The 45,806-nt window shown below is 68.5% G+C and carries 44 protein-coding genes and 6 pseudogenes; 10 read left to right on the top strand and 40 right to left on the bottom strand.

All coding sequences use genetic code 11. The features are described from left to right. Positions 1–87: 87 nt before the first annotated feature. Entirely contained in the window at positions 88–486 is a 399-nt protein-coding gene (locus Q7W02_15555; GenBank protein MDO8477579.1) for a response regulator, read from the bottom strand. Between the two features lie 364 nt (positions 487–850). Here Q7W02_15555 and Q7W02_15550 point away from each other — a divergent pair, with 364 nt between their 5' ends. After that, entirely contained in the window at positions 851–1,525 is a 675-nt protein-coding gene (locus tag Q7W02_15550; protein MDO8477578.1) for a DUF5752 family protein, read from the top strand. Then, positions 1,515–2,727, top strand: a pseudogene (locus Q7W02_15545) (glycosyltransferase). Before Q7W02_15550 ends, Q7W02_15545 begins: the two are co-directional and overlap by 11 nt. Here the strand turns inward: Q7W02_15545 and Q7W02_15540 are convergent. The 9 genes from Q7W02_15540 to Q7W02_15500 form a co-directional block, all read right to left on the bottom strand. Continuing rightward, positions 2,724–3,812 carry an IS630 family transposase gene (locus Q7W02_15540; GenBank protein ID MDO8477577.1) on the bottom strand — a complete coding sequence of 363 codons (1,089 nt, stop codon included), beginning with the start codon at positions 3,810–3,812 and terminating at the stop codon, positions 2,724–2,726. The pseudogene Q7W02_15545 and the gene Q7W02_15540 overlap by 4 nt on opposite strands. 71 nt (positions 3,813–3,883) lie before the next feature. Further along, positions 3,884–4,366, bottom strand: a complete 483-nt coding sequence (locus Q7W02_15535; GenBank protein ID MDO8477576.1) for a hypothetical protein — start codon at positions 4,364–4,366, stop codon at positions 3,884–3,886. A 37-nt stretch (positions 4,367–4,403) separates the two neighbouring features. Continuing rightward, the gene (locus Q7W02_15530) at positions 4,404–5,300 is read right to left on the bottom strand and encodes a phosphotransferase (GenBank protein ID MDO8477575.1); all 897 of its coding nucleotides are present in this window, start codon (positions 5,298–5,300) and stop codon (positions 4,404–4,406) included. Positions 5,301–5,324: 24 nt separating this feature from the next. Further along, positions 5,325–5,939: a hypothetical protein gene (locus Q7W02_15525; GenBank protein ID MDO8477574.1), complete on the bottom strand. Its 615-nt coding sequence runs from the start codon at positions 5,937–5,939 to the stop codon at positions 5,325–5,327. Then, a complete protein-coding gene (gene treS, locus Q7W02_15520; protein MDO8477573.1) occupies positions 5,914–7,593 on the bottom strand; it encodes a maltose alpha-D-glucosyltransferase in 1,680 nt (559 codons plus the stop codon). The genes Q7W02_15525 and treS overlap by 26 nt, the downstream gene beginning before the upstream one ends. A 155-nt stretch (positions 7,594–7,748) precedes the next feature. Then, a complete protein-coding gene (locus Q7W02_15515; GenBank protein ID MDO8477572.1) occupies positions 7,749–9,734 on the bottom strand; it encodes an alpha-1,4-glucan--maltose-1-phosphate maltosyltransferase in 1,986 nt (661 codons plus the stop codon). An 11-nt stretch (positions 9,735–9,745) separates the two neighbouring features. Continuing rightward, entirely contained in the window at positions 9,746–10,984 is a 1,239-nt protein-coding gene (locus Q7W02_15510; GenBank protein MDO8477571.1) for a hypothetical protein, read from the bottom strand. 16 nt (positions 10,985–11,000) lie between these two features. Next, positions 11,001–12,188, bottom strand: coding sequence for a glycosyltransferase (locus tag Q7W02_15505; protein ID MDO8477570.1), 1,188 nt, complete (start codon positions 12,186–12,188; stop codon positions 11,001–11,003). Positions 12,189–12,193: 5 nt separating this feature from the next. Further along, complete coding sequence (locus Q7W02_15500; GenBank protein ID MDO8477569.1) at positions 12,194–12,856, bottom strand: DUF5752 family protein; 663 nt, start codon at positions 12,854–12,856, stop codon at positions 12,194–12,196. A 46-nt stretch (positions 12,857–12,902) separates the two neighbouring features. On the opposite strand from Q7W02_15500, the pseudogene glgA reads away from it, so the two are divergent. Next, positions 12,903–14,069: pseudogene (gene glgA, locus Q7W02_15495) on the top strand (glycogen synthase). Here glgA and treZ read toward each other — a convergent pair. The 4 genes and pseudogenes from treZ to Q7W02_15475 all read right to left on the bottom strand — a co-directional run bounded on the left by treZ (position 14,063) and on the right by Q7W02_15475 (position 19,686). After that, positions 14,063–15,895 (bottom strand): malto-oligosyltrehalose trehalohydrolase, encoded by a 1,833-nt coding sequence (gene treZ / locus Q7W02_15490; protein MDO8477568.1) that lies wholly within the window; start codon positions 15,893–15,895, stop codon positions 14,063–14,065. The pseudogene glgA and the gene treZ sit on opposite strands and share 7 nt — an antisense overlap. A 28-nt stretch (positions 15,896–15,923) precedes the next feature. After that, positions 15,924–17,738, bottom strand: a complete 1,815-nt coding sequence (treY, locus tag Q7W02_15485; protein MDO8477567.1) for a malto-oligosyltrehalose synthase — start codon at positions 17,736–17,738, stop codon at positions 15,924–15,926. A gap of 848 nt (positions 17,739–18,586) precedes the next feature. Next, a pseudogene (locus Q7W02_15480) lies at positions 18,587–18,787 on the bottom strand (alpha-amylase family glycosyl hydrolase). Between the two features lie 197 nt (positions 18,788–18,984). Next, on the bottom strand, positions 18,985–19,686 hold the full coding sequence (locus tag Q7W02_15475; protein ID MDO8477566.1) for a hypothetical protein: 702 nt from the start codon (positions 19,684–19,686) through the stop codon (positions 18,985–18,987). A 669-nt stretch (positions 19,687–20,355) separates the two neighbouring features. On the opposite strand from Q7W02_15475, the gene Q7W02_15470 reads away from it, so the two are divergent. Beyond that, a complete protein-coding gene (locus Q7W02_15470) occupies positions 20,356–20,607 on the top strand; it encodes a hypothetical protein (GenBank protein MDO8477565.1) in 252 nt (83 codons plus the stop codon). On the opposite strand, the gene Q7W02_15465 is transcribed toward Q7W02_15470, so the two are convergent. The 6 genes from Q7W02_15465 to Q7W02_15440 all read right to left on the bottom strand — a co-directional run bounded on the left by Q7W02_15465 (position 20,604) and on the right by Q7W02_15440 (position 27,713). Next, positions 20,604–21,065 (bottom strand): CBS domain-containing protein, encoded by a 462-nt coding sequence (locus tag Q7W02_15465; GenBank protein MDO8477564.1) that lies wholly within the window; start codon positions 21,063–21,065, stop codon positions 20,604–20,606. The genes Q7W02_15470 and Q7W02_15465 overlap by 4 nt on opposite strands. Beyond that, a complete protein-coding gene (locus tag Q7W02_15460; protein ID MDO8477563.1) occupies positions 21,049–23,373 on the bottom strand; it encodes a trehalose-6-phosphate synthase in 2,325 nt (774 codons plus the stop codon). Before Q7W02_15460 ends, Q7W02_15465 begins: the two co-directional genes overlap by 17 nt. Next, positions 23,370–24,191 (bottom strand): trehalose-phosphatase, encoded by an 822-nt coding sequence (gene otsB, locus Q7W02_15455; protein MDO8477562.1) that lies wholly within the window; start codon positions 24,189–24,191, stop codon positions 23,370–23,372. The genes Q7W02_15460 and otsB overlap by 4 nt, the downstream gene beginning before the upstream one ends. Positions 24,192–24,358: 167 nt before the next feature. Further along, a complete protein-coding gene (locus Q7W02_15450; protein MDO8477561.1) occupies positions 24,359–24,847 on the bottom strand; it encodes a hypothetical protein in 489 nt (162 codons plus the stop codon). Further along, the gene (locus Q7W02_15445) at positions 24,844–26,328 is read right to left on the bottom strand and encodes an ATP-binding protein (protein ID MDO8477560.1); all 1,485 of its coding nucleotides are present in this window, start codon (positions 26,326–26,328) and stop codon (positions 24,844–24,846) included. The genes Q7W02_15450 and Q7W02_15445 overlap by 4 nt, the downstream gene beginning before the upstream one ends. Next, the gene (locus tag Q7W02_15440) at positions 26,325–27,713 is read right to left on the bottom strand and encodes a sigma-54 dependent transcriptional regulator (GenBank protein ID MDO8477559.1); all 1,389 of its coding nucleotides are present in this window, start codon (positions 27,711–27,713) and stop codon (positions 26,325–26,327) included. The genes Q7W02_15445 and Q7W02_15440 overlap by 4 nt, the downstream gene beginning before the upstream one ends. 317 nt (positions 27,714–28,030) lie before the next feature. Here Q7W02_15440 and Q7W02_15435 point away from each other — a divergent pair, with 317 nt between their 5' ends. Next, positions 28,031–28,645, top strand: a complete 615-nt coding sequence (locus tag Q7W02_15435; GenBank protein MDO8477558.1) for an OmpA family protein — start codon at positions 28,031–28,033, stop codon at positions 28,643–28,645. 196 nt (positions 28,646–28,841) lie between these two features. Here Q7W02_15435 and Q7W02_15430 read toward each other — a convergent pair whose 3' ends face one another. The 7 genes and pseudogenes from Q7W02_15430 to Q7W02_15400 form a co-directional block, all read right to left on the bottom strand. Then, entirely contained in the window at positions 28,842–29,210 is a 369-nt protein-coding gene (locus tag Q7W02_15430) for a hypothetical protein (GenBank protein MDO8477557.1), read from the bottom strand. 19 nt (positions 29,211–29,229) lie between these two features. Further along, on the bottom strand, positions 29,230–29,619 hold the full coding sequence (locus Q7W02_15425) for a hypothetical protein (GenBank protein ID MDO8477556.1): 390 nt from the start codon (positions 29,617–29,619) through the stop codon (positions 29,230–29,232). A gap of 12 nt (positions 29,620–29,631) precedes the next feature. After that, positions 29,632–30,312, bottom strand: a complete 681-nt coding sequence (locus Q7W02_15420) for an ABC transporter substrate-binding protein (GenBank protein MDO8477555.1) — start codon at positions 30,310–30,312, stop codon at positions 29,632–29,634. Between the two features lies 1 nt (position 30,313). Next, the gene (locus Q7W02_15415) at positions 30,314–30,775 is read right to left on the bottom strand and encodes a secondary thiamine-phosphate synthase enzyme YjbQ (GenBank protein ID MDO8477554.1); all 462 of its coding nucleotides are present in this window, start codon (positions 30,773–30,775) and stop codon (positions 30,314–30,316) included. Continuing rightward, complete coding sequence (locus Q7W02_15410) at positions 30,772–31,155, bottom strand: response regulator (GenBank protein ID MDO8477553.1); 384 nt, start codon at positions 31,153–31,155, stop codon at positions 30,772–30,774. Before Q7W02_15410 ends, Q7W02_15415 begins: the two co-directional genes overlap by 4 nt. A 37-nt stretch (positions 31,156–31,192) precedes the next feature. Next, complete coding sequence (locus Q7W02_15405; GenBank protein MDO8477552.1) at positions 31,193–31,342, bottom strand: hypothetical protein; 150 nt, start codon at positions 31,340–31,342, stop codon at positions 31,193–31,195. A 539-nt stretch (positions 31,343–31,881) separates the two neighbouring features. Next, a pseudogene (locus Q7W02_15400) lies at positions 31,882–33,257 on the bottom strand (sigma-54 dependent transcriptional regulator). Between the two features lie 407 nt (positions 33,258–33,664). Between Q7W02_15400 and Q7W02_15395 the strand changes: the two are divergent. Next, positions 33,665–33,865 carry a hypothetical protein gene (locus tag Q7W02_15395; GenBank protein MDO8477551.1) on the top strand — a complete coding sequence of 67 codons (201 nt, stop codon included), beginning with the start codon at positions 33,665–33,667 and terminating at the stop codon, positions 33,863–33,865. Between the two features lie 315 nt (positions 33,866–34,180). Here Q7W02_15395 and Q7W02_15390 read toward each other — a convergent pair whose 3' ends face one another. The 13 genes and pseudogenes from Q7W02_15390 to Q7W02_15330 all read right to left on the bottom strand — a co-directional run bounded on the left by Q7W02_15390 (position 34,181) and on the right by Q7W02_15330 (position 43,815). Further along, positions 34,181–34,399 (bottom strand): DUF6496 domain-containing protein, encoded by a 219-nt coding sequence (locus Q7W02_15390; GenBank protein MDO8477550.1) that lies wholly within the window; start codon positions 34,397–34,399, stop codon positions 34,181–34,183. Continuing rightward, entirely contained in the window at positions 34,400–35,023 is a 624-nt protein-coding gene (locus Q7W02_15385; GenBank protein ID MDO8477549.1) for a BON domain-containing protein, read from the bottom strand. A 223-nt stretch (positions 35,024–35,246) separates the two neighbouring features. After that, positions 35,247–36,011: a metallophosphoesterase gene (locus tag Q7W02_15380; protein MDO8477548.1), complete on the bottom strand. Its 765-nt coding sequence runs from the start codon at positions 36,009–36,011 to the stop codon at positions 35,247–35,249. Beyond that, a complete protein-coding gene (locus Q7W02_15375) occupies positions 35,989–36,240 on the bottom strand; it encodes a hypothetical protein (GenBank protein MDO8477547.1) in 252 nt (83 codons plus the stop codon). The genes Q7W02_15380 and Q7W02_15375 overlap by 23 nt, the downstream gene beginning before the upstream one ends. A 116-nt stretch (positions 36,241–36,356) precedes the next feature. Then, on the bottom strand, positions 36,357–38,876 hold the full coding sequence (locus Q7W02_15370; GenBank protein ID MDO8477546.1) for a GAF domain-containing protein: 2,520 nt from the start codon (positions 38,874–38,876) through the stop codon (positions 36,357–36,359). A gap of 84 nt (positions 38,877–38,960) precedes the next feature. After that, a pseudogene (locus tag Q7W02_15365) lies at positions 38,961–40,354 on the bottom strand (IS3 family transposase). A gap of 248 nt (positions 40,355–40,602) precedes the next feature. Then, complete coding sequence (locus Q7W02_15360) at positions 40,603–41,055, bottom strand: CBS domain-containing protein (GenBank protein ID MDO8477545.1); 453 nt, start codon at positions 41,053–41,055, stop codon at positions 40,603–40,605. A gap of 134 nt (positions 41,056–41,189) precedes the next feature. Further along, on the bottom strand, positions 41,190–41,450 hold the full coding sequence (locus Q7W02_15355) for a CsbD family protein (protein ID MDO8477544.1): 261 nt from the start codon (positions 41,448–41,450) through the stop codon (positions 41,190–41,192). 49 nt (positions 41,451–41,499) lie between these two features. Then, a complete protein-coding gene (locus tag Q7W02_15350; protein MDO8477543.1) occupies positions 41,500–42,102 on the bottom strand; it encodes a Fe-Mn family superoxide dismutase in 603 nt (200 codons plus the stop codon). A gap of 18 nt (positions 42,103–42,120) precedes the next feature. Continuing rightward, positions 42,121–42,381: a hypothetical protein gene (locus tag Q7W02_15345; GenBank protein ID MDO8477542.1), complete on the bottom strand. Its 261-nt coding sequence runs from the start codon at positions 42,379–42,381 to the stop codon at positions 42,121–42,123. Positions 42,382–42,398: 17 nt separating this feature from the next. After that, positions 42,399–42,971 (bottom strand): ferritin-like domain-containing protein, encoded by a 573-nt coding sequence (locus Q7W02_15340; protein MDO8477541.1) that lies wholly within the window; start codon positions 42,969–42,971, stop codon positions 42,399–42,401. Positions 42,972–43,399: 428 nt separating this feature from the next. Beyond that, entirely contained in the window at positions 43,400–43,648 is a 249-nt protein-coding gene (locus tag Q7W02_15335) for a hypothetical protein (protein MDO8477540.1), read from the bottom strand. Between the two features lie 35 nt (positions 43,649–43,683). Further along, positions 43,684–43,815, bottom strand: a pseudogene (locus Q7W02_15330) (bacterioferritin). A 332-nt stretch (positions 43,816–44,147) separates the two neighbouring features. Here Q7W02_15330 and Q7W02_15325 point away from each other — a divergent pair. From Q7W02_15325 to Q7W02_15310, 4 genes are all read left to right on the top strand, one after another. Then, complete coding sequence (locus tag Q7W02_15325; GenBank protein MDO8477539.1) at positions 44,148–44,315, top strand: DUF1328 domain-containing protein; 168 nt, start codon at positions 44,148–44,150, stop codon at positions 44,313–44,315. Between the two features lie 235 nt (positions 44,316–44,550). Then, positions 44,551–44,967 carry a hypothetical protein gene (locus tag Q7W02_15320; GenBank protein MDO8477538.1) on the top strand — a complete coding sequence of 139 codons (417 nt, stop codon included), beginning with the start codon at positions 44,551–44,553 and terminating at the stop codon, positions 44,965–44,967. Positions 44,968–45,194: 227 nt separating this feature from the next. Further along, positions 45,195–45,356, top strand: a complete 162-nt coding sequence (locus tag Q7W02_15315) for a hypothetical protein (protein ID MDO8477537.1) — start codon at positions 45,195–45,197, stop codon at positions 45,354–45,356. Between the two features lie 211 nt (positions 45,357–45,567). Next, positions 45,568–45,806: lipopolysaccharide assembly protein LapA domain-containing protein (locus Q7W02_15310; GenBank protein ID MDO8477536.1), on the top strand; the 239-nt coding region annotated here is incomplete at its 3' end.

The raw sequence follows: 45,806 nt of genomic DNA, 5'->3' as shown, positions 1-45,806 counted from the left end.
TCTCCTCGGGCCTCGGCTCCCTCCTGTCCGTGATGGCGAGTCACGTCAGACGGTCTATCACTTTCGGAGCCGATGCCCCCTCTCATCTCAGCCCCCGCATCCACACAGGGGGCCGTACAGATTCTGGTGAAGACCGGGCTTCTCGAGGAGCCGCGCACGCTCGAGTCGGTCGGCTAGCGTTCCGGCCTCGCGGCTGCACTCGGCCGCCACGAGAATGAGCCCCAGGCCCGCATCGAGCGCTCGGAAGATGCGCGCCAGGTCCCAGCCTGTCATCGCTATTCCGTGGGCGCGCGGCAGGTCGAGGTCGATGACGGCCAGATCGAATCGGCCATCCTTCAGCCCCCTGATGGCCTCGCAGCTCCCCATGACCGCCTCGACCTCGCACCCGGCCCCCGGCAGCAAACACCGCAATCCCGCCCGGCTGTGGCTGTATGAGTCCACGATCACGAGCCGCGCAGCCCCCGGGCCTCCCTCCCTCTCGAGCACCGCCCTATTCGTCGCGCTCGCCATTGACCTTGTCCCGACAGGATGTAGAGCAACGGCGATGCCAGCCGGCGGCCCCGAGCGCCTGCCGAGGGAAGATGTGAGAATTCAGCGATTTGCCTACCTGGGTGAATTGGTCCTTTCCGGTGCCTCCTCAGGGTGGAGGCTCCGGCATGTAAGCGTTACCCGAGTCGAGTGTAAGTTTTCCCCTCAGCGGGGCAGATGGCGCCCGGCCCCAACTCCCGTCGTCACCCGAGCGGGCTCCAAATCGGCGAACTTCGAGGCTTCGGGTCCTCAAGTCGTCACTCAGTCGATTCTCGCGGGTCCCGGGCCCGGAGTTTGCACACCTAGTTCTGCTAGGTGAGACATGCGTGAGACCAAGCCTTTCATCTTCGTGGGTTGCCTGGAGCTCCGCGAGATCCTGGGCCGCCGGGCCCGGGACGAGCGAGAGCTGATGGAGGGGCTCGAGCAGATCCCGGCGGGCTCCATCTACTACCACACCCACAGCATCTTCCTCCGTCACCCGCGCGTCGCCGGCGGCTATCCCAACGATTTCGCCAACTGGGTGGCAACCCAGGTCGGCGATAAGGGGCTGGCGGAGCGCCTGGCCGTGGTCGATCCCTACCGCTTCGCGACCGTCGAGGAGCTCCGCGAGGAGCTCGTGTCTATTGTGGAAAGCCACATCGCGACGCTTCAGCAGGTTCCGCGATGTGTTTTCGGGGATCCCTTCTTCTTCGTCCAATCCCATGTCCTCGAGGTGCCCATGGGCCTCGAGGCCCGTACCCTCTCTGAGTTCCGCCGCTGCCTCGCAGAGGCCGACCTCTCCACGGTGTATCTGCACACGCTGCACGCGCGTGTGCGGGGCGAGGTGGCCGGGGGCGACTTCGCCCACTGGATCGGCCAGGAGCTGGGCCTGGACTCTCTCGCCGGCGCCATCGGCCGCATCAACCCCTACCTGGGCGGGCTGGAGAAGATCCGGGGCGAGACGCTGCACCTCATCGACGCCGAGCTCGGCAAGGGCGACAACGGACATGAGTGCTAGCGAGCTCAACTCGATCGAGCCGTACAGGGACATCGCCCCCAAGGGCACAGTGGACTTCCTGCTCCATCTCGCGGACCGGGTGCAGGGCCGGCGGTTCCTGCACGTCAATTCCACCCGCGACGGCGGCGGAGTGGCTGAGATCCTGAACCGCTTCGTGCCCATCATGCGCGGCCTCGGGATCAAGGCGGACTGGAGCGTCATCGAGGGCGACTCCGACTTCTACGCCACGACCAAGGCATTTCACAACGCGCTGCAGGGCAAGGAGCAGGTTTTCACCGAGGCGATGTTGGAGCACTACGTCGAGGTCAATCGGGCCAACGCCGAGCGTCTCCGCCCGGCTGGCGATCTCGTGCTGATCCACGATCCCCAGCCGGCGGCCATGATCGAGGCGCGGCCGTCGGAGGGCAAATGGGTGTGGCCGCTGCCACATCGATCTCTCCACCCCCCAGCGGCGCGCGTGGACCTTCCTGCGCCGCTTCGTGGTCCGCTACGACGCGGCAGTCTTCTCGCTGCCGGCCTTCGCCCAGCAGCTGCCGATCCCCCAGTTCCTCGCCTATCCGTCGATCGACCCGCTCGCGGACAAGAACCGGCGGATGAGCGCGAAGGAGATCAAGAAGACCCTCGAACGGCTCGGCGTGCCCGACGACAAGCCCATCCTGCTCCAGGTGTCGCGCTTCGACCGCTTCAAGGACCCGATCGGCGTGATCAACGCCTACAAGCTGGTGAAGGGCTACCACGACGTGCGCCTCGTCCTGGCGGGCGGCGGGGCGACCGACGACCCCGAGGGCGCCGCGGTGCTCAACGACGTGCGCGAGGCGGCCGAGCGCGACCCCGACATCTATCTGCTCGACCTGCCGTCCAACGCCCATCTCGCCATCAACGCGCTTCAGCGCGCGGCAACCATCGTGATACAGAAGTCCACGCGCGAAGGGTTCGGCCTGACGGTGGCCGAGGCCATGTTGAGGGGCAAGCCGGTGATCGGCGGGGCGACGGGCGGCATTACCGTCCAGATCATCTACGGGGTCACCGGGTACACGGTCAACTCCGTTGAGGGATGCGCCTTCCGGATCCGGTACCTCCTGAGCAACCCTCAGCTCATGCGGCGGATGGGCGAGGCGGGACGCGAGCACGTCAGGGAGAACTTCCTCATCACCCGTCATCTGCGCGACTATCTGTCGCTCCTGGCACACCTGAGCCGCTAGTGTCCTGTCCCAGAGATTCGATAACAAAATCGAGCGACGCTGGCCAGGATCTCGTCAGCGCTCTTGGTCCACACGAAGGGCTTCGGGGCCGTATTGCTGAGAGCGATGTAGGCGATGATCGCTGCCTCGAGTGCGTGCGTGCTCCGGTGCGCCCCACGCGTGATCTGTTTGTCGGTCAGCATCGCGAACCAGCGCTCGACCAGGGTGAGCCAGGAGCTGCTGGTCGGCGTGAAGTGGAGATGGAACCGGGGCCGTCGGGCCAGCCAGGGGTGAATCATCGGCGTCTTGTGGGTGCCGTAGTTGTCGAGAATCAGGTGCCCCTCGAGGTCGGCGGGCACGGCCGCGTCAATCGTGGCAAGGCACTGTCGGAACTCGAGGGCCCGATGCCGTCGGTGCAGCGGCCCAATGCTCGTGCCGCGCTTGGCATCCAAGGCCGCAAACCGCGAGGTGGTGCCGTGCCGGACATAGTCATGACTCCGCCGCTCCACCTGGCCCGGCCGCATCGGCCACAGCGGTTGGGTCCGATCCAGGGCTTGGATCTGACTCTTCTCGTCCACGCACAGCACCAGGGCGCGGTCGGGCGGATGCAGATACAGCCCGACGATGTCGCGGACTTTCTCGATGAACAGCGGGTCCTTCGACAGCTTGAAGGTCTCCGTGCGATGCGGTTGCAGCGCGAAGGCCCGCCAGATGCGGTTGACCGTGCTCCGACTCAGGCCGCACGTCTGCGCCATCGAGCGTGTGCTCCAGTGCGTGGCGTCGGCGGGCTTCGTCTCCAGCGTCCGGGTCAGCACCGCCTCCACATCGGCATCGCTGACGGTGCGCGGTGCGCCTGGCCGCGGCTCGTCGAGCAAGCCGTCCAGACGCTGGGCCAGGAAGCGCGTGCGCCACTTCCCCACGGTCTGCTTCGTCAGCCGCAGGTCGTGAGCGACGCGTGTGTTCGTCTTGCCAGCGGCGCACCCGAGAATCAGCCGGACCCGCTGGGCCAACCCTTGCCCCGTCGTCGGCCGACGGGCCCAACGCTCCAACGTGTCCCGCTCGTCGTCGCTGATCGTCCACGGTGGAATCGGTCGTCCCGTGCGCATTGGCGTTCTCCTTTCACTCCTGAGAACGCGCAACGAGCACAACTTGTCCCACTCACTTCCGAGACAGGACACTAGCGGACCGTCAGGGATGTCAGTGTGGCGCGGTGCGGGGCGTGTCCCTTGTCCGGCTGGATCACGACGCGGAGATGGGTCACCCGCTCCGCCGGGACGGACCACTCCTCGCACTCGAACGTGGTCCCGGGCTGGCTGAAGTTGAATTCCTGACGGATCCGCTCCTGGTAGGTCCGGCCGCCGTCCTCCGACAGCGAGATGGTGAGCACGTTCGTCCTGGTCGCGCTGGGCTCCTCCGCTTCGATGCCGATCGCGCGGATCGACTGCGGCGCGTCGAACGCGAGGACCAGCGTCTGCTCTCCGTCGGCCCCCGCGATCCACCGCGTGCCGCCGGGGCCCCCTGAGGCGTCGAAGAGGTGATCGACGGGATGCTCCGGCGCTTCGGACGTCACGATGACCGTAGCCAGCGCGGGGATGTCCTTGACATCGGCCCTGGGCGCTCTGGCGGCGGGTCGATCACTGAGGATCAGTTTTCGCAGCATGGCATGTCCTCCTCCGCGGGTCTCGCCCGGACTCCGGTCACGCAAGCAAGCGCGAGATCCCGGCCAGCGGTATCGAGATCCAGTCCGGGCGGTTGTTGAGCTCGTAGCGGAGCTCGTAGCAGGCCTTCTCGAGCTCGAAGGCCGCGCAGGCCCGCCGCACCGCCTCCGCTGATCGCGGCAGGAGGCGCGCCGGGCTCTTGCCGGCGGCCATCATGTAGCCGCTGAGAAAAGCGCGGGCGGCGAGCCGCTCCCAGGCCTCGAGGGCGGGACGAAGCCGGGCGCGCCCGGCTTCGGGCCGGGCGGCGAGCGCGGCGTGAACCACGTAGTCGAACGAGCGCAGCATGCCCGCTACGTCCCGCAGCGGACACTGCTTGGCGCGGCGCTCGTCGAGAGACCGCGCCGGCTCGCCTTCGAAGTCGATCACGACGAAGCTCTCGGCGGTCTTGAGCACCTGGCCCAGGTGGTAGTCGCCGTGACAGCGGATCTTGTGCGCAGTGCCATCGGCGAGCGGGACGAGGTCATCGGCGGCCCGCTCGATCCGCGGGCGCGCGTCGAGGAGCGGCTCGAGCGCCGCCCGGTCGGCGGGCAGCATTCGCGCGGAGGCGACCGCGATCTCGGCCGTCAGCCGCTCGAGGTCCCGGACGAGGGTGCGTCGCCAACGTCCCACGTCCTCGCCCGTGATGGGCTCGGGGCGAAATGCCGGCGGGCCGGGGTCCGAGGCGAGCGCCGCGTGGAGCCGCCCGGTCACCGCGCCCAGCTCGTGGACCTCGGCCAGCGGCTCGACGCCCAGCGCGGCCACGCGCTCCTCGACGTCGGCTGGACTGTCTGGGGGACCGTCTGCGGCGGCGAGTCGCTCGCAGAGGTCGTCGAGCCGCGCGAGCGTGTGGGTCCACCCGTCGCCCGTATTGGCCACGAATTGCTGGAGCAGGGCCACGGTGGCCGTCTCGCCCTGGCCGGTCTATTCCGCCCAGCCGGCCAGCCGGGGTACGTGAACGAAGCCTGGGCGGTCCGCGAGGAAGCGCAGCATCTCGAAGTCCGGGTTGATGCCGGACTTCGGCCGTCTGATGGACTTGAGGATCAAGCGCCGGTCGAAGAAGATCGAGGTGTTGCTCTGCTCGCCCGAGTGTGGCGTGGCCGGCACGCGGTCAAGCCCGTCCCACGAGGCGTGATCCCACGGCTCCACAGGCGCGCAGCGAAAGCTCCCGCAGGCCGATGCGAAGACGCGCCGCGACTTGATCGCGTCGAGCAGACTCGTCCCGAAGTTCGGGTGCCAGTGCGCGTCGAAGAGGGTGAGGCCGCCGAGCGGGCCGATCGTCCGCGCCGGATCGGCCGGCGCTTGGCCGAGCGCGACCGGGACGAAGTAGCGAGTCTCGTCAGCGCGGATCAGCAGCAGGGCGAGCGGCGGATCCTTGCGGAGCGCGGACCAGTCTTCCATGCGGGCCGTCCCGAGACCGCGGGCCTTGGCCGCGAACCAGCGCTGCCGCTCGATGAAGGCGCGGAGCGCCGGCGCGGCCGCCTCCGAGAGATGCCGGACGACCGCCGCCGCGTCAGAGCGAGGTGTTCTCGATGCCATAGAAGGGCTGGTCGGACAGCGGCGGCTGGAGCCGGAACCAGTAGTAGCCGTAGGGCCCGAGGGTGATGACGTAGGGCTGAGCCCCGATCGTCGGGAAGCGGCTTTCCCCCAGCATCTCGATTGGCGTGTGGCCGGCCCAGGCGCGCAGGTCGAGCTCGATGGGCTGCGCCGCGCTCGAGAGGTTGTGTACCGCCAGCACGGTCTCCCCCTCGTGGGACCGGACGTGGGCCACCACGCTTTCATTGACGGGGCGCAGGAAGCGCAGCGTGCCGCGGCCGAAGACGCGCGTCTTCTTGCGCACCGCGATGATCCGCTTCATCCACTTGAGCAGCGAGGTGGGCGTCCGGAGCTGAGCTTCCATGTTGATGGCCTGGTAGCCGTACACGGGATCCACGATCAGCGGAAGGAAGAGGCGCGCGGTGTCGGCCCGGGAGAAGCCGGCATTGCGGTCGCCGGTCCACTGCATGGGCGTGCGGACGCCGTTGCGATCGCCGAGGTAGATGTTGTCGCCCATGCCGAGCTCGTCGCCGTAGTAGAGGATCGGGCTCCCGGGCAGGGTGAAGAGCAGTGCCGTGAGCAGCTCGATCTTGCGCCGGTCATTGTCGAGCAGCGGGGCGAGGCGCCGCCGGATCCCGACGTTCAGCCGCATCCGCGGGTCCTCGCCGTAGGCGTAGTAGAGATGCCGGCGCTCGTCCTCGCTCACCATCTCAAGCGTGAGCTCGTCGTGGTTGCGGAGGAAGAGGCACCACTGGCAGGCCGGCGGGATCTCCGGGGTGTGCAGGAAGATGTCGGTGACGGGCCGGCGGTCGGCGTGGCGGACGGCGAGGAAGACGCGCGGCATGAGGGGGAAGTGGAAGGCCATGTGGAACTCGTCACCGTCGCCGAAATAGGCGCGCACGTCCGTCGGCCACTGGTTCGCCTCGGCCAGCAGGATCCGCCCTTCATAATGCGCGTCCACCCAGGCGCGGACCTCCTTGAGGTAGGCGTGCGTCTCCGGCAGGTTCTCGCAGCTCGACCCCGCCCGCTCGTAGAGATAGGGCACGGCGTCGCACCGGAAGCCGTCGAGGCCCTTGTCGAGCCAGAAGGCCATGATGCCGAGCATCTCCGCCCGGACGGCGGGATTGTCGTAGTTCAAATCGGGCTGGTGGTGGAAGAAGCGGTGCCAGTAGTAGGCCTTGGCGACCGGGTCCCAGGACCAGTTCGACGGCTCCGCGTCAACGAAGATGATGCGCGCGTCGCAGTAACCCTGGTCGGTGTCGCTCCACACGTAGTAGTCGCGGAACGGCGACTCGGGGGAGCGGCGCGCCGCCTGGAACCAGGCGTGCTGGTCGGAGGTGTGGTTCATCACGAGATCGGCGATCACGCGGAGGCCCCGGGCGTGGGCGGCTTCGAGGAATGTCTCGAAGTCCGCCATCGTGCCGTAATCGGGATGGATCGCCCGGTAGTCGCTGACGTCGTACCCGTCGTCGCGGAGCGGTGACTTGAAGAACGGCAGCAGCCACAGGCAGTCGACGCCCAACTCCTCGAGGTAGTCGAGCTGGCTCGTCAGGCCGGTGAAGTCGCCGATCCCGTCGTCGTTGCCGTCCTTGAAGGCGCGGACGTGCAGCTCGTAGAAGATCGCGTCCTTGTGCCAGAGCCCGTCGCCGACCGTCATGGCTCCCCTAACAGGCTGCTGAAAAAGGCCCATCTGCTTCGTTGGCGCCCTCGGCCGCACGCTCAACGTACAAAGAGTACGCTTCGCGTGCGGCCGTCAGGCGCCGCCTCGCATCTGGACCTTTTTGAGCAGCCTGTGGAGTTTTGCTCATCGTGCTAGATGAAGTACTGGAAATCGTGCTCCCGGCGCCGCCACCGCTCGATCTGGTAGATGCGGGCGGGGGAGACCTGGGGATCGAGCGTCACCGTCTGCCGCGCCCCCCGGCCGAGCGCGCGGCTGTCCGTGAGCAGCTCGTGCATCTCGTACGTTTCGTCCGCCGCGAAGCCCAGTTCGTCCAGCGGGAGGTGCAGCGTCGCCTCGTGGGCCGCGAAGGGATCCAGGTTCACCGCCATCAGGACCACATTATCGCGGGTCTCGGTCATCCTGCCGTAGAAGAGCACGTGCGCGCTGTCGGCCTGGTGGAAACGGAGGTTCCGGCTGGCCTGCAGCGCCGGGTTCTCGCGCCGGATCCGGTTCAGCTGGGCCACGTAATCCTTGATGTGGCCGGGCCGGTCCCAGTCGCGCACGCGGATCTGGTACTTCTCCGAGTCCAGGTACTCCTCGGTCCCGGGCACGGGCGCGGCCTCGCAGAGCTCGAAGCCGCTGTAGATGCCCCAGAGTGGGGAGAGGGTCGCGGCCAGAGCGGCCCGCATCTTAAAGGCGGGGGGCCCGCCGCGCTGCAGGATCTCGGGCAGGATGTCCGGCGTGTTGCAGAAGAGATTGCCGCGGAAGTACTCGGCCATCTCCGACCGCGTCAGCTCCTCGAAATACTCGGTCAGCTCTTCCTTGAAGTTGCGCCAGGTGAAGTAAGTGTACGACTGGCTGAAGCCCGCCTTGGCCAGGGCCTTCATCACCTTGGGCCGGGTGAACGCCTCCGAGAGGAAGATGACGTCGGGGTGGCCGTCCTGGACCTCGCGGATGAGCCACTCCCAGAACTCCAGCGGCTTGGTGTGCGGGTTGTCCACCCGGAAGATGCGCACGCCCTGGTCCACCCAGAAGAGCACCACGCGCAGCAGCTCGTCCCAGAGCGATTCCCAGGCCTCGCACGAGAAATTGACCGGGTAGATGTCCTGGTACTTCTTCGGAGGGTTCTCGGCGTTCTTGAGCGTGCCGTCGGGACGCCGGTAGAACCACTCCGGATGCTCGCGCACCCAGGGATGGTCGGGCGAGCACTGGATGGCCAGATCGATAGCGATCTCGATGCCGAGCCCATGCGCGGCCTGGAGGAGGCGCCTGAAGTCGTCGAGCGTGCCGAGCTCCGGATGGACCGCGGTGTGCCCGCCCTCGGGCCCGCCGATGGCCCACGGGCTTCCCGGATCCGTGGGCCCAGCCTCCAGCGCATTGTTCGGCCCTTTGCGGTGAGTCCGGCCGATCGGGTGAATGGGCAGCAGGTACACGACGTCGAAACCTAGGCCCTTGATGTCCGGGAGGCGCCGGATGCAGTCGGCGAAAGTGCCGTGCCTGCCGGGGACCAGCCCCTGGGAGCGGGGGAAGAGTTCGTACCAGGCGCCCCAGCACCCGCGTACGCGGTCGACGACGACCTCGAGCTCGCGGTCGTAGCGGGCGCGGTCCTTGCGCTCCTGCACCCGCGAGACGACCCGACGGAGCGCGGGGTCGAGGAGCAGGTCGAGGCGGGCCTGCTGGCTGGAGGCGGCATCGTAGCGCTCGAGCGCGAGGCGGAGCGCCACCGCCCCTTCCGCCGCGGCATGCGCCGCGGCCCGGCGGACCAGCTCACGTCCCTCCAGCAGCTCGCTCACGAGATCGGTCTGCCCGGCGGCCGTGCGGCGCTCCATCTCCTCCACCCAGGAGCCGAAGACATTCGTCCACGCCTCGATGGTGACGGCGTAGCGCGTGTTGCGCTCGAGCCGGAATTGCCCCGACCATCGATCATTACCGACGGGGCGCATGGGCGCCTCGCTCCAGCGCGACTCGTCCCTGGCGCGGTACAGGATCATCGCGTCGAGGAGATCGTGGCCCTCCTTGAAGATGTCGGCGGAGACCTCGAGACGATCGCCGACCTCGCGCTTGCAGGGATACCGCCCGTCGTCTACCGCCGGCTGAACGCGCTCAATCAGGATGGGACGAATCCGCTGCTTCTTCACGGTCTGGGGCCTCATCGCCAGCGGTCCACCAGGTAGGGCTTCCACTCCTCGAAGACCTGGCACAATCGCTCGGTCGCCTTCGCCACCGCGGCGGGTGGCCGGTTGCGCGTCTCGTAGACCACGGACGCCACGCGGCCCAGGTAGAGCGGGGCGAGCGATTGGGCGATGTGGCTCCGGTAGACGACCCGCGCGCGATAGGCGAGGAGGAAATCATACACGACGCGAGCCCAGAGGCCGTCGGGGAACCGGAACTCGCCGGTGGCATACTCGCCGAGTGCCAGTATCTCGCTCAGGGTCTCCGGCGCCAGGATGCGCTCCCAGACCGGATAGAGGTCCCGAACGCCTTGCTGGAAGCCGCCCAGCAAGCGCTCGGGATCGGGTGCGGGGCCCGGCTGCGGCTCCGGCAGCGATCCCACGCAGGGGACCGATTCCGAGCCCTGACGCTCGAGCCAGAGGACCTCGTACCGCTCGGCGATCGAGAAGAGCGAGCCGGCCGTGCGCCCCACGATCTCCCCGAGCGGCGCTGGCTGGGCGGGGGCGGGGACGCGCCGCGGCCCGAGCGCCGCCTGACCGATCGCGACTCCCTCGGCGATGGCGGCTGCGGGGATCCAGAACTCGACCCCGTTGCGCCCGAGGTCCGTCTCCCAGACGTTCTGCTCGAGCAGGAAGGCCGCCGCCTTCCCAGAGCAGCCGAATTCCTCGGCCAGCGGGCGCGCGAGACGCTTGCCGAAGAGGGTTCGGATCAGCGGGACGACGAGCGCGTGAGTGAGCGTGCCCTCGTAGTGCCCGCCCTGATAGACGGGCACCACGAGACCGCAATCGTCCGCGAGCACGGGCCCGCCGAGACCGCCCACCCAGTCGGCGTTGAGGCTCGCGTTCTCGGCGTTGAGCAGGATGATGGCCCGCGCCCCGAGCGCCTGCCCCGTCGCCAGCGTCGTGGCCACGGCCTCGTCGAGTCTCAACTGGACCAGCGGGCCGCCGGTCGCGTGCGCCGGCCGGATCCGAACGAGCGGGACTTCGCCGAAAGCCTGGGCCGGCGCGCCGCCAGGATCGTCGGCGCCCCCCTGGTCGACGTGGATCACCGCGGCCGATTGCCCGGGGAAATGCACCTGGAGCCCGACGCGCACGGCGGCCGCGACACCGTCGAGGCTCGGGGCGGCGCCCGCCGTCGGCACCCCAATGACGAGGTCAGCCGAGCCGATGCGCGCGAGCGCGGCCTGGGCGTCCCCGGTTAGCAGATCGTGCGCCATGGCATGGGCCCGTTTCTCATCCCGTGAGGTGGGCGAGCAGCGCCAGGTAGTCGCCCAGGTGCCGCGTGATCAGGAAATTGCGACGCACGTGCTCGCGGCCGGCGGCGCCCATCCGGCCGATCAGCTCCGGATTGCTCAGCAGATGCCGGATGCGGAAGGCGGCGCCCTCGACCGTCTCCACAGTGTATCCGGTGACCTTGGACACGATTTGCGAGGGGATCCCTCCGGCCAGGCTTCCGACCACGGGCTTGCCCTTCCACATGGCCGTGGCGACGTCGGTGCCGAAGTCGGTGAAGAGCGGCTTCTGCAGCACGATCGTCGCCGCGCGCTCCAGCGCGTTGAGCTCGGTCTGCGGGTCGGGGGGCAGCACGAGGACAGTGACGTCGGGGTCCTGGCTCGCCGCTTCCTGCGTCTCCGCGAGCACGCCGCCCGGCCCCGGCGGCGAGCCCGCCAGGACGAGGCGCACGTCGTGGTGCATCTTCACGAGCCGGTAGGCATTGACGACGCCGAGCGGATCCTGGAGCCGCTCGAAGGGGCCGACCTGGAGCAGGATCGGCTTGTCCGTCCGCACGCCCAAGCGCTCCAGGTGCCGGCTCTGCTCGCCGCGCGGCATCTCGCGATTGCGCTCGGAGAGCGGATCGATCGAGGGCGCGATGACGAAGCGTCGGGTCGACAGCGGCGCGGCGAACTTCGGGGCGGAAAAGACCGCGGCATCGTACTTGTCGACAAAAGGCCGGAGAGCGTTCCAGAGCTGCGGCTGCGGGGACGAGAGATCCCCGTGATACCGCCACAGCCAGCGCCCGGCCGGGGGCCGCCCTTCCACGAGCAGCAGCGTGGCCGCATCGTGGACGATCACGAGATCGGCGTCGAGCGGGAGTCGCCGCGCGTTGCCGGCGCACGTGGCGTGCAGGCGGGCCAGCATCGCCTCGGTCACCACCTGCTCGACGCCCGCCAGTCCCTTGCTCACCGCCGTGACGATGGCGTCGAAGTCGGCGCTGCCGAGCATGACCTCCCATGCTGTCTCGATGCCCAGGTCGTTCAGGATCGGCACGATCCGGTTCAGGATCTCGGCGGCGGCGCCGCCATAGCGGGACACGCTGACCTGGACGATGCGGCGCCCCCGCAGCCGTTCCGCGATGCGGAGCATGAAGTCCACCGAGCCACGCGGAGCCACCGCGCGGTAGTCGTCCAGCTTGCCGCCCATCCCGTTCACGCTCCGCCCTCCTCTTCCAGCGCCCGGTTGAGCGCGATGAGATGCCGCTCCCGGACCCGCTCGAGCGTGCCGGCGTACGGATCGATATGGCTCAGGCGCTCGGCGAGCTCATGGCGGCCGAGGGCCGTGTCGACCCATTCGGCGAAGTCGCCCCGCCCGCGCCCGAGCCGGTAGCGCGCCTCGATGATGTGGAAGAAGAGGGTGCTGGCATCGACCCCGGTGAGGGCGTCCCGGAACTCCCGGAGCGTCCGCACCTCGTGGCCCGTCGGGACGGGCACGAGGTGATACTGTAGGAATCGAAACGGCTCGCCCGCGCGGGATGGCGCGGCGGAGAGCTGCTGCAGGTGATGCTCGAGGGTGGAGACGAGCTCGGCACGGACGCCCTCGATGGAACCGAGCCGGAACGGATCGATGGCGGCGAGCCGCTCGGTGAGGCGCCGGTCGCGAAGCTCGATGTCCGCCCACAGCGCGAAGTCATTGGGATAGGCGTCCGGCTGCGGTGGGCGGTGCACCAGCAGCACGGAGGTGTGGCAGAAGATGGACTCGGCGGGCACGCGCCTGATCTCCTCGAGCAGCTCGCGCGCGTCGTGCGCCTCGTGAGGGAGCAGCTCGCAGACCTGGACGCATCCCTGGAAGACGAAGGGTTCAGCCGCGGGCATGACGGGAGGGTCTCTGATGGCGCCGACGGGTGATGGGAACGTCTCCATGCGAGTGCTGATGCTCACCCGCGAGTACCCGCCGCACGTCTACGGCGGCGCAGGCGTCGTCGTCGACCACCTGAGCCGCGCGCTCGCCGGCCGGGCTGGGGTCGAGGTGCGCTGCTTTGGTGGTGATGAGCGGTCCGAACACGGGCTGCGCGTGCGCGGCTATCCGTCCTGGGACCGGCTGGCCGAGAGCCCGCCGACAGGAACGGGCGACGCCCGCTATGCGCCGGCGCTCGAAGCCCTCTCGACCGACCTGCTCATGGCCCGCGACCGCGTGGACGCCGACGTCGTGCACTCGCATACCTGGTACGTGGCGTTGGCCGGACTCCTCGTTCGCACGCTCTCCGACATCCCGCTCGTGGTCACCCTCCACAGCCTCGAGCCCCTCCGGCCCTGGAAGGCGGAGCAGCTCGGCGCGGGGTACGCGGTGTCGCGATGGGCGGAGCGCGTGGCCGTGGAGAGTGCCGATCGGGTCATCGCCGTCTCGGGGCAGATGCGCGAGGACGTGCTGGCTCATTTCTCCGTCGACGCGGAGCGCGTCCGGGTTATTCACAACGGCGTGGACACCGGGGCCTTCCGCCGCACCGAGCGCCGGGACGCTCTGGACCGGTACAGCGTCCGCACCCCGTACGTCCTGTTCGTGGGGCGCATCAGCGAGCAGAAGGGGATCTTTCATCTCCTCGAGGCCGCTGCGGGACTGCCGGAGGACACCCAGCTCGTCCTGTGCGCCAGCAGCCCCGACACCAGGGAGCTGGAGGCGCGGCTCGGTGCTGCCGTGACGCAGCACCCCCGCGTGCGCTGGCTCAACGCCATGCTGCCCCGGGAGGACGTGGTGCAGCTCTACAGCCACGCCGCGCTCTTCGTCTGCCCGTCGGTGTACGAGCCCTTCGGGCTGATCAACCTCGAGGCGATGGCCTGCGGCACCCCGGTCGTCGCCACGGGCGTGGGGGGCATCCGCGAGGTGGTCGTCCACGACGAGACCGGCTAGCTCGTACCGCCCGCCGATCCCGCCGCCCTGGCCGCAGCGATGCGCGCCCTGCTCGCCCAGCCCGAGCGCGCCGCCGCCTTCGGCCGCGCCGGGCGCCGGCGCGTCGAGGCGCAGTTCAGCTGGGAGCGCATTGCTGAGCGAACGCTCGAGGTCTACCGGGAAGCGATCGCCGCTCATCGCTCGGCCTCCGCCAGATACCAGCCCACGCTCCACGGCGGCAGCTCCGCCCAGCCTTCCCGGCCGAGCCCAAGCGCGTAGAGCGACCGTCCCCACTCTGGTCGCGGCCCCACGTGAGGCACCGCCGCCGGGCCGAGGTTGGCGACGAGGCGCAGCACCCGCCGGACCGGGAATGTCCACTCGACCTCAAGCGCCGTCTCGCCGAGACGGCTCCAGCGCGCCCGCGGCGCGATAGGGTTCTGCAGCAATGGCACGATCTCGGCGTGCCGGATGCGGAGCAGCGCTCGGTGGAGGTCCAGCCACTCCCGATGCGCCGGCAGGTCGGCGAGGCTCCAGTCGAGCACCGACCGCTCCCAAGTCTCCAGTGCTTGCGGGTCGGGGATCCGTTCGCGCGCTCCCGCGTCGGCGAACTCGGGGAAGCGGGCGAACTCGCGCCGCCGGCCCTCCGCGACGGCCGGGCCGAAGTCCGGACCCAGGTCGCTGAAGAAGAGGAAGGGCACGGGGGCGGCCCATTCCTGGCCCATGAACAGCAAGGGGAGCGGCGGAGCGAGGCAGAGCACGGCCGTGGCCGCCCTCACTGCGTCCGGCCCCGCCAGTGCCGTGATGCGCTCGCCGAACGCGCGGTTGCCCACCTGATCGTGGTTCTGGAGAAAGCCGACGAAGGCGGTGGGTGGGAGGTCTCCGCTCGGCTCACCGCGCGGGCGGCCGCGGTAGCGCGAGTACTCGCCCTGGTAGACGAAGCCCTCGGCGAGGGCGCGACCGAGCGCCGGCGCCGCCGGCTCGTAGTCGGCATAGTAGCCGCCTCGCTCGCCCGTGAGCAGCGCGTGCAGGGCGTGGTGCACGTCGTCGTTCCACTGCGCACTGTAGAGCGGCGCGCCGTCGCGGGCGAGGAGGTGGGCCTCGTTGCCGTCGTTCTCGAGCACGAGGTGGACCTGCCGCTCGCCGCCGGGGCCCTTGGCCACGACCTGCGCCAGCTCGACGAGCACGTGCGAGCGGGACTCGTCGCTGATCGCATGGACCGCGTCCAGGCGAAGGCCGTCCATGTGGAACTCCTCGAGCCAGTAGAGGGCATTGTGGACCATGAAGGCCCGAACGATCTCGGAGCCCGCGTCGGCGAAGTTGATCGCCGCGCCCCACGGCGTCTGGCGGCGAGGGTCGAAGAAGGCGGGCGCGTAGCGGGGCAGGTAGTTGCCTTCGGGCCCGAAGTGGTTGTAGACCACGTCGAGGAACACCGCAAGGCCGCGGGCGTGGGCGGCGTCGACGAAGAGCTTGAGGTCTTCGGGGCGCCCATACCGGGCCGCGGGGGCGAACGGCAGGACGCCGTCGTATCCCCAGCTCCGGCAGCCGGGGAACTCGCCCACGGGCATCAGCTCGACCGCGGTGACGCCGAGCGCGGCCAGATGGTCGATCCGCTCGGCTGCGGCCGCAAAGGTTCCCGCGCGAGTGAAGGTTCCCACGTGCAGCTCGTAGAACACCAGCCGCTCGACCGCAACACCCTCCCACTCCGCGTCGGACCAGGAGTAGGCGAGCGGATCCACGACCTCGCTCGGACCATGCACGCCGTCGGGCTGAAAGCGCGAGGCCGGGTCGGGCACGAGGAACTCGCCGTCGATCTGATAGCGATAGCGCGTGCCGGGCGGCGCCTCGGGGGTTGCCAGCGCCGCCCAGCCCTGCGGATCGCGGGGCATGGGCAGGGCGCGCCTCCGCTCGTCCAGCCACAACGCCACGCTGTGGGCACCGGGAGCCCAGAGCCGGAAGCCGGTGACACCGTCGTCGCGGGCCTCGGCCCCGAACGGCATGCTTCGGGCGCGGCGGAGGGCGAGCGCCATGGTCAGTCGAGCCCGCGCGCGGCGGCGGTCATGGCGCCTCCGGCTCGAGCAGCGCCACCGGGAAGCTCGCGAAGAGCGCGGTCGCCGGCAGCGTCGGCGCGCCGCCGCGACGCTCCGTTTCGAGCACTCCGCCGGTGAGTCGATCGCGGAAGCGTCCCGCGAGAGCGTCGCTGCCGAGCGAGAGCCAGGTCTCGCCCCACGGTGGGGCGCCCAGGGCGAGGGCACCCGAAAATCCCGTCAGGCGAGCGGTGAGCCTCGGGACGGCCACGATGACGGCGCCGCCCGCCTTGGCGCGGGCGAAGCCGACGAGATGCTCGGCGCGCTCTCCGCAGGCCTCCAGCGGGAGGTACGTCCCCGCCTCGAACAGGGCCGGCCGCTCCCGCCTCAACGCGAGCCCGCGCCGGATCAGGTAGAGCTTCACCCGTCCGTCGGCCCAGCTCTCGAGCAGCAGGCCGCACAGCCCCGCCAGGTCATCGCCGCGGTCCGCGACGAGGGCATCCAGGGCCGTCAGGAGCGACTGGCGCCGGGCGAAGTCTACGGGGCGCCGGTTGTCGGGATCCACCAGCGAGAGATCCCAGAGCTCCGCCCCCTGGTAGATATCCGGCACCCCTGGAGCCCCGAGCTTGAGCAGGGTCTGGGCGAGCGAGTTGACCATGCCGTAGCGCGCGACCCGCTGCTGGAACGACAGGAACTCGTCGAGGAAGCGCCCGCTGGGAGCGAGGAGCCCCGTGACGAACTCCCGGGTCGCCGCGTCGTAGGCGGCATGCGGGTTGACCCAGCTTGTATTGGGCTTGGCCTCCTTGGTGGCCTTCTCCATGTACTCGCAGATGCGGGTCGTGAACGCCCCAAGGTCCGGCTGCGGCTCCGCCGGCCAGGCGCCGACCAGCGTCTGGTAGAGCAGATACTCGTCGTTGCGGTCCGGCGCGGCCTGCCCGTCGACCTCCCGCTTCCACCGCTTCCCGATGGCGCGCCAGCGGCGGGCGCAGACGCCCCACTCGGCGGGGATCTCCGAGAGCACGCTGATACGCGCGCGCACGTCTTCGCCCCGCTTGGTGTCGTGCGTGGATGTGGCCAGCAGCGACTGCGGCCAGCGCGCCCGGCGCCTCGCTTTCTTCTCGTGGAAGGCCGGCACGGGCTCGCCGAACCGGGCCGGATCGCTTCCGACCTCGTTCAGCGAGACGAGCCGGTTGTAGATGTACAGCGCCGTGTCTTCGACGCCCTTGGCCGTCACGGGGCCCGTGGTCTGCTGGAAGCGCATCACGAAGTGATGGCGCCCGTCGTCGCCGCCGGCCCCCCCCGGGGGCTCCCGCAGCAGGAGAATGTCGTGGACGAAATCGAAGATGGACACGTTCACCGTCGGATTGTGCCGCTTGGCTTCCGCCACGGCGCGCTCGACGAACGCGAGGTCGCGCGGGCTCATCTCGGGCCCTTCGTCGCCGATGTACGTCCGGTACACGGGGAAGCAGGCGATGACCTCGCGCAGCGCGCGGATCAGGCTGTGCAGGGTGAAGTCGCGCGCGTGCCGCCGCCTCTCGGAGATCCGGTCGAGATGGTGACCGAGCTGATTGACCTCGCTCGCCATCGACACCTGCATGATCAGCCGCTTGGCCGCATAGGCGATGTCGGCCATGGGCGGGGCGGCCCCGGCGAAGCGGGTGTAGAGCCCCGTCATCTGCCGGACGTGGCCGCGGTCCACGAAGAGGCCGTTGACGGATCCGAGGAAATCGTAGCCTGTCGTGCCCGCGACGCGCCACCACTCGGGCAGGCGCTCGTCGGCCATGAGGATCTTCTCGCCGACGAGCCAGAGGGGCCGCGCGGCAGGCGCCGCCGGATCCGCCGCCACCTCCCTATAGCGTGCGAGAAGCGCCTCCGCTGCCTGGCCCGGTAGGCCGGGCGCCAGGCGGCGGGCGGCGCGCCGAGGAGGGCCTCTTCCTGCAGCCGGCGAAAGTACTCGCCCGGGGCGTAGAGACCGTCGGGATGATCCACGCGGAGTCCCGTCACCGCGCCGTCGCCGACGAGGCGAGAGACCAGCCGGTGGCTCGCGTCGAAGACCTCGCGGAACTCCGTCCGGATGGCGGCCAGGTGATTGACGTCGAAGAAGCGGCGGTAGTTGACCTCGTCGCCGGCCACCCGCCAGTCGGCAAGGCGGTAGGCCTGCGCCGAGAGCAGGCGGTCGAGCAGATCGAAACTCGCCGGATCGCCAGACGTCCCATTGAAAAGCCGGACATTGTCGTCGAGGAACTCGCGGATTTCGGTCGACTCCTTGACCAGGGCCGCCAGCCGGCGCTTGATAATCTCCTTCTCGCGGAGCCGCTCCTCGGAGCGCGCAAGATCCGTCTCCATCTGCGCGGGCAGGTGTTCGAGCACCGTGAGGATACTCTGGAGCTCCCGCAGGTGCGGATCCTCGGGCGACAGGCGCGCGCCGAGCGTCTCGAGACGGTAGGAAAGTACCTGCGCGTACGAGTCGGGCGCGACGAGCAGGCGCTCCCCCGCATAGAGCACGACGAACGCCCCCTCGGAGAACTCGAGCCGGAGCTGCTGGGACTCCAGCATGCGGCCGTACTGGTCGGGCAGGACCGACAGCAGGACCTTGCCGTAGAGCTCGGGCTTCACCGGCGCCCAGTCGATGTCGAAGAACCTCGCGTAGGGGGACGACGGCCCGTTCTCGAGCACGTCGGTCCACCAGGGATTCGCGTCCCCGACGATGCCCATGAGATTGGGGACGATATCCAGGATCACCCCGATCTCGTGCGCGCCGAGCGTCCCCGCCATCTGGGCGAACGTCGTCTCGCTGCCGACCTCGGGATTGAAGGCGCTGTGGTCGGTGACGTCGTACCCTTGGGAGCTGCCGGGGCCGGACTTGAAGCAGGGCGAGAGATAGGCGTCGCTCACCCCGAGCGCGGCCAGGTATGGAGCCAGCGCGCCGACGTCCTCGAAGCGCAGCGCCGGTCCGAGCTGGAGCCGGTACGTCGCGCGCCGCGGGCGCGCGAGCGCCGCGACGCCCTGCTCGAGCAGGGCGTCGAGGTCCGTCACGGCGGCGCCGGCATCATGGCCCGACCGGGGGCCGGGGCGCTCTCGATCCGGGGCTCTCACAGGTGCGTGAGCGTCTCGCTCGGGTGAGGATCGTGGCGGAGCCGGCGCTCCAGGATCTGTCGGGCCAGCGCGCGCCCCCCGAGGCCGAAGGCCAGGGCCAGAGCCAGGATCAGCCCGCCGAACGTGATGCCGAAGGCGACCAGCACCATCTCCTTGCCGATGCCGAGGTGGGTGACCGCCGTGGCGCTGGCGAAGAGCAGCACTCCCCAGCGCACCGCGCGGGCCAGGAGCCGCGCCTCCGGCACTCCGGCGTTGACCGCCGCGATCAGCGCGCCTTCGCCGAGGAAGTTTGCCACGAGCCAGCCGACGAGGAAGATGACGGCGGCGCCGACGGCCCTGGGCACCCAGGCGAAGACGAAATCCGTGACCCGGCCCGCGCCGGGAATGGCGAGGGCATCCACGGCAAGGGTCAGGAAGAGGACGAAGATCGCCCAGAACACCATAACCGAGAGCAGCTGGGAGGGGGACCGGCGAAGACCCGCGCGCGTGATCGGGGATACGAGTCCCCAGGTCTCGGCGCGCTGGTCGAAGGCCACCGCCCGGGCGAGCCGCTTCAGCAGCAGGGCGGCGACCCAGGCGGCGACGAGTCCTACGGCCGCCAGCGTCAGCATGGCGAGGATGCTCGGCAGCACCGCCACCAGCCGCGTGTTGAGATCCCGCAGAGCCGCCCAGACGAGACCGCTCCACATCTCTGCCATGGTCGTGCCTCCTTCAGCTCCGCCGCACCCGACGGCATGTCGCGCGTGGGCTACCGGGGTGTCGGAGTTCCGGTCCATCAGGGCCGTCCGGCCCCGCCTCGAGTAGCGGCATCGACCGGGTACGCCACGGCTCGAGGCGAGCCGGGAGCCGGCCCGCACCTCGAGTATCAGGATACTCCCGCTCGGGCGGGCCTCCAGGCTTCTGTTCCCGGGCCGTGATGGGCGCTACCCTGGCCGCCTCATGGCTCGGACCCGCCGGCTGTTCGCCCTGGTACTGGGATTTGCTAGTGTGGTCCTCATGACCACCTGCGCGTCCTCGCCTCACGTGCCTCCGTCGGCGCGCGCCGACCTCGCGTCGGGTCTGGTGGCCCGGGCGATCGAGAAGACCGGCGCTCGCGGAGTTTCGGTCGCGCCCCCCAGCCCGCATTCAAGATGACGGGGATGAGCCTGCGGGAGTTGGCTCGACGCGGGCGAGGATGACCGGGGTGTCGCTTGTGACCAATCGTCGAGCGCTGCCGGAGAAACGCTGCCCTTGGGGGCGAGCACGGAGCCGGTGAGGCAGATGGGTGGCACCGTCATGGCCTTTTGATTTGCCAGGACCGTGCCAATCCGGAGCCTCACGCTAGGCTCGCTTGAAGGAGGGCCCGAACGGTCACCATCGAAACAGCCGTGCCATTGTCCGACCATTCGCCGGAGACGCTCGAGCGGGCGATCAAAGAGGCGCTGGACACCACCGTGCAGGGCGCCACGGCCATGGGCTTCAGCTGGCTCCGTCTCGATGGCGCACGGGTTCTCGAAGATACGGTCATCGTCCGGATGGTCGCGAGCGATGACGACTCCGAGGACACCCCCGACGACGAAGACCTGAGCGTGAGCGACCCGCTCGACCCTGCCTCGGGCGGGTTTCTGACCCGTCCCTAAACGGAGGCCGCCTGCGGCTTGGAGCCCCCGGCCGGAACCTGGTAGAGGTACTCGCGCAGGTGCTGGACCTCTTCGTCCCTGTCGTGGATGGTCGCGCGCATCAGGTCCCGGACCGAGATCATGGACAGCATCCCCGACCCGCTCGTCACGAGCAGGTGGCGGATACCGGCCTCGTCCATGGCGCGCATGGCAGACTCGTAGTCCATCTCCGCGTCAGCCGTGATCACGCACCCGGTCATGACCTCGCCGAGCGGTGTCCGGACAGGGTCCAGGCCCTGATACAGCACGCGTCGAACCACGTCACGCTCGGAGAAGACGCCCGCGAGCCGGGTGCCGTCCAGCACGATCACGATCCCGACATTGTGGTCGGCCATGAGCCGGACCGCCTCCGACACCATGGCCTTTTTCTGTACCGTGAAGAGAAAGCCGGATCGCATGAGGTCACGCAGCGTCTTCATCGCTCATCCTCCTGGAGACTGCGGGGCTGGAGACTGCAGGGCTCGAGATTGCAGGGCTGGACACCGCAGGGGTTGAGACCGCCAGGGTCCCGGCGGGCTCCTCGGGGATGCGGGACAGCTCCCCCAGGAGCAGCCCGGCCCAGCGGTAGATGTTGTGCTCCCGCACCGTCTGGTGCATCCGGCCCATGCGGGCGCGCTGCTCGGCGCCCGGCATCTCGACGGCGCGGCGGATGGCGTCGGCCACGCCGTCGAGGTCATAGGGATTGACGAGCAGCGCGTCGCGGAGCTCCGACGCCGCCCCCGTGAACTGGCTCAGGATGAGAGCGCCCCCCCCGTCCTCACGGACCGAGACGAACTCCTTGGCGACCAGATTCATGCCGTCGTGGAGCGACGTGACCATGCAGAAGTCGGCGTGGCGGTAGAAGGGCCAGATCTCCCGGTGGTCGTGGTGCCGCTTGAGGTAGAGCACCGGCCGCCATTTCCTCGTGGCGAAGCGCGTATTGACGTCGCGCACGGCGGCATCCACCTCGGCGTCGATCTCCTGATAGCGCGCAATGCTCGAGCGGCTCGGCGCCGCCAGCTGGACGAAGACGAGGCGTTCCTGGTACTCGGGAGAGCGCTCGAGGAACCGCCCGATGGCCCGGATGCGCTCGGGCAGGCCCTTGGTGTAGTCGAGCCGCTCGACGCCGACCCCCAGGAACTCGCAGGAGATGCCGAGCCCGCGCAGGAGGTCCGCGCGGGAGACGTTCGGCGGGTTGGCGACGAAGTTGGGCGCCACGCTGATCGGAAACGGCTTGACGAGCGTCGTCCGCTGTCCGCGGGTGACGGCGAACTGCTCCCACTCGACGCGCGCCTCGATGGCCCGCTCGACGGTCTCGAGGAAGTTGTTGCAGTAGTACTGCGTATGGAAGCCCACGAGGTCGGCGCCGAGCATGCCCAGCAGCAGCTCATGCTGCCATGGGCAGATGCCGAAGGCCTCGGCATTGGGCCAGGGAATGTGCCAGAAGATCACGACGCGGGCATCCGGACGCTCACGCTTGATGAGCGCCGGCAAGAGCGCGAAGTGGTAGTCCTGAATGAGAACGAGCGGCGCATCCACGTCCGCCACCTCCTCGAGGATGGCCGCGGCGAACTTCTCGTTGACCGCCGTATAGTGCGCCCAGTCCTCGGGACGGAACTGCGGGCGGGTGTGCACGAGGTGGCAGAGGGGCCACAGCCCCTCGTTGGCGAAGCCGGAGTAGTAGCCCGCCTCCTCCTCCTTGGTGAGCCAGAGCCGGCGCAGCGTGTAGCGAGGATCGTCCGGCGGCAGCCCGAGCCGGCCCGCCTCGTCCGCCGTTTCGCGGTCCGCGTCGCCGCTGCCCTGCGCCACCCAGACGCCGCCGCAGGCGCGCATCACGGGCTCCATGGCCGTCACGAGCCCGGAGGCCGGGTGCTCCGTCTGGATCCTGCCGTCCTTCCAGACATGGCTCAAGGGCTCCCGGTTCGAGACGACGAAAAGCGGGGAGCCTCCCAGCCGCAGCTTGACGAACTGCTTCAGGCGCTCCTCGGTCCAGAGCGTTTCGCCCGACAGCCGGAGCGCCGCCTCTTCTTCCGCCGCCGCCTGCGCGCGGTGGAAGCTCTTCGCCAGGACCGAGACTTCGCGCGCCATGGGACCGAAGAGCCTGGAGTCCGAGAGCTCGAGCGGGCTCGCGGGGGCGCCGCGGCGGAGATCCTTGGTCCAGCGGGCCATGCTGGCCAGCGGCTGAATCACGCTCATGCGAACGATCAGGAGCGCGATCCCCGAGAGGACGACCACGAGCACCAGGAAGCGGAGCCCGTTGTTCTGCCAGATCCGCCACTGGGCCTCGACCAGAGGCCGTGCGTCGAGCACGACGAGCACCACGCCGATGTTGCGCTCGTCGCGCAGCACGGGGCTCGCATACACATAGAAAGAGCGGCCGTCCACGAGAGCGAGCCCGCGCCGCGTCTCCCCGCTGTTGAGCGCCGCCACCCCATCCGGAAATACCTGCGGGACCACGGGGCCGATGTCCGGCGTCGCGGCCTGGACCGTCCCGGCGCGGTCTAGGAAGGCCACACCCTGGCCCCGCCGGCCGAACTTGGCGGCGAGCCGCTCGAGCGTGGGCCGGCCTCCCCGGGCGAGGGCCGGCTCCGCGGCCTCCTTCAACCCCTCGCCGAGCGCCGCAGCGCGGCGCTCCATGTCGTCGAACAGGTGCCGCCGCTCCTCGACAACTTGGAGATACGTGAAGCCGCCTGTAACGACGAGAGCCGCGAGCCAGATGGCTCCCACGAGACGCGCCGCGATGCTCATGGCACGGGCCGCCACCCGACCACGGTCGCCAGGCGCTCGATCAGCTCGTGAACGGCGTCTACGTCGTCGAGCCGGTAGGTGGCGCGGGAGACGATGTCCGGGGGGCCCACGCGCACCGTGATGGCCTGCCCCAGGAGCGCCTCGAAGGCCAGCTCATCGGTCCAGTCGTCGCCCATGTAGACGGAGAGCATGGGTTTCGGAAGTGTCTGGAGCGCCCAGTCGCGAATCTGCTTGGCGCAGTGCCCCTTGCTCCAGGCCACCTGCGGCAGGATCTCGATGGCCTTGGTGCCGTGGAAGATCTTGAGCCGCCCCCCCTCGCGCGCGAGGGCCTGCTCCAGCTCGACCGCGACCAGGCGCCGCGCCTCGTCCGGCACGTCGCGGTAGTGGACGGTGATGCAGAGACGCTTGGGCTCGACCCGCACGCCGTCGATCCCCGCGACCCGCTGCGCGAGCTCCTCGCCGACCGCCTGCACTGTCCGCTGCTGCGCGACCGCCTCCGGATGACTGAACGCGATGCCGGGCCCGTCGACCTGAAGGCCATGGCAGCCCGCGTAGACCGCGCCGGCGACGCCGACGCGCGCAGTCACATCGCCGAGATCTCGCCCGGAGACGATAGCCAGGCGGACCTGCGGCGCCCGGGCCAGCGCGGAGAGCTGTCGCTGCACTCGCTGCCCGAGCCAGGCTTCGGCCGGGTTCGGCACGTGCGGCGTCAGCGTGCCGTCATAGTCGGTCATGAACAGGAGACTGCGGCCGTCGCCCAGCCATTCCCCTATCCGATCCGTGAGTACTTTGGCGTCTTCGACCAGACCGTTGTGCATACGGTGTCCATGCGCAAGGCCCGTGCCACCGCCCGTCATCACGCCATGGCACGGCAACCACGGCGTGACGCGGACTTAGACGTCTTCGCCGGCGTGGCGCGTGGAGAGCGGGAGGTAAGAGTTACCCAGGGTGGGGGAAGGCTTACACGGAGCCCGCCGGCGCCGGGTCAACGCGGGCGTCTGGCCAGCTCGTCCGCCAAAAGGTACGCCTTGTCGGCCAGGGTGAAGGCACGCTGGACGTCCTGCGCTTGGAGCGCCTCGCGCGCCTTGTCGAGGAAGCTCTGGACGGTCTGCAGGCTGTCCTGCTGACCGGACGCGAGCTTCGCCTGATCGATCTGGCGCAGACGCTGCTCGGCGCCGTCGATGCGCTGCTGGGTCTCGGCGCGGAGCCTCTGCTCATCCACTGCGCTCAGCACGGGCGAGAGCACAGGCGGCGGCGCGTCAGCGGGGACCGGAGGCGGCGCAGGCGCCGGCGTGCCGGGACGCGGCGGCGCCGCGTGCGGTGGGCTCGATGTCGGCGGGGGCGCGGCTCGCCTCGCGCGCTCCTCCGGCTGCTCGGCCCCGGCGGGCGGGGTCGAAGGCGCGAACCAGCTCTTGATCGTCGCGCAGCCCGTAAGGCCCAGGCACGCCGCGACAACGAGCAGCGCGAGTCTCATCGCGCTCCCCTCAATGGCAGCCGGACCGTCATGGTCGTGCCCCGGCCGAGCTCGCTCCGCACGTCGATCGAGCCGTCGTGCATCTGCACGATGCGGTAGACGACCGAGAGCCCGATGCCGGTGCCGTCGGGCCTGGTCGTGTAATACAGCGTGAAGATGCGCTCGACGTCGTCGGGCGCGATGCCCACGCCCTCGTCCGTCACCTCGAGGCAGAGCGTGGTGCCCTCGACCCGGGCCCCGACCGTGACGAAGCCGCCGCGCGGCATGGCCTGGCAGGCGTTCTGGATGAGGTTGAGCAAGGCCTGCCGGAGAAGCTCTTCGTCGGCCTCGATGGTGGGCAGCCCCGGCGCCACCTCGACGGCAAAGCGGATCCCCTGGCTCTGCCACTCGGCCTCGACGAGCACCACGGCGCTCTGGACGAGCGTCGCGACCTCGATGGCCTTGAGCTCCAGCTCGTGCGGCCGCATGAAGCGCAGGAAACCCTGCACGACGCGGTCGAGACGCCGGATCTCGCTGCCGATCACCTCCAGGCTCTGCTGCACCTCCTGGGAAGGTGCGTCCAGCCGCTCCTTGAGAAGCTCGAGATGGATCATCATCGCGTTGAGCGGATTCTTGACCTCGTGGGCCACCCCCGAGGTCAGGCGGCCGAGCGCCGCCAGCCGCTGGGAGTAGCTCACGAGTGACTGGACGGTCACGTGGGCGCGCTCGGAGAGCATGGCCACGCGGGCCGGCTCGAGCTGCTGCCCCAGCCGTTGGAGGTCCGCGGACAGCTCCTGGAACTCGTCGTGCGCTACTCTGGACGGCGCGATCTCGAACTCGCCGCGGGCGAGCCGCCCGACCTCCCGCGTCAGCGAGCGCAGGGGCTTCAGCATCAGCCGCGCGAGGGCCCAGGCCACGAGCCACGCCAGCGGCAGGGCCAGCGCGGCCAGCGTCAGGCTCTGGCGCAGGGCCGAGTTGAGCTCGCGCCTGAGGAGCGTCGTGCTGAGTCCCAGCCGAATGCTCCCGAAGGGCTCGCCGTTCAGGTTCATCGGCAGCACGACCTCGTACGTCTGCCCGGCGCGATAGAGGGTGAGAAAGCGCGAGGCGGCGTTCTCCTTCAGGAGCGCGTCGAGGCTTGGGTAGACCGGCGCCACGGTCCCCTCCCGCGGCCGCTCCGTGTGCACGATGACCCGCCCGGCGCGGTCGGCGATCAGCACGTACAGCAGGTGTGGCGAGTAGCCGACGCTGGCATCAAGGAAGCCGCGGAGCTCGCCGTCCCGCCGCAGCAATTCATTCGGGGCCCGCCGCGACCCCCGCAGGATCGAGCGGCTGCTCTGGGCGTAGATCTGCCGCGCCACGAGCTGGACCTGGCGCCCCGCCTCCTCCACTATCACGCGGGTGAGCTGGGCGAGGTGCACAGCCGTGGTCACCGCCACCAGGGTCAGCGCGACCAGGCTGACCGCGACCGCTTCCTTGAAGCGGATCCCCAGCCGGAGCCTCATGGGCCGCCGTACGCCTTGAGCTTGTTATGCAGCGTCTTGAGGCTGATACCCAGAACCTGAGCGGCCCGCGTCTTGTTGTTGTCCTGGGCGGCAAGCGTGCGCAGGATCAGCTGCTTTTCCGCTTCATCCAGGCTCGTCCCGATGGGCACGGCCAAGTCGTTCCCGGACACCGCCGAGGGATGCTCGGGGAGCGGGGCGGCCGCCCGCGGGCTGGCGCTGCCGGACGGATCAGCCAGGTGCCTGAGGCCGATCCGCCCCTCGCCGCAGACGATGACCGCCCGCTCGAGGGTGTTCCTCAGCTCGCGCACGTTGCCGGGCCACGGGGCCGCCTCGAGCGCCGCCTGCGCCGCCTGGTCGACGCCGCCGATGCGCCTGTCGTACTTGGCGTTGAACTCCTCGACGAAGGCCTGGATGAGGAGCGGGATGTCCTCGCGCCGGTCGCGGAGCGGCGGCAGCGCAAGGCTGACCACGTTCAGGCGGTAGTACAGGTCCTCGCGAAGCGTGCCATCTCGCAGCGCCTTTTGTGGGTCCTTGTTCGTGGCCGCCAGCACGCGCACGTCCATCTTGACCTCGGCGCGGCCGCCCAGGCGCCTGACCACGCTGGTCTCGAGGATCCGAAGGAACTTGGCCTGCATCGCCGGGTTCATCTCGGCGATCTCGTCGAGGAAGAGCGTCCCCTGGTGCGCGAGCTCGAAGCAGCCGGCCCGGCGCTCGAGCGCGCCCGTGAAGGCGCCCTTCTCATGGCCGAAGATCTCGCTCTCGAGGAGCGTCTCGGGAATGGCCGCGCAGTTGACCGCGACGAATGGCGCCTGCGCCCGCGGCGACAGCTCGTGGATGGTCCGCGCCACCAGCTCCTTGCCCGTGCCGCTCTCCCCCGAGATCAGGACCGGCGCCGGCGTGGGCGCCGCCATCTCGATCATCCGGTAGAGCGCCTGCATCGCGGGCCCGGTGCCCACCAGCCGCCCCATACCCATGACTTGGCGGAGCTGACGGCGCAGGAGCGCGACCTCGCGCAGGGCCTCGCTGCTGGAGGCGGCCTTGGGAATGAGCAGCTTGAGGCGCGCCACCTCCACGGGCTTGGTCAGGTAGTCGTAGGCGCCGTCCTTCATGGCGGCCACGGCGGTCTCGATACTGCCCTGCCCTGTTAAAAGGATGACGGCGGCAAAGGGCGCTTCCTCGCGCAGCGCCTTGAGGAGAGCGTGGCCGTCGAGACGGGGCATGACGAGGTCGGTGATGACCACTGACGGCAGGCCGGCGACGGCCTTTTCGAGGGCTTCCTGCCCGTCGGCGGCTTCCTCGACGGCGTAGCCCCAGCCCGAGAGGAGAGACACCAGCCCCCTCCGCGCGGCGGTCTCGTCATCAACTACCAGTATCTTGAGGCTCATGGGATTTATCTCGCCCCCAAAGGTGCGGTGACACCCCGAGTGCAGTCGAACCGCTTACATAGGCTGTGCCAAACCGGGATGGCAGTCAAGTGCAGGCAACCGCGGGAACCAGGCTCGCGGAGGCCTCCACCGGTCTCGCAGCCGCGGGCGTCGAGTAACGCTTACACGGCCCCGCGTAAAGATTACGCGGTCGCCGGCCGCGACGTGCCCGCCATCGACCCTCTCGACGGCGAAAGCCTGCGGTCCAGTGCTGGCGCATATGTTGCATTCCGAGCGGACGACCTCAATCGTCCTCAACCCTGGAGAAGGAGGTCAGAATGCTGCAGATGACAAGGATCGCCGTGCTGCTACCTGCCGTGCTCATGGTCGTCTCAGGCTGCGCGAGTCGGGACTGGGTCCGCGATCTCATGGGCAAGAAGGAAGCCGAGATCGGCGAGCGGATGGACGGGCTCAGCGGGCAGATCAAGACCACCGAGACGAATCTCGGCGAGACTACCCGGCTCACGCGCGACGCCGGTGAGCGCGCCGACGGCGCCATGGCCAAGGCCGGCGGCGTGGACAGCCGCCTCACGCGCCTCTGGTCGAACCGCTACAACCAGAAGACGGTGGACACAGTCGAGATCTACTTCGGGTTCGACCAGGCCGACCTCTCCGACGGGGCCCAGACCGCCCTCCTCACCGTAGTCAAGGAGCTGGAAGCGAGCCCGACGCTCGTGGTCAAGCTCGGCGGCTTCACCGACCCCAAGGGCACCAAGAGCTACAACTACACGCTCGCCCAGCGCCGTGTCGAGGCCGTCCGCCGCTTCCTCGCGGACAAGGGCGTGCAGCTCTCTCGCGTGCAGGCCATCGGCATGGGCCCGCTCGGCGACCGCGGCACTCCCGACGAGAAGAAGCGCCGGGTGACCGTCACGCTGATGACCGACGTTGAGTAGCAGCGCGCTGGCGTCGGGCGCCGGCATGCGCGAGAACCCGTGAGCGTCGAGAACGACAGGTGACGTAGGGGTCCCACTCAGGGCGGGCGCGGTACCTCTTCACACCGCGCCCGCCGTCCCTCCCGCCATCACGGCGGCGTCACGGGGCGAGGTCTATGTCAGCGCGTGTGGCATCCCATCCGCGATTCGATCGTGATCACATCTTCCTTTTCTCGTCTACTTCGCGCTCAGCTGAATCGCTGAAGAGCCGCGTGAAGAACGTCTTCACGCTGTGACCGAAGGACACCGCGCCGTCGCGGACATTGTTCCATGCGCTCTTGGCGGCCGGCTTGGCGGCCTCGCCGGCCTCCTTGATCTTCTCCCCCGCGACCTCGGCGCCGCCAACGACCGTCTTGCCAACGCCCTTGGCGGTATCCACTACGCCCTCGCCGACCTGCTTGGCTCCGCTCTCGACCTGCTTGGCGCCCTGCTTCACCTTCGAGTCATCGGCCGCCCGAGCCAGCTCCGCCCCGAGCAGTCCCAGCATCAACAGCACGGAGGCGAAACTTGCCAGCATCTTCAGCATCGCGCATCCCTCCTTGGTCCTATGAGCCGGCCGCCGCAGGGTGCGTGACCATCACGAGGCTCGCAAGGTTGTCAGAAGCCGTGTCCACCAGCTCGACGACGACGAAGTCTCCGATCCTGAGATCCGTCGCGTGGATCGGCGTCGTGGTGAACGTGTCGGTCAGATCCCTGAACATCTCGTTGCGCTCGGACAGGACGAACTGCGTGTCGGTGGTGATGCGGATCTTGAGCATACGCCGCTGCCCATTGATCCAATACTCCTCGAGGGTCAAGGTGCCGGCGGAAGCATCCACCACCAGCACGGTGCCGGCGTGGCGGACGCCGGCCGGCGAGGCCGCCGGGAACAGCCAGACGAGACTCGCCAGGGAGAGCGTGATCAGGACGAAGCGCAGTGGCGCTCGACTAAGCATGGTTGGCTCCTTTCACGACCGCGGCATCCGGGCCCCCTGCTGCGAGCCTGCCGGGACGCTGAACTCGGCTTGGTTGGCTCGGAGCCTGCGGGCGAGCTCCTGGTACGAGCCGGTCCGCATGATCCGGTCGAACTGGGTCCGGTAGTTGGCGATCAGGCTGACCCCCTCGACGAAGACGTCGTAGACCAGCCAGCGGTCGCCGTGCCGGAGAAGACGGTACTCGATCGGAATCTCGGTGCCCTGCTTCGTGATGAACTTGGTCTTGACGGTCGCCAGCTCGCCCTCGATGGAGTCGCCCGTGTAGACGATCGGCTCCCCACTGTATCGCTCGATCTTCACGAGGTAGGCCCGCTCGAGCAGATCGGTGAAGAGGGACACGAACTCGCGCTGCTCGGCGGCGCTCAAGTTCTGCCAGTGACGGCCGAGCGCGCGCTTGGCGGTTTCCGGGAAGTCGAAGATGGACTCAGCTTCCTTGCGGATCGCGGCCCGGCGCTCGGCCGCCATGGAGTCCGGCTTGAGCCTCGGGTCCCGGAGGATCCGGATCACCTGGTCGACAGGGGCCTTGAGCTGGTCTGTCGGCGCTCCGGCCGACGCCGGCGGCGGGAAGAGGCACGCGCAGGCGAGCGGAAGCAGGGCCACGACGACTCGGATGAGTCGGACCGATCGGGTCAGGTCAACTCGTGATAGGGCCACGTTATATCCCCATGATCTGGACGTGCATCTGCCGTGGGCGCGGGCCGTCCCATTCCGCGAGGATGATGGCCTGGGACCCGGCCAGCAGAAGCTCGCTGTCCGTGACGCCGACGGCGACTCCGTGCCCCAGGATGGTCGCGCGCAAGTGCGCCGCGGCGTTGCCCCGCTCGCAGTCCGAGAGTCGCGGATCGTTATGCTTGTATGGAGCGTCGTCATCCACCAGGCGGCCGATCAGCCGCACCAGGTGGTCGACCAGCTCGGGCCGGGGCTCGTCGATGACCACCGCGCAGGTCGTGTGCAGGCAGTTGGCGATGACGAGCCCGTTCGACACGCCGGCGCCGTGGAGGGCGCCCCGCACCTGGGGCGTCACGTCGATCGCCTGCCGGTGCGTCGCGCTGGAGACCGCGAAGGTCTGCCGCACGACCTTCAACCCGCCCCGCCGGTCCACGATGGTCGCTGTCACGGCGTCGTCCCCCCCTCCGGCTTTGCGAGTGCGCGGGCCAACACGCTCTTGAGGCGCCCGACGTCTACCGGCTTCGCGAGATACGCGTAGGCTCCCTGCTGCCTCGCGCGCAAGAGCGTGTCAAGGCCCCCCTGCCCTGTCAGGACGATGACGGGCATCCCGGGTCTCTCGATTCGGAGCGCGCCCAGGAGCTCGAGCCCGTCCATCATGGGCATGACCACGTCCATGATGACCGCCTTGGGCTTGGCCGCCGAGATCTTCTGCAGTGCAACCCGTCCGTCCGAGGCGGTCTCTACCTCATATCCCCAGTTCGCTAGCAGCACGCGCAGTCCCTCCAGTGAGGAGGGGTCGTCATCCGCGACTAAGATCCGCTGGGCCATGTGCCTGGGCCACGACGGCTCTGGACCGAGGCCGCTCTCAGGCGGCCCGCCCGAGGCGCGCCGGTGTGACAGCAATCCGGTCCTGGAGACAACAGCTCTTGCCGATGCTGTCGGCTTCCCGGAGGACCAGGGTGATGGCAGCCTGCCGGAGCGCCGGCCGCGGGACTGAGCCGCTGAGCTCGATCATCACGGGGCCGCGTCGCCACAGGGGGCATCCGGACGGTGGGCGTCAGGGGCAGACCGGACAGCGACGGCTCGACCATCAACGCGTCGGAGATTTTCGCCTGGAGCACAACCGCCTCCTCCTTCCGCTTTCGGCTCCGGTCGTAGAGCTTCACCGCGCTCCACACGATCAGCACAAGCAGAACCACGGCCGCGACCGGCATGAGGCCCGCGTCGACGGCGCCGACGTCTGGCGTCGAGCCCGGCGTCATTGCCGCGAAAGGCGCCGCGCCGAGGGATTGCTGCGCTCGCATCCGCAGGCCGGGGCCCGGAAGTCTCGAGAAGAAGAACTGCACGATCGGTCTCATCGTGGCCACCTCCTGGACGACACCTTGATGCATCGCCTTGGTGCATCGGCCGTGCCACCCTACAGCCAGGGGCCTCAACGCGGAACACAATCATTCATTCAAGCCCGCATCTGGCCGATGGGCGCCCGAGCACGCGCCCCCCCCGATCCGGTCACTCCTTCCGAGGGCGGGTAAAGTTTGCACGGCGCCCGCCGGATCAACTCCCGGCCGTCTCAGCGGCCTCGCACCGCCAGCGCCGAGCTTTGTTCTGAAGGGTCTTGGGGGTCGTGCCGAGAATCGCGGCGGCGCGCGTCTTGTTGTTCTTCACGGATTCCAGCGTTCTCTGGATGAGCTCGCGCTCGCCCTGCTCGGGCGTCGTGCCCAGCGGTAAGATGACCGCGTCGGTCGAAGCGGGCTTCGTCGTGGGGGTGAGGCGAACGGCAGGCTCTCGGACGTGATCAAATCCCCCACGCTGCCGACCACGGCGCGCTCGATGATATTCCGCAGCTCGCGGACGTTCCCGGGCCAGCCATGCTCGCGCAAACGTGCCAGGGTGGCGTCGTCCACGGGCTTCACCTGCCGCTTGTACTCCTCGTTGAATTCGGTGATGAAGGCGTCGATGAGGAGGTCGAGGTCCTCGAGGCGCCGCCGGAGCGGAGGCAGGGAGATATTGAGGACGTTGATTCGGTAGTACAGGTCCTCCCGCAGAGCCTTGTCCTGCACCGCCTGCGCGGCGTCCCGGTTCGTCGCCGCCACGACCCGGACGTCGACTGACAGCTCGCCCTTCGCGCCGAGGCGCCGGATGACGCCGTCCTGGAGCACGCGCAGGTATTTCGCTTGGAGCGCGAGGCTCATCTCCGTGATCTCGTCCAGGAAGATCGTGCCCGCGGTCGCCAGCTCGAAGTAGCCGGCCCGTCGCTCGAGCGCTCCCGTGAAGGCGCCCTTCTCGTGGCCGAACAGCTCACTCTCCAGGAGCGTCTCGGGAATCGCTGAACAGTTCACCGCCACGAAGGGGCCTTTTGCACGCGTGGACATCTCGTGAATCGTGCGGGCGACCAGCTCCTTGCCCGTGCCGGTCTCTCCGGAGATGAGGACCGGGGCCGAGCTCGCCGAGGCCAGCTCGATGAAGCGGTACACCTCCTGCATGGCAGGACTCGTCCCCAGCAGCGCGCCGAAGCCTCGGCTCTCCCTCAGCTGCCGCCTCAGCAAGGTCACTTCGCGAAGCACCGTGACCCGATCGACGGCTTTCTCCAGGAGCACGCGGAGGCGTTTCGGCTCCACGGGCTTGGTCAGATAGTCGTACGCGCCGTCCTTCATCGCCGCGACCGCGCTCTCGACGGTGGCGTGCCCCGTGAGGAAGATGACGACGGCGTCGGGCACCGTCTCCGCCAGTGGCTTCAGAAGAGTCATCCCGTCCATCCCCGGCATGACCATGTCGCCGATGACGACGCAGGGCTGGAACTCCGCCGCGCGGTCGAGGGCATCCTTTCCGTCGACGGCCACCTCAACGTCGTACCCCCACGTCGAAAGCAGCGACGCAAGTCCGGAGCGTGCGGCTTCCTCGTCGTCCGCGATGAGGATGCGATGCTTCATCTCGCCACCTCCCAGAGGCTTCGGAGCGTCGTTTCCTGGCGGAGGACGCCGTCCCCCGCCCCATCCGAAAGAGAGCAAACGATGTGCCCCGGGGGCGGCCCGGAGATGCCGTGCCGGCGCATTTGGCAACCCCGTCGGTGGGTTACGCGAAGTCACGCCCGGAAATCGACGCTGCGCCCGAGGCTGTTCGGGACAGGGGCACGGTCTGCCTGGAAATTCTTACCGTGCAAACTCGACACAGGGGCGCTTCTGTCCCGGCCGGTCGCGCGCGGAGCCGGCCTCTACGCCGTCATTTCGGCCGGGCACTCCGAATCCGCGAGATCGTGACGCTGGGGCACACAACTTGCAGCCGATCAATTACGTGCGTATCGGCGGACACACGCCGCGAAACTTCGAGAGGAGGTCATATGAACAGATCCACCTGTGATTGCGGAGCGCCGATCCTGCGCGCGGTCGAGGATCTCGGATGCATCGAGTGCGGACGCCCCTGCTGTCCCGTATGCGCGTACACGCTCGAGTCGGTCGAATACTGCGCCTTCTGCGCCGCCCAATTCCTCGAGCCCGCCGAGCCTCGGCCGGAGCAGCGCGGGATCGACATCAACCCGTGACTGGCCTCGCGCCGGAGCTGTTGCCTCCTCTGGCTGTGGCCGTCGCCGTGACGGCCGCGGCCCTCCCGGATACGCAGTCTGAGCAAGGACCTCATCGTGGTGCCCAACGCCAAGCTGGCTCAGAGCATCCTGACCAACTGCTCGTCCTCGACGGCACTACACGGGCACCCCGATTCCGGCGCCGCGCCCCGGGGGGGATGATCGGTCGCTCGTCACGGCCACGGGGGCGGCAGCTGCTTGAGCCTCGCGTCGAGGCGGTCGCCCTTCGTCCTGCTCCCCGGGCCGGAAGGCCCGGGGAGCATCGTCGAACCGCCTCTACGAGCGGGGCCGCTTCGGGATCCTGGCGCCGGCCCGCCTCGCCTCGCTCAGGCCGATCGCCACGGCCTGTTTCGGCGAGCGGACGCGGGCGCCCGATCTCGACCGGAGCCGGCCCCGTTTGTACTCACCGATAACCGCCTTCATCTTCCGCTCGACGATCCGATCGGTCCGGGTCGGCCCGGCGTGCCGCCTGCGGCTGCCGCGCGCTCGGGCCATCTACTTCCCTCCGGACGGCGCCGAGGGCGCAAGGCTGCTGCTCCGCGGCTCGTAGCTCAGATCGTTCCTCACGGCGCGGACGCCTGGCACGTCACTCAGAACCTCGGACGCCCGCGAGCTCAGCGCAAAGCTCTTCACCTCGCCCGTCAGCGTCACGATGCCGGAGTCGACGCGCGCGTTGATCTTCGCGGTCTTCAGCTGCCGATCCTCCTTCAACCGCTGCTCGACCATGCTCATGATCGCCTTGTCGTCTGTGTCGACCCTCGGGCGGTCCGCCGGCGGCACGACCTGGAGCTCGTTGCGCACGCTCTTGACGTGCTCAACGCGCTTCGCGATGTCGGATGCCGCCGCCTTGGCCTCCTCCGAATCGACCTTGCCTCGCAGCATGACCGTTCCGCTCTTGGTCTCGACGCTGATCTGACGCCCCTTGACCCGCTCGTCGGCGAAGAGGGCGATCTTGGTCTTGGAGGTCACCCAAGAATCGGTGACGTTCGTCTTGGCCTCTCGGGCCATGCTCTTGACCTTGCTGCCGGCCTCGTCGGCCTTCTGCTCCATCCGCTCGGTGGTGCTCGGCTTCTCGGTCGTGGTCTGCGCCTGCGTGTACGCCGGTGCGCCGACCAGCATCACCGCGGCCAGCCCCACACTCGTGACAGTCAGATAACGTATTGTCGTCGTCCTCCTTGGATTTCTCGCTTGACGTCCATCCGCGAACCTCTGCCCACGATGACGCAATGGGCGTGCCAATGGCGTTACGCGAGCTTGAGGGTCGAAATCCTCGGAAAGGACGGGGTTGACCGGCTCGTGCGGACCGCGACCCGGTCAGAACTTCTCGCACACCGCGTCACTCTTACACAGCCCGCAATCTTCGGCCGACAGCTGAGGGCGATCCCGCGGGATCCAGCTCGACCATCCAGTACGGCCGATGGCCCAGGGCCAGCTTCTCGAGCACCGGGATGCACACGTTGTAGACGGGAACGTCGCTCCGCGTCCGGCCCTCGAGGCGGCCGTGATGGGCGTGGCCGTGGAGTGCGACGGCGATCGGGTACCTCAGCAGCGGCTCCTCGAGACGGCTGGATCCGAGGAAAGGAAATACTTCGGGAGGCTCCCCCTCGACGGTCTCCCGAATCGGCGAATAGGGGAGAACGGCGACGCGCTGGGCGCTCGTGATCCGTGCGAGGGCCGATTCGAGCTTGAGCGATTCCTCGACCCCCTCACGCACGAATCGCTTGGTGACGTCCTCGCCCCAGGGCTGGAGCACCCGCTCCCCGAAGCCTCCGCCCAGGCCCTTGACGCCGGCGAAGCTAACACCGTCGATCTCGCACGCGTCTCCATCGAGCACCTTCACCCCGGCGTCACCGAGAATGCCCTTGACGTGGTCGGCCTGGTCCGATTCGTAATCGTCATTGCCGAGCACCGCGACGACGGGCGCCGGCTTGACCGCGCTCAGCTCTGCTACCACCACTCGCGCCTCGTCGTCCGCCAGCCCGTAGTCGGTCAGGTCCCCGCAGAGGACCAAGACGTCGGCGGCGGCACCCATGGCGGCGAACAGCGCCTCGAAGGCCCCGCGCGAGGTCTTCTTGCAGTGGACGTCACCGACCGCCGCCAGCCGCATCCTTGTCTCCCTTCTCCTTGCGGATCGCCGCCGTCCAGTGCGACACCTCCTCGGTCGTCATCGGACCGTTGGGTCCGACCCGCGCGTCCGCGTACCCCCAGCGAAACACACCGGCCAGGTACTGCTCCCGTGAGAGCAGCGTGCCCTGGCAGAGCCGCTGGCCTGACATGGGCCACCGCGACTCATCCTCCAGCAGACGGCAGAGCCCCAGCATGACGTCCGCCCGCACGCGCCCGCGCTCCCCGGGATACAGATGAAACCGAAGAGGGTGAGGTCGGAACCTGTCAACGAGAATGAGACAGTGAGTTCGTGAGTTTACTGTAGCGGCGGAGTCCTTCGGCTTTTTCATTCGCCACAGCGCACCGGAAGCGTGAACGTAAATGTCGAGCCGACGCCAACCTCGCTCTTGACCCCGATCCGCCCGCCGTGCAGCTCGACGAACTTCCGGCAGAGCGCCAGGCCGAGTCCCGTCCCTTCCGCTTTCTTGTCCGCTTTGCCGACCTGGCAAAACTCTTCAAAGACCGCGTCATGATGCTCGGGCGCGATGCCGATGCCTGTGTCGGTCACCGAGATCTCCGCCATGCCATCCGCAAGCGCAGCGCGGACCTCGATGCGGCCACCCTCTGGAGTGAACTTCACAGCGTTCGAGAGCACATTCAGTAGGACCTGCTTCACCTTGCGCTCGTCGGCTCGAATCTCGGCCACACGTTCGTCGACGTGACGCTCGAGCGCGATCCCGCGGCGCGCGGCGCGCTCGCGCATCAGGATCATGGCGTTGTCGATCGCCGTTGGCAGATCGAAGGCTGCGAGGTCAAGCTCCATCCGGCCCGCCTCGATTTTCGAGAGGTCGAGAATGTCGTTAATGAGCGACAAGAGGTGTTGGCCCGACGCCAGGATGTCGCGAAGGTACTCGGTCTGCTTCTCACTCGTCTCGCCGAACATCCCCTGCAGCAGCACGTCCGAAAATCCGATGATCGCGTTCAACGGTGTACGCAGTTCGTGGGCCATGCTCGCGAGGAATTCGGACTTGTGCTGGCTGGCGATTTCGAGCTGTCGACTCTTATCCTGGATCTCCCGAAACAACCGTGCGTTCTGGATCGCGAGTGCAGACTGCGTCGCGAACGTCCGCAGCAAGTCGACGGTCTCGGGCGAAAACGCTCCGGCAGCGTTGCGGCTGACGACGAGGCTGCCGATGAGCTGGCCTTCACGCACCATCGGTACCGCGAGCAGGCCACGGATGCCCGATTCGATGAGGTTGTCGCGCAAGCGACTCTCGTCTGCGCCGGCTGCGGAGATGTCCGCGCCCTGGACGGGCTCGAGCGTGATCGCGGTGCGGCCGACCAGGCCTTCGCCCTTGCGGATCCGCGTGGCGCGCCGCGCGAGCGCGAGCGCACCGCCCTGTTCTGTGGCGGCACGCTGCACGAACTCCTCCGTCGCCTCGTCGTATTCGAAGACCACGCCGCCATCGAGGCCGGACAGCTGCACCGCGCGCGAGACGATCGTCGTCAGCACTGTCTCGAGATCGAGCGTCGAGCTGACGGCGCGCCCGACTTCGCCGAGCGCGGTGAGCTGCTCGACGGAGCAGGCGAGCTCGCGCGTGCGCTGTTGCAGTTCGTTCAGCAGTCGGGCGTTCTCGATCGCGATGACGGCCTGGTCCGCGAAGGTCTTCAGCAGCTCGATGTCCTGGGGTGCGAACGGTCCCGGCTCCGCTCGGGTCACCGTGATCGCGCCGATCGGTTGACCGTCCTGGAGCATCGGCACCGCCAGGTTCGCGCGCCAGCCACGTGTCCCCGCCCGGGCTCGCATGCCGGCCCACATCTCGTCGGTTTCGACGTCCGTGATGAACTTGACCTCACGATCGAGGATCGCATCACCGGTTAACGTCGTCCCGCGTTCCGCGGACGTCGGAAAGAGCTCGCGCAACCCCTCAGCGGAGCCGGGCACGCCGCCGCTGATCGCGGCGGCGTGGAGCAGCTGACCGTCGAGGCGCACGACGAGCGCGCCCCAACCACGAAGCAAGCGCCGCGCGCTCTCCGCGATGGCATCGAACACGGGCTTCACGTCGGTGCCGGAGCGGCTGATCACGCGGAGGATTTCGCTCGTCGCGGTCTGCTGCTCCAGCGCCTCCGTCACCTCGGCGTTGCGCGCCTCCAGCTCCTTGAACAGGCGCACGTTCTCGATGGCGATGACGGCCTGGTCGGCAAAGGTCTTGAGGAGCTCAAGTTCGGCATCCGAAAACCGACCCGGCTCGCGTCGTGCCACGGTGATGGCGCCGACGGCCTCGCCCTCGCGCAGCATTGGGACCGTGACCTCGCTCCGGAATCCGAGCAGTCGTCCGCTTTGCCGCACGAACTCGATCGCCGAGGGATCCTCGATGTCCGGGATCTCGACAACCGACCGCGTCAGTATCGCGATCCCCGCCGTGGTTTCCATGTTCAGCGGCCGAGGGTACCGTGCCCGCATGGCCGCCAGCGCCTCGGGAGAGCTGCCATAGTTCGCGGGCTCGTACACCGTCCTGCCGTCGGTACGGAACACGGCGGCATTGGCCGCGTTGCAGAGTCGTACGGCGCTCTGCACGGTCGTGTCGAACACCAGCTGCGCGTCGGTGTGCGCGCTGCTCATCACGCGCAGGATCTCGCTCGTCGCCCTCTGCTGCTCGAGCGCCTCGGTCAACGCGCGATTCTTTCCTTGCAGGATCTCGCCTGTCACTTTCTCCCGCTCCAGGCTCTCCGCGAGGCACTTCTCAAGGTCGCGGACCCTAGAACCTTCGTTCTTCAGCGACTTGCGGGCGACAGGGGACTTGGCTTCGACCTTAGGCTTCGTGGGTTTTGCACCCCGACGCATCGGCTCCTCCTTGCTTCTCACGGGCCCTTACGACCGCGCCGCGATCGACGACAGGCTAGGCGAAGGCGCCTGCGTGGGCAAGCGGTGGGATGGCTGGGTATTCGTTGACTCCTGCGAGGGTTCCAGGATCTTGGGTCGGTTGATCCAGACTTCCGCAGGACGCGCCGGCGGGTGGGGCAGGCCGGCGGGGAAGCGTTCCGGATGCGCGGCGTAGGCCGTGGCGAGCACGATCGCTCGCGCCGCGACGCGCTGCTCCGCCACGCCGTGGTGCACGTCGGCGGGCGTGAGCAGGCCGAGGCCGGAGTGATGGTGCGCGGTGTTGTACCACGGGAAGAAGACGTGGCAGTGGGCCCGGGCATCCTGGATCGCGCCGAAGCGCGTCGGGAACGCCGGGCGGTACTTCAGCGTCTTGAACTGGGCCTCCGAGAACGGGTTGTCGTTGGAGACATGCGGCCGCGCATGGGTCTTGGTTACGCCGAGATCGGCCAGCAAGAGGGCCACGGGCTTGGAAGTCATGGCGGGCCCCCGGTCGGCGTGGACCGTCAGCTGCTCGCGGCCGATGCCCTGGCGGGCGCAGGTCTCACGAATGAACTGCTCGGCCAGCGTCGCGCTCTCGCGATGGGCCACCATCCAGCCCACCACGTACCGGCTGAAGACGTCGAGCATGACGTACAGGTAGAAGTAGGTCCACTTCGCCGGCCCCAGCAGCTTCGTGATGTCCCAGCTCCACAGCTCGTTGGGCCGGCGGGCCGGCAGCTCCGGGGCCGCGTAGCGAGGATGCCGGAGTTGCCGGCGCCGCTCACGCACCTCCTGGTGCGCCGCCAGCACGCGATACATCGTGCGCTCCGAGCAGACGTACTGCCCGGCGTCCAGCAGCGTGGCATAGACCTCCGCCGGGGCGAGATCCACGAAGCGCGGCTCATGCAGCACGGCGAGGACCGCGCCGCGCTCGCCCGGACTGAGCGCGCGGGGCGAGGGACGCCGCGGCGGCGGGGCGCTCTGGGGCCGCCGCCGCCGGTAGTAGGTCGCGCGCGGCAGCCCGAGCGCCGCGCACGTCGGCGCGAGACCGAGCCGGGGCCCGATCTCGGCGACCGTCGCCATCACGAGGGCTCGGTAGTCAGCGGCGTTCCCAGCAATGCCGCGACTTGTTTTTGCAGTTCGACCAGGGCCTCAGCCCGCTCGGCGCGCTTCCGCCACCGGGTGCTCTCTCGCTCCAGTTCGGTGATCCGCTGGTCGCGCGGATCGGGGACCCGCGGCACGGGCCCGCGCTTCTTCGGTGCCGCCGCCAGCTCTCCTCGCTCCCGCGCCGCGCGCCACGTCGTCAGGTGGGACGAGTACAACCCCTCCCGCCGCAACAACGCCCCGTCCGCGCCCGACGTCTTGCAGGCGTCGGCCTCCCGGACGATCTTCCGCTTGTACTCCACCGTGAACCGCCGCCTCGTCGCCTTCGCCACCACCTCGATCGCCGGTCCACCAAGGGCCTGCTCCAATGCGCTCATCGCTCTCCAATCCTGACTCACCCTCGACACTAAACTTCCCGGGGGACGCTGTCTCACTCATATTGGCAGAGAGGGGTACAGCTGATACCGGCCTTCCGGATACGTGACAGTGTTCGGCGCGCCAACCGTGGCAGTCACCACCGGCTCGGGCTGAACCGCACAGCCCGCCAGCAGCGCGACGGTTATGGCGAGCGGGACCAGGAAGCGGCGCGTGCATCGAATTGGGGTGCGCATGCTGGTTTCCTCCTCTATATATTCGGTGTCGCGGCGCTGATGTCGCCAAGCGCCGACTTCGGATCGCGCGCCAGCGCGAGATCGCCGAGGGACAGGATGCCGACGAGCCTTCCGTCATCGTCCAGGACCGGGAGGCGCCGGACCGCCTTCGCGCGGACGAGCCTGACCGCGTCGCCGATGCCGTTTCCCTCGGACACTGTGACCAGCTCCCGGCTGCAGACATCACCCACGCGTACGCTCGAGGGATCGTCCCCGGTCGCCAGCACGCGCACGACGATGTCGCGATCGGTGAGGATGCCGCAGAGCCGGCCCTCCTCGAGAACCACCACGTCTCCGAAGTCGCCCTCCCGCATGAGTGTCGCCGCGTCCATGACGGACGCCGTCACGTCCAGCGTTCGCGGGGGGCTGGTCATGATGTCCCCCACGTACTGCGCATCGTAGCGTTCCTGTCCAACCCGTCGAGCCATCACGGCCTCCTTCGGTTCTACGCCCTCAAGGTGATTGAGCTGGAGGCCGCGGGAGCTCGCTCTGCGCGGCCTCCAGCTCTCTATGCGTCCGGTCGCGCGGAGTCCGGACGCTTGTTTTCCGCTCGTGCAGCCTGTCACTTCTTCTCGTGGTCACCGTCCAGCCGCGGGTGGCCCATGTCGAGACCGCCGCCATTGCCGAACCACTGCTCCATGATGCGCTTGTACTCCTGCTCGGCCTTCTCCTTCGCGTAGCCGTACCGCTGCTGCAGCACACCGACGAGGCGCTCGGCCTGGCCGTCGATCTTGTCGAGGTCATCGTCCGTGAGCTTGCCCCACTGCTCCTTGACGAGGCCCTTCAGTTCCCGCCTCTTGCCCTGCAGGATGTCCTTGTTCATCAACGCCTCCCGTCTAGAGATGAGCTGCAGACGCATTGCCTCGCGGCAGCTATGAGGCCACGCGTGCCGGGCGGTCCCGGCTGTCCTTGAAGCGTCGCTCGACCGTCTCCCAGCCGACGTTCTCCAGGAATGCGTCGACGTACTTGCTCTTTTCTCCCATCGCGTAGTCGACCATCCAGGCGTGCTCGAACACGTCGAGGACGAGGATCGGAGTCAGTCCGGCAGGGTGGTTGACCTCGTGATCGCTCACCCACCAGTTGAACAGGCGGCCGGCCCACGGGTCGTGATAGAGGACGACCCAGCCGATACCTCGCATGGCCGCCGTCTTGGCGAAGTCCTCCCGCCAAGCCCGGAAGTCGCCCCAGCCGGTCACCAAGGCGTCGGTGAGCGCGCTCTTCGGTCTCAACGCGCGGTCCGCCGCCAGATTGCCGAAGTAGTATTCATGCAGCGCCATTCCGTTGAATTCAAATCCGAGCCGGCGCTTGAGCTCCGCCCAGTGCCGCGATCCCGTGTCCGCCCCCCGGAGCTCGTCGAGCAGCTCGTTCGTGTTCTTGACGTACGCTTCGTACAGCTGCCAATGCTGCTCGATCTGCCCGTCGGAGATGCCCGTCAACGACCGCGGCTTGAGACGCTCCTGTACCTTGTAGGTCATGGCTCTCTTGTCTCCCTCTCACGAGGTCGATAACGATGAGTCCGGTCCCAGCTCGACGCGGGTGAGGATGACCGGCATGTCGCTCGGCCAGTCGTTCAGCGCCTCCGGCGGAATGCTCGCCTTGTGGACGAGGACCGGCCCGGTGACGCCATCGAAGCCGTCAGCCACGACGCGCCCGCCGACCCTATCCAGGCGCACCGCCGGCGGCGCGTCTTGCAGCACCATATCCACCCACCACTTGTCGTCCGCATCCGAGTACTTCATGCCCCAGAGGCCCATAGCGGCCCGGTTCCTCGCTAGCTCTGGCTGCTCGCACGCAAGGCCTTGCGCTCGTCCCTGCCCAACGCGTCGATGAGCATCCGCAGGTCCTCGGCGTGCCCCTCTTCCGTGGCGAGGATCTCCTCGAGCCGGCGGCGCGTCGTCGGGTCGTCGTCACCGAGGTACTCGATCATCTCGCGGTAGGAGTCGACGGCAATCCGCTCGGCCACCAAGTCCTCTCGGATCATATCGACCAGATCCTCGCCCTCGACGTACTCCGAATGGCTCCGCGACAGGAGGCCATCGGGGTTCAAGTCGGGCGCCCCGCCGAGCTGCACGATCCGCTCGGCGATGAGATCGGCGTGACCCTGCTCGTCGTTGGCGTACTCGAGGAACTCAGCGGCCACCGCCTGGGCGTGGATGCCCGCCGCGATGTAGTAGTGGCGCTTGTACCGCAGGACGCACACGAGCTCCGTCGCGAGCGCTTCGTTGAGCAACCGCAGCACGGTCTCGCGGTCCGCGCGATAGCCTTCGGTGACCGCGCCTTCCTCCATATGACTGCGGGCCCGTTGACGAAGCTCCTTGATGTCCGTGAGAAATGGTCTGTCCATTGAGCGTTCTCCTCTCTCGTGGCGTGCCGTCGCCGATGCTTCGCAAGCTGCGAAGAGCGTGCCAATCCGCAGCCCGACAGCCACCGGAGCTAAGCAGTCGGAAACACAGCGAGCGGCCGCGTTTGGTCTCGCGGCGCGCGATCGAAAACGGGAAAAGCTACCGTGTAAGAAAAACCTGTCACACCGCCGCCGCTAGCCGGCGCTCTCAGGATCTCGAGCGGAACTATCCTTCAAAGCGAGATCCTCGGTGACGCGGAACTGACCGCTCTCCTCCCAGACCCGCTGTCACTTCGACTCGATCTCGCGGAAGGGATAGCGGTCTGCGCAGTCGTCGGTGGCCATATTCGCGCTAGTTTTCCCACACTTAGCGGGCGGGACGCAAGAAAGGCCCCCGGGGGCCGATCCGCCCCCGGGGGCCGCACTCCGGGCTACTTCTTCTTGAGCGTGAGGTTGATCGCCTTCGCGGCCTCGTCGGCCGTGGCGATGGACTCGGCGTGCTTGCCGGAGTCGTGAAGCACCTTCGCCTCAGCGGCGAGCGCCAGAGCCTTCTTCGACGCATCGTCGGTCTTGCCGGCGGTCGCGTCCTGGATCTGCTTGATCAGCAGCGGGCACTGGTTGGCCAGCGCCGTGCCGGCGACAGCCACCACCAGGGCAAGAGCCATCAGGATCTTCTTCATGTGTTCACCCCCTCTCGTGGAATGTCATGGATTCAAAGCGCTTCGTTGAGCAACCGCAGCACGGTCTCGCGGTCCGCGCGATAGCCTTCGGTGACCGCGCCTTCCTCTATATGACTGCGGGCCCGTCGACGCAGCTCCTTGATGTCCGTGAGAAATGGCTTGTCCATGGGGCGCTCTCCTCTCTCGCGGCGTGCCGTCGCCGATGCTTTGCAAGCTGCGAGGAGCGTGCCAATCCGCAGCCCGACAGCCACCTGAGCTAAGCAGTCGGAAACACAGCGAGCGGCCGCGTTTGGCCTCGCGGCGCGCGATCGAAAACGGAAAAAGCTACCGTGTAAGAAAAACTCGTCACACCGCCGCCGCTAGCCGGCGCTCTCGAGATCTCGAGCGGAACTATCCTTTAAATAGCTGGCAGGGGAGGCGAAGCCGGACCGCGCTAGGCGGCGCTGATCGCCCTGGCACGCCACTTGCGTCTCCTAAGGGGCCCAAGGAGGACAGAACGATGCTCTACTACGCACTCGCGGTTCTGCTCGTGGGTCTCATCGCCGGCGCCCTGGGTCTCTTCGGCGTTGCGGCGATAGCGTCCCAGATCTCCTGGATTCTGTTCCTGGTCGGCATCGTGATACTGGTCATCCATCTGGTCAGCGGTCGAGGAGTACGGGTGCCGTAGGTTTCCGCGAGGTGCGCTGGAGACAGTCGCGGCGTGCCGAGGCCCGTGACGCCGCGACCGTCCTTCTTACTTGCCGGGCCAAACCGAAATCCTGAAGGAGGCTCCCATGCGTTACCTGCATCGTGCTGGATGGCCGTCCGCTCTGGCTGTGCTCCTCGCGACCGGCTGCACGATCGCTCCGCCACCTGGGTCCCCGATACCGCCAGCGGCCGAGCTGCTCCCGGGGGATGGTCGCGTGTTCGCCTATGGGTACACGGTAGATGAGGTGCTGCAGAATCCGCAGGTGGGCGACAAGGTCCGTGATCTCTTCGGGGCCGACTGGGCGCCGGCGTCGCAGGGCGGCGGGCAGCTTTCTTCGGGCGCCGGCGCCTATTTCGGCGGCAGCGGACCGCTCCGCATGGTCCGCATCGGCGGAGTGGACTACATCGCCCTGACAGGCTGTGCGCCGAGCGCGTGCAACACGCATCGGGTCCTCGTGCTGATCCGTGACGGCGGATCAGAGCTCCTCGCCCGGCTCGACGAAGGCGGCTTCGCGCACTACTACGGATACGGCAGCGAAAACGTGACCCGGAACACCGCGCCCCTCATCGTGGACAGCGGGCTCCGCGCGCTGCGCCGCGGGGGCAGTCCCTATCCCGGCGTGAGCCCCTAACAGCCACACGAAGTCTGGTCCCCCGGGGCGAGTCCACCCCGGGGGCTCGGTGCAATCGGCGGCGCGCGGAGACCGGAGCGGCTGTTCTTGTGTAAGAACTACTCGGAAGTTCCTTCCACGCAATCCTGGACGAGTCTGTCGCCGTCGGCGTGTCCTCGATCTTTCAGGCATTTACGTCATGGCATAGGCCTTGCGGTTCCATCGCGCAGGGTAAGGAGGATCACGCTATGCGACGGAGAGTCTCGACGCGTCTTGGAGTCCTCGTGGGCATCCCGATCGTGATGACGGCCGCGCTCACGGGCCTGGTGTGGGCGGACGAGCCGGCGTCACCGCCGCCTGCCGCGAAGGCCGCCGTGTCAGGGGCCGGCGCCAGGACCAGTCACGTGTGAGAAGTCCAGCAGGCTCTGGTGGCCGCCGGCTACGATCCGGGTCCGATCGACGGGATCATGGGCCCGCGCACGAAGTCGGCCCTGCGGAAGTACATCGCCGTTCCCCCACCCCAAGTTCCGAGCCCCGCGGACCGGGCCCTCGCGCCCTTTAGGGCGAATGAGCAACGCGAGAGCCGGTGAGAGCCGCGAGCGCCGGGCATAGGAGGTCCCCATGGTCTTCGTATACGTTCTGATCGCGATCCTCGGCGCGGCGGCAATGGCGTTCGCCGTCCAGAATCCGGACCCTGTGACGGTAAGCTTCCTCAACTCGCGAACCGCGAGTCTGCCGCTGTCCCTGCTGCTCCTGCTGTCGGCCTTCGTGGGCGTCCTCTTCGCGTCGGTGAGCGGCTTCGCGCGGGAGATCGAGCTGAAGCGTAAGGTCCGACAGCTCGAGAAGCGGATCGTCGAGCT

The sequence above is a fragment of the Candidatus Rokuibacteriota bacterium genome, assembly GCA_030647435.1.
Classification (GTDB): domain Bacteria; phylum Methylomirabilota; class Methylomirabilia; order Rokubacteriales; family CSP1-6; genus AR37.
The sequence above is the reverse complement of the archived record's forward strand: the minus strand, read 5'-3'. Positions and strand labels throughout refer to the sequence as shown.

Excerpts from the sequence above, each read along its gene's own strand:
- Q7W02_15550 (MDO8477578.1), top strand. The coding sequence starts at position 851 with ATGCGTGAGACCAAGCCTTTCATCTTCGTGGGTTGCCTGGAGCTCCGC.
- Q7W02_15540 (MDO8477577.1), bottom strand. The coding sequence starts at position 3,812 with ATGCGCACGGGACGACCGATTCCACCGTGGACGATCAGCGACGACGAG.
- Q7W02_15535 (MDO8477576.1), bottom strand. The coding sequence starts at position 4,366 with ATGCTGCGAAAACTGATCCTCAGTGATCGACCCGCCGCCAGAGCGCCC.
- Q7W02_15525 (MDO8477574.1), bottom strand. The coding sequence starts at position 5,939 with ATGGCATCGAGAACACCTCGCTCTGACGCGGCGGCGGTCGTCCGGCAT.
- treS (MDO8477573.1), bottom strand. The coding sequence starts at position 7,593 with ATGACGGTCGGCGACGGGCTCTGGCACAAGGACGCGATCTTCTACGAG.
- Q7W02_15510 (MDO8477571.1), bottom strand. The coding sequence starts at position 10,984 with ATGGCGCACGATCTGCTAACCGGGGACGCCCAGGCCGCGCTCGCGCGC.
- Q7W02_15505 (MDO8477570.1), bottom strand. The coding sequence starts at position 12,188 with ATGGGCGGCAAGCTGGACGACTACCGCGCGGTGGCTCCGCGTGGCTCG.
- Q7W02_15500 (MDO8477569.1), bottom strand. The coding sequence starts at position 12,856 with ATGCCCGCGGCTGAACCCTTCGTCTTCCAGGGATGCGTCCAGGTCTGC.
- treZ (MDO8477568.1), bottom strand. The coding sequence starts at position 15,895 with ATGGCGCTCGCCCTCCGCCGCGCCCGAAGCATGCCGTTCGGGGCCGAG.
- Q7W02_15475 (MDO8477566.1), bottom strand. The coding sequence starts at position 19,686 with ATGGCAGAGATGTGGAGCGGTCTCGTCTGGGCGGCTCTGCGGGATCTC.
- Q7W02_15465 (MDO8477564.1), bottom strand. The coding sequence starts at position 21,065 with ATGAAGACGCTGCGTGACCTCATGCGATCCGGCTTTCTCTTCACGGTA.
- Q7W02_15460 (MDO8477563.1), bottom strand. The coding sequence starts at position 23,373 with ATGAGCATCGCGGCGCGTCTCGTGGGAGCCATCTGGCTCGCGGCTCTC.
- otsB (MDO8477562.1), bottom strand. The coding sequence starts at position 24,191 with ATGCACAACGGTCTGGTCGAAGACGCCAAAGTACTCACGGATCGGATA.
- Q7W02_15450 (MDO8477561.1), bottom strand. The coding sequence starts at position 24,847 with ATGAGACTCGCGCTGCTCGTTGTCGCGGCGTGCCTGGGCCTTACGGGC.
- Q7W02_15445 (MDO8477560.1), bottom strand. The coding sequence starts at position 26,328 with ATGAGGCTCCGGCTGGGGATCCGCTTCAAGGAAGCGGTCGCGGTCAGC.
- Q7W02_15440 (MDO8477559.1), bottom strand. The coding sequence starts at position 27,713 with ATGAGCCTCAAGATACTGGTAGTTGATGACGAGACCGCCGCGCGGAGG.
- Q7W02_15435 (MDO8477558.1), top strand. The coding sequence starts at position 28,031 with ATGCTGCAGATGACAAGGATCGCCGTGCTGCTACCTGCCGTGCTCATG.
- Q7W02_15430 (MDO8477557.1), bottom strand. The coding sequence starts at position 29,210 with ATGCTGAAGATGCTGGCAAGTTTCGCCTCCGTGCTGTTGATGCTGGGA.
- Q7W02_15425 (MDO8477556.1), bottom strand. The coding sequence starts at position 29,619 with ATGCTTAGTCGAGCGCCACTGCGCTTCGTCCTGATCACGCTCTCCCTG.
- Q7W02_15410 (MDO8477553.1), bottom strand. The coding sequence starts at position 31,155 with ATGGCCCAGCGGATCTTAGTCGCGGATGACGACCCCTCCTCACTGGAG.
- Q7W02_15405 (MDO8477552.1), bottom strand. The coding sequence starts at position 31,342 with ATGATCGAGCTCAGCGGCTCAGTCCCGCGGCCGGCGCTCCGGCAGGCT.
- Q7W02_15395 (MDO8477551.1), top strand. The coding sequence starts at position 33,665 with ATGAACAGATCCACCTGTGATTGCGGAGCGCCGATCCTGCGCGCGGTC.
- Q7W02_15390 (MDO8477550.1), bottom strand. The coding sequence starts at position 34,399 with ATGGCCCGAGCGCGCGGCAGCCGCAGGCGGCACGCCGGGCCGACCCGG.
- Q7W02_15385 (MDO8477549.1), bottom strand. The coding sequence starts at position 35,023 with ATGCTGGTCGGCGCACCGGCGTACACGCAGGCGCAGACCACGACCGAG.
- Q7W02_15380 (MDO8477548.1), bottom strand. The coding sequence starts at position 36,011 with ATGCGGCTGGCGGCGGTCGGTGACGTCCACTGCAAGAAGACCTCGCGC.
- Q7W02_15360 (MDO8477545.1), bottom strand. The coding sequence starts at position 41,055 with ATGGCTCGACGGGTTGGACAGGAACGCTACGATGCGCAGTACGTGGGG.
- Q7W02_15355 (MDO8477544.1), bottom strand. The coding sequence starts at position 41,450 with ATGAACAAGGACATCCTGCAGGGCAAGAGGCGGGAACTGAAGGGCCTC.
- Q7W02_15350 (MDO8477543.1), bottom strand. The coding sequence starts at position 42,102 with ATGACCTACAAGGTACAGGAGCGTCTCAAGCCGCGGTCGTTGACGGGC.
- Q7W02_15345 (MDO8477542.1), bottom strand. The coding sequence starts at position 42,381 with ATGGGCCTCTGGGGCATGAAGTACTCGGATGCGGACGACAAGTGGTGG.
- Q7W02_15340 (MDO8477541.1), bottom strand. The coding sequence starts at position 42,971 with ATGGACAGACCATTTCTCACGGACATCAAGGAGCTTCGTCAACGGGCC.
- Q7W02_15335 (MDO8477540.1), bottom strand. The coding sequence starts at position 43,648 with ATGAAGAAGATCCTGATGGCTCTTGCCCTGGTGGTGGCTGTCGCCGGC.
- Q7W02_15325 (MDO8477539.1), top strand. The coding sequence starts at position 44,148 with ATGCTCTACTACGCACTCGCGGTTCTGCTCGTGGGTCTCATCGCCGGC.
- Q7W02_15315 (MDO8477537.1), top strand. The coding sequence starts at position 45,195 with ATGCGACGGAGAGTCTCGACGCGTCTTGGAGTCCTCGTGGGCATCCCG.